Annotated in this window: 44 protein-coding genes, 1 pseudogene and 1 CRISPR repeat array (2 of these 46 cut by a window edge); of the genes and pseudogenes, 9 read left to right on the top strand and 36 right to left on the bottom strand. The window is 34.6% G+C overall.

Features of this window, described 5'->3' with window-relative positions:
• From FMG_RS00465 to FMG_RS00370, 20 genes and pseudogenes are all read right to left on the bottom strand, one after another.
• Positions 1-297, bottom strand: the start of a protein-coding gene (locus tag FMG_RS00465; RefSeq protein WP_012290170.1) for an ATP-binding protein. 681 nt of this gene lie to the left of the window's left edge; only the first 297 of its 978 coding nucleotides appear in the window; the start codon lies at positions 295-297; the stop codon falls past the left edge of the window.
• 2 nt (positions 298-299) lie between these two features.
• The gene (locus FMG_RS00460) at positions 300-1058 is read right to left on the bottom strand and encodes a DnaD domain protein (RefSeq protein ID WP_002840674.1); all 759 of its coding nucleotides are present in this window, start codon (positions 1056-1058) and stop codon (positions 300-302) included.
• A 4-nt stretch (positions 1059-1062) separates the two neighbouring features.
• On the bottom strand, positions 1063-1626 hold the full coding sequence (locus FMG_RS00455) for a GNAT family N-acetyltransferase (RefSeq protein ID WP_012290169.1): 564 nt from the start codon (positions 1624-1626) through the stop codon (positions 1063-1065).
• Positions 1623-2960 (bottom strand): replicative DNA helicase, encoded by a 1338-nt coding sequence (dnaB, locus tag FMG_RS00450; RefSeq protein WP_002837423.1) that lies wholly within the window; start codon positions 2958-2960, stop codon positions 1623-1625. The genes FMG_RS00455 and dnaB overlap by 4 nt, the downstream gene beginning before the upstream one ends.
• Before the next feature lie 33 nt (positions 2961-2993).
• A complete protein-coding gene (gene rplI, locus FMG_RS00445) occupies positions 2994-3440 on the bottom strand; it encodes a 50S ribosomal protein L9 (RefSeq protein WP_012290168.1) in 447 nt (148 codons plus the stop codon).
• Positions 3421-5409 (bottom strand): DHH family phosphoesterase, encoded by a 1989-nt coding sequence (locus FMG_RS00440; protein WP_012290167.1) that lies wholly within the window; start codon positions 5407-5409, stop codon positions 3421-3423. The genes rplI and FMG_RS00440 overlap by 20 nt, the downstream gene beginning before the upstream one ends.
• Complete coding sequence (locus FMG_RS00435; protein ID WP_041250568.1) at positions 5396-6265, bottom strand: DUF2232 domain-containing protein; 870 nt, start codon at positions 6263-6265, stop codon at positions 5396-5398. The genes FMG_RS00440 and FMG_RS00435 overlap by 14 nt, the downstream gene beginning before the upstream one ends.
• Positions 6266-6365: 100 nt before the next feature.
• Positions 6366-6908 carry a hypothetical protein gene (locus tag FMG_RS00430; RefSeq protein WP_012290165.1) on the bottom strand — a complete coding sequence of 181 codons (543 nt, stop codon included), beginning with the start codon at positions 6906-6908 and terminating at the stop codon, positions 6366-6368.
• Positions 6909-6990: 82 nt separating this feature from the next.
• Positions 6991-7260, bottom strand: a complete 270-nt coding sequence (locus tag FMG_RS00425; protein ID WP_012290164.1) for a hypothetical protein — start codon at positions 7258-7260, stop codon at positions 6991-6993.
• A gap of 102 nt (positions 7261-7362) precedes the next feature.
• Positions 7363-8676 (bottom strand): cell wall-binding repeat-containing protein, encoded by a 1314-nt coding sequence (locus tag FMG_RS00420; RefSeq protein WP_012290163.1) that lies wholly within the window; start codon positions 8674-8676, stop codon positions 7363-7365.
• 1591 nt (positions 8677-10267) lie between these two features.
• Positions 10268-11203: pseudogene (locus FMG_RS09930) on the bottom strand (cell wall-binding repeat-containing protein); the annotation flags it as partial.
• A 12-nt stretch (positions 11204-11215) separates the two neighbouring features.
• On the bottom strand, positions 11216-11599 hold the full coding sequence (locus tag FMG_RS00410) for an ATP cone domain-containing protein (protein WP_012290161.1): 384 nt from the start codon (positions 11597-11599) through the stop codon (positions 11216-11218).
• An 84-nt stretch (positions 11600-11683) separates the two neighbouring features.
• Entirely contained in the window at positions 11684-12877 is a 1194-nt protein-coding gene (gene tuf / locus FMG_RS00405) for an elongation factor Tu (protein WP_002842030.1), read from the bottom strand.
• A 95-nt stretch (positions 12878-12972) separates the two neighbouring features.
• On the bottom strand, positions 12973-13692 hold the full coding sequence (locus tag FMG_RS00400) for a M48 family metallopeptidase (protein WP_041250567.1): 720 nt from the start codon (positions 13690-13692) through the stop codon (positions 12973-12975).
• Entirely contained in the window at positions 13673-16789 is a 3117-nt protein-coding gene (locus FMG_RS00395) for a type I restriction endonuclease subunit R (protein ID WP_012290159.1), read from the bottom strand. The genes FMG_RS00400 and FMG_RS00395 overlap by 20 nt, the downstream gene beginning before the upstream one ends.
• Before the next feature lie 9 nt (positions 16790-16798).
• Entirely contained in the window at positions 16799-17926 is a 1128-nt protein-coding gene (locus tag FMG_RS00390; RefSeq protein WP_012290158.1) for a restriction endonuclease subunit S, read from the bottom strand.
• Positions 17919-18953, bottom strand: a complete 1035-nt coding sequence (locus tag FMG_RS00385) for a virulence RhuM family protein (RefSeq protein ID WP_012290157.1) — start codon at positions 18951-18953, stop codon at positions 17919-17921. The genes FMG_RS00390 and FMG_RS00385 overlap by 8 nt, the downstream gene beginning before the upstream one ends.
• Positions 18947-21433 carry an N-6 DNA methylase gene (locus FMG_RS00380; protein WP_012290156.1) on the bottom strand — a complete coding sequence of 829 codons (2487 nt, stop codon included), beginning with the start codon at positions 21431-21433 and terminating at the stop codon, positions 18947-18949. Before FMG_RS00380 ends, FMG_RS00385 begins: the two co-directional genes overlap by 7 nt.
• 242 nt (positions 21434-21675) lie before the next feature.
• The gene (locus FMG_RS00375; RefSeq protein WP_012290155.1) at positions 21676-22182 is read right to left on the bottom strand and encodes a hypothetical protein; all 507 of its coding nucleotides are present in this window, start codon (positions 22180-22182) and stop codon (positions 21676-21678) included.
• A 2-nt stretch (positions 22183-22184) separates the two neighbouring features.
• A complete protein-coding gene (locus FMG_RS00370) occupies positions 22185-23891 on the bottom strand; it encodes an N-6 DNA methylase (protein ID WP_158297414.1) in 1707 nt (568 codons plus the stop codon).
• A 201-nt stretch (positions 23892-24092) separates the two neighbouring features.
• On the opposite strand from FMG_RS00370, the gene FMG_RS00365 reads away from it, so the two are divergent.
• The 3 genes from FMG_RS00365 to FMG_RS00355 all read left to right on the top strand — a co-directional run bounded on the left by FMG_RS00365 (position 24093) and on the right by FMG_RS00355 (position 26785).
• On the top strand, positions 24093-24671 hold the full coding sequence (locus FMG_RS00365) for a TetR/AcrR family transcriptional regulator (RefSeq protein ID WP_012290153.1): 579 nt from the start codon (positions 24093-24095) through the stop codon (positions 24669-24671).
• Complete coding sequence (locus FMG_RS00360) at positions 24658-25713, top strand: DUF2871 domain-containing protein (RefSeq protein WP_012290152.1); 1056 nt, start codon at positions 24658-24660, stop codon at positions 25711-25713. The genes FMG_RS00365 and FMG_RS00360 overlap by 14 nt, the downstream gene beginning before the upstream one ends.
• Positions 25714-25819: 106 nt before the next feature.
• Positions 25820-26785, top strand: a complete 966-nt coding sequence (locus FMG_RS00355; protein ID WP_012290151.1) for a 3-hydroxyacyl-CoA dehydrogenase family protein — start codon at positions 25820-25822, stop codon at positions 26783-26785.
• Positions 26786-26868: 83 nt separating this feature from the next.
• Here the strand turns inward: FMG_RS00355 and FMG_RS09820 are convergent, their stop codons facing one another.
• The 3 genes from FMG_RS09820 to FMG_RS00340 form a co-directional block, all read right to left on the bottom strand.
• Positions 26869-27153 carry a GNAT family N-acetyltransferase gene (locus tag FMG_RS09820; protein WP_012290150.1) on the bottom strand — a complete coding sequence of 95 codons (285 nt, stop codon included), beginning with the start codon at positions 27151-27153 and terminating at the stop codon, positions 26869-26871.
• Between the two features lie 277 nt (positions 27154-27430).
• Positions 27431-28951, bottom strand: coding sequence for a YifB family Mg chelatase-like AAA ATPase (locus FMG_RS00345; protein ID WP_012290148.1), 1521 nt, complete (start codon positions 28949-28951; stop codon positions 27431-27433).
• 179 nt (positions 28952-29130) lie between these two features.
• Complete coding sequence (locus FMG_RS00340) at positions 29131-29742, bottom strand: glutathione S-transferase family protein (protein WP_012290147.1); 612 nt, start codon at positions 29740-29742, stop codon at positions 29131-29133.
• A gap of 219 nt (positions 29743-29961) precedes the next feature.
• On the opposite strand from FMG_RS00340, the gene thiS reads away from it, so the two are divergent.
• Genes thiS through thiH form a run of 4 tightly spaced genes read left to right on the top strand, consistent with a single transcriptional unit; the run spans position 29962 to position 32673 of the window.
• On the top strand, positions 29962-30159 hold the full coding sequence (gene thiS / locus FMG_RS00335) for a sulfur carrier protein ThiS (protein WP_002841746.1): 198 nt from the start codon (positions 29962-29964) through the stop codon (positions 30157-30159).
• Between the two features lies 1 nt (position 30160).
• Positions 30161-30757, top strand: a complete 597-nt coding sequence (gene thiF / locus FMG_RS00330; RefSeq protein ID WP_012290146.1) for a sulfur carrier protein ThiS adenylyltransferase ThiF — start codon at positions 30161-30163, stop codon at positions 30755-30757.
• Positions 30747-31511, top strand: coding sequence for a thiazole synthase (locus FMG_RS00325; RefSeq protein ID WP_002837839.1), 765 nt, complete (start codon positions 30747-30749; stop codon positions 31509-31511). The genes thiF and FMG_RS00325 overlap by 11 nt, the downstream gene beginning before the upstream one ends.
• 7 nt (positions 31512-31518) lie before the next feature.
• Positions 31519-32673, top strand: coding sequence for a 2-iminoacetate synthase ThiH (gene thiH, locus FMG_RS00320; RefSeq protein ID WP_012290145.1), 1155 nt, complete (start codon positions 31519-31521; stop codon positions 32671-32673).
• 750 nt (positions 32674-33423) lie between these two features.
• Here the strand turns inward: thiH and FMG_RS00315 are convergent.
• The 5 genes from FMG_RS00315 to cas9 all read right to left on the bottom strand — a co-directional run bounded on the left by FMG_RS00315 (position 33424) and on the right by cas9 (position 41425).
• On the bottom strand, positions 33424-34455 hold the full coding sequence (locus tag FMG_RS00315; protein ID WP_012290144.1) for a PDDEXK nuclease domain-containing protein: 1032 nt from the start codon (positions 34453-34455) through the stop codon (positions 33424-33426).
• Between the two features lie 81 nt (positions 34456-34536).
• A CRISPR array of direct repeats spans positions 34537-35498; the repeat unit is 36 nt; unit sequence GTTTAATACCTATATGAAATTACATCATTCTCAAAC.
• A gap of 54 nt (positions 35499-35552) precedes the next feature.
• Complete coding sequence (gene csn2, locus FMG_RS00310) at positions 35553-36200, bottom strand: type II-A CRISPR-associated protein Csn2 (RefSeq protein ID WP_012290143.1); 648 nt, start codon at positions 36198-36200, stop codon at positions 35553-35555.
• Complete coding sequence (gene cas2, locus FMG_RS00305; protein WP_012290142.1) at positions 36197-36502, bottom strand: CRISPR-associated endonuclease Cas2; 306 nt, start codon at positions 36500-36502, stop codon at positions 36197-36199. The genes csn2 and cas2 overlap by 4 nt, the downstream gene beginning before the upstream one ends.
• A 4-nt stretch (positions 36503-36506) precedes the next feature.
• Positions 36507-37379, bottom strand: a complete 873-nt coding sequence (cas1, locus tag FMG_RS00300) for a type II CRISPR-associated endonuclease Cas1 (protein WP_002837820.1) — start codon at positions 37377-37379, stop codon at positions 36507-36509.
• Positions 37379-41425, bottom strand: coding sequence for a type II CRISPR RNA-guided endonuclease Cas9 (gene cas9, locus FMG_RS00295; RefSeq protein ID WP_012290141.1), 4047 nt, complete (start codon positions 41423-41425; stop codon positions 37379-37381). Before cas9 ends, cas1 begins: the two co-directional genes overlap by 1 nt.
• Before the next feature lie 361 nt (positions 41426-41786).
• On the opposite strand from cas9, the gene FMG_RS00290 reads away from it, so the two are divergent.
• On the top strand, positions 41787-42362 hold the full coding sequence (locus FMG_RS00290) for an ECF transporter S component (protein WP_012290140.1): 576 nt from the start codon (positions 41787-41789) through the stop codon (positions 42360-42362).
• A 39-nt stretch (positions 42363-42401) separates the two neighbouring features.
• Here the strand turns inward: FMG_RS00290 and FMG_RS00285 are convergent, their stop codons facing one another.
• The 4 genes from FMG_RS00285 to FMG_RS00270 are packed head-to-tail and all read right to left on the bottom strand — an operon-like array spanning position 42402 to position 45232.
• Positions 42402-42713 carry a hypothetical protein gene (locus tag FMG_RS00285; RefSeq protein ID WP_002837812.1) on the bottom strand — a complete coding sequence of 104 codons (312 nt, stop codon included), beginning with the start codon at positions 42711-42713 and terminating at the stop codon, positions 42402-42404.
• Between the two features lie 46 nt (positions 42714-42759).
• Positions 42760-44571, bottom strand: coding sequence for a heavy metal translocating P-type ATPase (locus FMG_RS00280; protein WP_012290139.1), 1812 nt, complete (start codon positions 44569-44571; stop codon positions 42760-42762).
• Positions 44571-44786: a cation transporter gene (locus FMG_RS00275; RefSeq protein ID WP_012290138.1), complete on the bottom strand. Its 216-nt coding sequence runs from the start codon at positions 44784-44786 to the stop codon at positions 44571-44573. Before FMG_RS00275 ends, FMG_RS00280 begins: the two co-directional genes overlap by 1 nt.
• 44 nt (positions 44787-44830) lie before the next feature.
• A complete protein-coding gene (locus FMG_RS00270) occupies positions 44831-45232 on the bottom strand; it encodes an ArsR/SmtB family transcription factor (RefSeq protein ID WP_050716636.1) in 402 nt (133 codons plus the stop codon).
• A gap of 92 nt (positions 45233-45324) precedes the next feature.
• Here FMG_RS00270 and relB point away from each other — a divergent pair, with 92 nt between their 5' ends.
• Positions 45325-45552, top strand: coding sequence for a type II toxin-antitoxin system RelB family antitoxin (relB, locus tag FMG_RS00265; protein WP_002837829.1), 228 nt, complete (start codon positions 45325-45327; stop codon positions 45550-45552).
• 12 nt (positions 45553-45564) lie between these two features.
• Here relB and FMG_RS00260 read toward each other — a convergent pair whose 3' ends face one another.
• The 4 genes from FMG_RS00260 to FMG_RS00245 all read right to left on the bottom strand — a co-directional run.
• Entirely contained in the window at positions 45565-46293 is a 729-nt protein-coding gene (locus FMG_RS00260) for a biotin--[acetyl-CoA-carboxylase] ligase (protein ID WP_012290136.1), read from the bottom strand.
• Positions 46293-47201 carry a radical SAM protein gene (locus FMG_RS00255; protein WP_012290135.1) on the bottom strand — a complete coding sequence of 303 codons (909 nt, stop codon included), beginning with the start codon at positions 47199-47201 and terminating at the stop codon, positions 46293-46295. Before FMG_RS00255 ends, FMG_RS00260 begins: the two co-directional genes overlap by 1 nt.
• Before the next feature lie 124 nt (positions 47202-47325).
• Positions 47326-55002, bottom strand: coding sequence for a cell wall-binding repeat-containing protein (locus FMG_RS00250; protein ID WP_041250566.1), 7677 nt, complete (start codon positions 55000-55002; stop codon positions 47326-47328).
• A gap of 23 nt (positions 55003-55025) precedes the next feature.
• On the bottom strand, positions 55026-57671 hold the final stretch of the coding sequence (locus tag FMG_RS00245; RefSeq protein ID WP_012290133.1) for an InlB B-repeat-containing protein. The gene runs 4638 nt beyond the window's last position; the window shows 2646 of its 7284 coding nt (coding positions 4639-7284); its start codon lies off the right edge, out of view; its stop codon occupies positions 55026-55028.

Below are 57671 nucleotides of genomic sequence, written 5' to 3'. Positions count from 1 at the left end.
ACACTTGTCGCAGCGATGCTTCAAGTTCAAATAATCACTTGGAAACCCACTTAATATGAGCAATTTGTGCATTTTTTCTTCAGTGGATTTGATTTCATCTTCCAAATTCTTTAATTCTTCCTTGTCAGCTTTGATGCTTTTTCTCAGATATTCGTATCCAATCTCGTTTCTGTGTTGGAGCAAATTCTCGTATTCTGGAACTTTTCGAAAAACTTCATCAAATCTCATATCCAATTCTCTTTTGGATTGATTTCTGTAATCTTCCAATATTCTGTTGGCTTCTTTTGCGTAGCTCATTATTATTTATCCTTTTGCTCTTTTGATTTCTTGATAAAATCGTTCAAAAATTTCGAGTTAATATTTGTAGCCTTGTTTTCAATATCGTTAGTCTTCGGTCTATAATAAGTTCTCTTCTTCGTTTTTCTTTGTTGTTTTTTGTTGTTTTCTTCTTGCCATTGTTCCAACGTCATGATACCGTCAAGCTTCCAATTTCTGAGAACTTGCAAAACGTAATTCGTGTTGTTTTTCGTGTTCGGATTAGTTGTGCAGTAATGAAAAGCCGTCACCACCAACTCTGGTGTTTGGTGATAAGTGGAAATGTGTTCCAAAATTCTTTCCATTTCTGATTTGGATAATTCCATGTCTCTGATATCTTCAATATCTCTGAACATTTCTTTGATTTCTTGACTGTTTTGTGGAATGTAAGTCTTCTGAGATTCGTCTGGCTCGGGATTTGTAATTCCAAGATACAATTGTCTCAAACTCAAAAAAACCGTGTGGTTAGTTTGCGTTTCGGCATCAGTGTATCGTTTGATAATTCCCTCATCCAACCAATAATTCCAACACTCTGATACTTCGCTTTCAGTCAAATCCAACGCCTTCGCAATTTCTTCATCCGAAATATCCACATTCGCCGAAGTATCCTTGGCAAGCTTGTAACAGTACAAATACACTTTTAGTTGATTTCCTGTGGCCACTTGAAGATATTGATTCAAAAATATATTTTCAATAGGTGTTTCGCCCAAATCTATTTTAAATTTTTCTACACTATATTTCATAAAATCACCTCTTATTATCAATCGCCATCGTAGTGTTCTTCGAAAAAATTACTCCGTCTTTTACCGTGAAAAACTCATCGAAATCCTCGTCGTGCGTATCCAATCTTTGATTTTCGAACACTTCCTCGTAACTACAAAACTTCCTGAATCCACATTTTTCGTAGCATTTTATCGCTCTTATATTGAAATTATTCACATTCAAAAAAATCCTGTCCAGCCCGTAAACATTAAATGCAATGTTAATCAAAGCTTTAATGGATTCTTCGCCATATGATTTGTCCATTTCATTTGGATCCAAAACAATACCCAAAAACGCCGTTTTCGTGAACTTGTCGTATTGTTTCAGCCCCACATATCCCACCAATTTTCGGGATTTATCCCTAATCGCAAAATATTTTTGCGTTTTCATTTCTCTTTTTTGGCGATACCACATTTTTATTTCAAAATCGTCCAAATCGGACAAGTTGTAATCGATAAGTCGTTCGTCTGTGTGTTTTCCCCATTGTTCGATTTCAAATGCATCGTTCAATGTCAAACCTTCCAGCGTTAACCTCTCAGTAGTTATCATTTATCAAACGCTCCTACATCGGGCATTTGCTTGTCCAAATCCATAAACTTCGTGTGTTCCTTGTCGAATAAAGTATCTACAGTTCCCGTTGGACCGTTTCTGTGTTTTGCGACGATAATTTCTGCGATATTCGGCTTGTCAGTTTCTGGATCGTAATAATCATCACGATACAACATCAACACAACATCCGCATCTTGTTCGATCGCCCCAGATTCACGAAGGTCACTCATGACTGGTCTGTGGTTCGGTCTTTGATCAGGCGCACGCGACAATTGGCTCAATGCAAGAATCGGACAATTTAATTCTTTCGCCAAGCCTTTGAGTCCTCTCGAAATCGTGGAGATTTCTTGTTGTCTGTTCTCATTTCTGGAATTTGTCGTCATAAGTTGCAAATAATCTATAATAACCAAATCCAATTCGCCACGTGCTTTTAATTTTCTGCATTTGGAACGTAACTCGTTAAGTGAAATCGACGAAGTATCATCGACAAACATATTGCTTTCTGCTAATAGCTGTGCCGCTTGTCCCAAATTTGTCCACTCAGTAACTCTACCAGACACAAGTTCCGACAAGTTAATGTTACTAAGAGCAGACAATAATCTTTGAGTCAATTGCATCTTACTCATTTCAAGAGAAAAAATTGCAACGTGATGTTTGACACTCGCCTTGTATGCAATATTAAGCGCAAGTGATGTTTTTCCCATCGCGGGACGCGCTGCAAGTAAAATCAAATCCGAGTTTTGTAGCCCCGAAAGTTGTCTATCCAAATCAATCAAGCCAGTCGTAACACCAGTTAATTGTCCTTGGCTCATACTCATTTCGCCAATTCGTGCAAGAGTTGGCTCCAACATTTCTTGGATTTTAACCAAATCTTGGTGGTTTCTGTTCTGACTGATTTTGAAAATATTGCTCTCAGCGTATTCCAAAACCTCTCCAACGGAATTGTTGGCAATGGACATATCAATCACATCTTGTGATACGCGCATCAAATTTCTGATAATCGCCTTGCTTTTGACAATTTCTGAGTAGTATTTTACATTTACAGCACTTCCCACAGCTTCTGAAATGCTTATAAGTTCATCAATTCCACCGATAATTTCGTACATATTATTGGATTTTAATTGGTCTTCCAACGTAATGTAATCCACAGGCTTTTTCTCGTCAATTACTTGCAAAATCGCCTTGTAGATTTCTTGGTATTTCGTAGAATAAAAATCCACCGGCTCCACGATTTCCGCCGCATCATCCACAGCTCTCTCGTCAATTATCATCGCACCGATTATGCTTCTTTCAGCTTCCAAATCGCACGGCATAATATTTTGTTGATTCTCCATTACCTCACCGCCTTTCTTACGTGTATTTTAAAATTATTCCTTGTCTACAATTACTTCCAAATTAGCGTTAATATCTGGATATACTTTTACCACAACATTAAATGTTCCCAAAGATTTGATGTTGTCTTTCATTTCGATTTTTTTCTTGTCAACATCCAAACCGTGTTGTTCCTTCAATGCTTTTTCTATATCCATAGAAGTGATTGAACCGAAAAGTCTGTCGCCTTCTCCAGTCTTTGCGATAATCTTAACTTTAGTGTTTTCGATTTTTTCTTTTAATTCATTAGCTTTTTTTATGTTTTCTCTTTCAATCGCTCTTAATTCTGCTTGTTTTTCTTCCCAAATTTTGATATTTTCTTTTGTTGCTTGTACTGCTAATTTATTTGGTAGTAGGAAATTTCTCGCAAAACCAGTCTTTGCATTAACCATTTCGCCAGCTTTTCCCAACTTATCTACATCACTAGTCAATATAACTTTCATCCGTATCCTCCTTGATATATTCATCAATTGCTTGTTTTATCTTTTCTTCTGCTTCATCCATGCTGCAATCAAGTTGCGCACCTGCACTTGTAAGATGACCGCCGCCTCCGACTTTTTCCAAAATCAATTGCACGGAAATTTTACCCAAACTTCTCGCACTAACATGGATTTTATCTTTTAATTTCGCCAACACGAAAGAAGCTTCCACTCCCAAAATGTTGAGCAAATCATCTGCTGATTGTGCCGCAACCAAAATGGATTCGTCAACTTCTTCTTCCAATCTTCCGATGGCGATGTTGTTTCTATACATTTTCGATGAAGCAATAACATCTGATTTGAGCTTGATAGTTCTCTCATCGTCTTTGAAAAGTTGTTTAACCCTGACACTGTCTGCGCCTTGTCTTTTCAAAATAGATGCCGCTTCAAAAGTTCTAACACCTGTTTGATAGAAGAAATTCTTCGTATCCACAGTAATTCCTGCAAGTAATGCCTCTGCTACAATCTTTGGTATCTCGAGTTTTTCTGTCATGTAGAACAAAACTTCCGTCACCATTTCAGATGCGCTAGATGCGTAAGGTTCCAAATAAGTCAACGAAGTATCCTTGATATAATCGGAACTTCTTCTGTGGTGATCGATAACCACGATATTTTTCGTAATATCCATGATTTCTTGGCACTCAACAGAATTTCTTCTGTGATTGTCGCAAATAATCACCAAACTATTGCTGTTGCAATTTTCCTTCGCAAATGCATTCTTCACAAAATATTTCTTGTAATCTGGTTTTTCTTCCAAAACCGCATTGTAAATATTTTCGATTTGAGGGCCAACCTCATTCAAAACAATGTAACATTCCTTGCTATTAATCTTGCACGCTTCCAACATTCCCAAACAAGACCCAATTGAATCCATGTCTGGATTTTTGTGACCCATGATAAATACATTCGAGCTTTGTTCGATAAGCTTCTTCAACGCGTGCGACACAACCCTCGCCTTAACCTTGTTACGTTTTTCGACAGCCTTGTTCTTGCCGCCGAAATATTTAAGCTCTCCAGTGTCAACCACAGCCTGATCTCCACCACGGCCAAGTGCAACATCAAGGCACGACCTTGATTTGTCGTGAATTTCGTAAGGATTATCTCCAACAATCGAAGCCCCAATACTCAAAGTAACAGGAACATTATTCGTGTTTTTGATATCCTTAATCATATCCAATACCGAGAATTTTTGCTGCATAATATTTTCAAGCTCGTGTTTCTCAATGACCATCACGAACTTGTCTGATTCGTACTTTCTAATATACGCATTGTGTTCTCTCGCAAAATCTTGCAAAATCTTGTCAACTTCCGAGAACACCCTCGTTCTTTCTTCTTCTTTGATGCTGTTACGTGCCTCGTCGTAATTGTCGATGAAAATATCGACAAGTCCCAGTCTTTTTTCATCCAACAAAGTCACAACATCCATGAAAGCAGTGTTGTCAACGCCGTAAAGCAACGTCAAATCCTTGTCTTCACTATCTTTTATAGTAACAGGATAAAATCTGTAATATTTCCCGTCAACTTGCGTTTCGTAATAATCCAAATTATTCTCATCATCATTCACAGTTTTTAAATCGAGAATATTTTCGATTTCATTGTTGAAAATCTCAACCTCATCGTCACACAAATCCTTAAAATACGTATTAAACCAACTGATTTTATTCTTATCATTGAGAATCAAAAGTGGAAAAGGAACCTTGAATACAGCATTTTTCGTAATATCTGTAAACTCGTTATTAAGATTAATAATCTTGTCCTCAACCTTTTGGTTCTTTTTGTTGATGTAAGTGTATTGATTCATAATCATAAAAGCCGAAGCGATAAAAGCCAAGGTTCCTATGATATTTTGAAAATAAAACAAAATCGCAGAAAGTATCACCAACAAAACTGCTTGTACAATCAAATGTTTCAGTGAATATTTAAGCTCTTGCATTGTTTTCCTTCTTTCTCAAATCCTTGAAGCTGTTCACAGCTCCCAAGACTGCCAAAATATAAATAAATGGTTGAATTGCAACTGAAACTAGCACAGTCAACACCTTGAAAGGCTTCGACAATGATTTCAAATACGAAAACATCAGTGCAATTCCGCCCAATAAGTACGTATAAATACCGAATATCGACAAATTATACAACAAATAATTTCCCAAATCCCTATTCACAAAATAAGTTACTCCAGAAATCAACACCAAGCCCACAACTACACTTGTGAATATCTTGTCTATTCTGAAATCGTGAAACTTGTGCTCTTTTGATTTTTGTGGAATGTAAACATTCAACACACTTGTGTAAAAAGCAACAATTCCCAAAATTGCATACACAGCTCTTACAATAAGCTTAGTTGATTGTTCAAACATAGTTTTCACAGACATCATCAATTCATCGTCCATCTTCACAGAACTCAAAACCTTCATGAAATCATTCAACTTGTGGCTAATCACATCTGCAATCGACATGTCCGCATTAAATTTCAAAAGCAAATTCGTCAACACGACGAACGCACAAATCCCAACAAAACTAATCGCGATAGCTTGTGTGTCATCGAATCCCGAACTTAAAAGATTCAAAATCGAATAAAACACCAAAATCGTGAATAATCCAATAGGAATCGCAATCATAGGGCTTGACACAACCATGCTCAACACGAAAAATATACCGAAAGATATCAGAGCGAGCCTGTTATCTTTTTCTAATCCTAACTTAATAAAATAAGAAGGCAACACAATAAATCCAAATGGAAATACAAACAAACTCACGACATAAATCAACAGAGCTCTCAATGAAATTTTCATCAAAGATCTATAATCAATCGTATTAATAATCCCACCTCCGTTATCTTCTTATTATATCATAAAACATCGTATAAATTTATATTCACACGATGGCGACAAATCACGAAACTATCCTAATCTTAGCAGAAATAGAACATTTCTCGCCGCTTTTCAAACCAAACTTTGTGTGATTAGATTTCGTATTCAAATTAGAAAAATAATACGAAGATTTTCCGTCAACAAAACTGCTCGTGGATTCTAATTTGTATCCAGAAATTTCACTCATAATATTTGTGCTTTCCACATTGTTTTTCCAGCCAATCACAACCGCTGGATTCATCTTAATCGTACAATCAGAATCGTTAACCACATTTACATTCACATTCACAAAATCTTGTGTAAATTGATACACAACAAAACTTTCGATCCCCTCACGCACCAACCTCAACACGCACATATCCTCGGATTTACTCACAACATCGTATTCTTCATTTACGAAAAGCCCATCTGTTGGATAGCGAAAAGTCTTGTCCACACCGTAATTTGGAATGCAGATTTTCAAATCATCAATCGCATCCGCACCATTTATCCTGAAATATTCTATACCAGCACCAACGCTGTTGATGCAAATCTCCATATTTTTAATCGCATAAAAAATTCTCATGTAATCACCTCGTTTAATATATACCCAAATGAGGTTGATTATTGCAATAAAAAATAGAGCGTCTGCCCTATTTTAATTTTCATTATTTAATTAGCAAATTTCCCACAATCATAAGCAGTGGAAATGATAAAAGAAGCAAAAAGTTAAGCAAAGCTCTCGCAACACTTTTTTCAATCAAAGCTAGCACAATTCCAATTATCCCCAAAATCGGACAAATATATATCGTCACAAAACCTATCGGTCTCAAGTTTCCCAAGAAACCAAACTCAAAATCCTTCAAGATGAATGCAACCACAAGACACACCACACCAATGATAAGTGTCCACAAGCTTTTGTTTTTCGTTTTGTTCATAAACTCCTCCTATACTTAACATTATTATACCCTATCCAAGATTTTTCAAAAAATCGCACCAAAAAAAGAGTGCAGGAAAACCTGCACCCCTGTAGCTAAATTTTATGAAGCTATTTCAACTTTTACAGCCACGCCGTTTTTCACAGTAACCACCAAACCAAGTCCTGTGTTCTTGCACAATTTATAGTAATTCAAAAACTCAGTTCTGTTAAAATAACTTGGTGTTGCAAGACCGCTCACTGCTCTGAAAACTGTCTTGTCTGTAATCTTGAAAGAATGATTTACGCTGTGACCAATGCTGTCTCCACCGAAGAATGAATCGATCTTCTTGTAATACAACATATATCCCGATACAACCAATTGATCGCCTTCGATTCTCACATTATACGCTTGATTACTAGCGTCTGCTTCTGATTTTGATAATTTTTTACTAATCAAACTAGAATAATATTGACCAGTTTTTGTGTGCAAATTCTTATCTTCTTTCTTTACAACAGGTTTTTTTCTAGTCAAAATATCATTCACAACAGTCTTTTCCCCACCAACTATGAACACATTCTTGCCATTTAAATATTTCTTGGCGTTTTCTGTCAAGCTATTTGATTGTGTCAATATGATTGGTGCGTTGTGTTTTTTGGTTAAGCTTACTGCTGACAAGCTATCTGCGAATACTTGTCCACTTGCAAGGATTGCGTTGTTGTTCTTGTCAAATGATAGCTTTGCGATTTCGAGTGCTGTTTCGTATCTGTCTTTTCCGGAAACTCTTTTTCCTGTGAATCCTTTTAGTGGTAGTTGGTTTTTACCACCGATTGCGATTTCTTGTAAATTAGATTGTGGATATGTTACTCCGTCACTTAGTACCATTACTGATTTGTGGTTTACAAAAAATCCTGTCGCTGCTAGTGCGTCTGGGAAGTTTTTCCCACTTGCTATCAACAAATATTCTGGGTTGATGATTTCTTTCGTTTTTTCCATGACTTTTTGGGATGTTGAGTATCTGTCTTGTCCTTCAAGTCTTGTTACGTCAATCTTTTCTGATTTTAAGTTTTTGTCAATTCCAGTTTTGCTGATTGCATTGTCTCCACCTACAACAAAAACTTTCTTCGCTTTCAAACGATTGATTTCGTTTTTTGTTTGTGAGTCAAGTTTATCTTGTGATGACAATAAAAGTGGTGCATCTAGTGCTGATGCAAGTTGACCTGCTGACAATGCATCTGCGAAGTTGAATCCACTTGCAAGTACAACATTTTCTGATGTAGTGTATGCTGATTTGGATATTTCTACAGATGTTGCGATTCTATCCTTACCGGATATTCTTGTAATTTGTTGATTATCAGCATTTGATACACCCGCTGGCACAATCATCGCCGCAACCAACGCCGCTACAGTCAACTTTTTCAATTGATTTTTTAACATATTTCTCCTCCATAAATTCATTATTATGATATTTCTAATAAAACAACGGAATTTCTCCCATTATTTTGCCTTCAATACTATTATACCCAATTTGAGATTTTTCAGATAAATTCGTTCAATAAAAAAGAGTGCAGATTCCTCTGCACCCCTTGTGTTATTTTAGTTTTTCGTAAGTTTGCTTGTCTTTTTGAATTTCTTTTTCCCAGCGAGCTATGTCATCTTCAGTTATTTTAATTAATTCTCTAATTCTATGAGTTTCATAGTCTTCATGGTTCTTTAAGTCTTCCATCTCTTTTTCTCTTTCTTTCTTGTCTGACTCAACCCTCTTAATCCAATTTTCTGCATCTTCTTTATCGTGTAATAAATAATATTCATCGGTTACTCTCTTGTATTTATCAAAATTCCAATCATGTTTCTCATGTTTCGATTTCGGTTTTTCACTTACTTCATCACTTTCTGCATTAAGACAGAATGTATTATAGGAGCTATTTTTTGATGTATTTCTTGCAATAGCTATAAAATTATCATCGCTATATAAAAGTTCTACAAGAATACCAATAACAGATTCTTTTCCATGTATCCTTTTATATTCTTTTCTAGCTAGATCTTTCGCGATATATTCTGGATAGTTATAATACTTTCCCTCTATTTTTTTTAATTCATCCAGTACTGCTTTTCCATCATTATACCAATATTCTATAGGATTTTTCTCTCCCGAATATAAATCTTCAGTAATGCTAAATGTATTTTTATTTGAAGAATAAACATTTCTGTTACAGCTTACCATGGCTTTTGCCATAATGGTTAAATTTGTATCAACATCGTGATAATTAAAATCTCTTTTAACCTTGTTAAGTTGATTGTATAAATCAAAACTAGCCAATAAATTCTCATAGCTTGTAGCATCTCCAGATGTTTTCTTAACATCACCTTTTTTATAATATTCATTAAGTATTGACAATGCTTTATCAGCATCTTGCTTATATTCTGGATATTTTTCTCCAGCCCATTTGAAAAATGCGAACGCACCTTCCTTAAGTCTGTAATCTAATAATGAAATATTCTTATTAACTTCTTCTAATTTCTTTATAGCATCAGCCTTCTCTGATTTATATCTCTCTTCGTATTGTTCTGTTTCCTCTTGCATTTTTTTTAGCTTAAGTTCTTGTTTTTTTATATAATTTGGGTTTTCTTTGTATTTTTTTAATTCATCATTATATTGTACTATTTTTTTCTTTGCATTAGCTATTGTTTTTTCGCCACCATCAATCGAATCCTTTAATCGTCTTTTTGTTATAACTCTATTTATCTCTTTTTCCAAGTCGATATTTTGGTTAGATTGTTTCTTATCCAATATTTTTTCAATTTCTTTTTCCAAGTCGACTGATTGACCGATTTGTTTTCCTGATAGAGCTTTTTCGACTTCTTGTTTGATAATCAAATTTTGATAAGCTTGGTTTTTGGCTAAGATTCTTTCGATTTCTTTTTCCAAATTGATATTGTCATTATTTTTCTTTTTAGCTAATACTTTTTCTATTTCTTCTTCAAGGTTAAATGAAGCTATTTTCGCTCTTTCTTCTGCTGTGATATTCGTCATTATTTTGTTCACAACAGTTTTTTCCCCACCAACTATGAACACATTCTTGCCATTCAAATATTTCTTGGCGTTTTCTGTCAAGCTATTTGATTGTGTCAATATGATTGGTGCGTTGTGTTTTTTCGTCAAGCTTACTGCTGACAAGCTATCTGCGAAAACTTGACCGCTTGCAAGGATTGCGTTGTTGTTCTTGTCAAATGAAAGTTTTGCGATTTCAAGTGCTGTTTCATATCTGTCTTTTCCGGAAACTCTTTTTCCTTTGAAGCCTTTTAGTGGTAGTTGGTTTTTCCCACCGATTGCGATTTCTTGTAGGTTTGATTGTGGATATGTTAATCCATCGCTTAAAACCATTACTGATTTGTGGTTTACAAAAAATCCTGTCGCTGCTAGTGCGTCTGGGAAGTTCTTGCCACTTGCTATCAACAAATATTCTGGGTTGATGATTTCTTTTGTTTTTTCCATGACTTTTTGGGATGTTGAGTATCTGTCTTGTCCTTCAAGTCTTGTTACGTCAATCTTTTCTGATTTTAATGTTGTGTCAATTCCAGTTTTGCTGATTGCATTATCTCCACCTACAACAAAAACTTTCTTCGCTTTCAAACGTTCGATTTCGTTTTTTGTTTGTGAGTCAAGTTTATCTTGTGATGACAATAAAAGTGGTGCGTCTAGTGCTGATGCAAGTTGTCCTGCTGATAATGCATCTGCAAAGTTGAATCCACTTGCAAGTACGACATTTTCTGATGTAGTATATGCTGATTTGGATATTTCTACAGACGTTGTGATTCTATCTTTGCCTGATATTCTTGTAGTCTGTTGTGATTTTTCTTTTTGTTGCGTGTTTTGTTTATCGGCATTTACAACTCCAATTGGTAGTATCATGGAAAGTGCAAGCGTCGATGCCAAGACTTTTTTCAATAATTTCGTGTTCATTTTTGCCTCTTGTTAAATATTTTTGTATGCTTCTAGCACTTTTCCGTAGCCTTCTTCTTTTAAAGCTTCTTCGACATATCCTCTGATTTCTGTTGTTGGATATACATTTCTCTTGATAGATTTCATTTTCTTCAACACATCTTCAACGATAATGTTCACATCGGAAGCATTCATCTTCGCTCCAGAAGAATCGGATGTTTGGGCTATTGAATGGAAGATTTTTTCCTTGTCAAAGCTTTCAACGCTGCCAAGTTTTTTAAGCACCCATTCTCCTTCTTCTCCAAACATTTCATCAAGCACATTGATTTTTGCATCTTCAATAATATTTGCAACTTTATTTGGGTCGATATCGTTATCCTTGAAATAGTCAAACAATATTTTTGTTAAATCGTTCATAAAATCCTCCTTGTAAATCAAGTATAAAACAAGAGCATCCATTAAAAACGGATGCTCAGCTTGTCAAATTAATCTAGTTAAATATTATGCGATAATTTTAGAAACAACGCCTGCTCCTACTGTTCTACCGCCTTCTCTGATGGCAAATCTTAGTCCTTCTTCGATTGCGATTGGAGTGATCAATTCGATGATGAATTTTGCGTTATCTCCTGGCATTACCATTTCTACGCCTTCTTCTAGTTCGATGTTTCCTGTTACATCTGTTGTTCTGAAGTAGAATTGTGGTCTGTATCCTGAGAAGAATGGTGTGTGTCTTCCACCTTCGTCTTTTGTTAATACGTATACTTCTGCTTCAAATTTTGTGTGTGGGTGTATTGTTCCAGGTGCTGCTAGTACTTGTCCTCTTTCGATTTCTTCTCTTTGTACACCTCTTAGTAATGCTCCGATGTTGTCTCCTGCTTCTGCTTCGTCAAGTTGTTTTCTGAACATTTCTACACCTGTTACTACTACTGTTCTTTTTTCTGTTGTAAGTCCTACGATTTCTACGTTGTCACCAACTTTTACTTTTCCTCTTTCTACTCTACCTGTAGCTACTGTTCCACGTCCTGTGATTGTGAAGATGTCTTCTACTGGCATTAGGAATGGGTGGTCAACGTCTCTTACTGGAGCTGGGATCCATTCGTCTACTTCTTCCATCAATTTCATGATTTTGTCTCCCCATTCTCCGTCTGGATCTTCTAGTGCTTTTAATGCTGATCCTACTACGATTGGTGTGTCGTCTCCTTCGTATTCATATTCGTTTAATAGTTCACGTACTTCCATTTCTACTAATTCGATTAGTTCTGGGTCGTCAACTTGGTCTTCTTTGTTTAAGAATACTGCGATTTTTGGTACGCCTACTTGTCTTGCTAACAAGATGTGTTCTCTTGTTTGTGGCATTGGACCGTCTGCTGCACTTACTACTAGGATTGCTCCGTCCATTTGTGCTGCTCCTGTGATCATGTTTTTAACGTAGTCAGCGTGGCCTGGACAGTCTACGTGTGCGTAGTGTCTTTTTTCTGTTTCGTATTCTACGTGAGAAGTGTTGATTGTGATTCCTCTTTCTCTTTCTTCTGGTGCTTTGTCGATGTTAGCGTAGTCAACGAATTCTCCTGAGCCCATTCTCTTGTTTAATACAAGTGTGATTGCTGCTGTTAATGTTGTCTTACCGTGGTCAACGTGACCTATTGTACCAATGTTAACATGTGGTTTTGTTCTTTCAAATTTAGCTTTACTCATTTATGCCTCCCGAAAATTTTTAGTTATTTTTATTATATCACAAACGTTAACAAATTACATTTTTTGGGGGAAATTTAAGAAATTAAAACCTATTTCTATTCTACATAATCGAGTGGTTGTTCCGATAATATTTTTCGTGCTACTTTCCACTCAGGATAATATTCTCCAAGTAACTCATAAAATCTATTCGTGTGATTTCTTTCTAATAAATGGACCAATTCATGAGTTACGACATATTCCAAACATTCGATAGGTTTTTTTGCTAACTGGAGATTAATCCAAACCCTCTTCTTGTTAATATTACAAGTCCCCCACTTAGTCTTCATGTTTTTTACTCTATATTCATTTGCTATCAGTCCAGTGTTTTTCTCGCACTTTTTTGAAACAATTTTTAAAACTCTTTTGAGCTCATTCCTGTACCATTCATTAATTATTGACTCTCTTTTTTTAACATCCGAACCTTCTCGTACTCTTAGAATAATTTTTTTCGGAGTAACCACAACCTCAGGCTTTTTATTCTCATAAACTACCTCTAAAATATATGTCTTCCCCCATAAATAACACGATTCTCCAGACACATATTCGCGTTTAGATAGTCGTGGTTGATTTCGAAATTTTTCTTTAACATTTTTTATTTTGGTCATATTCTTTAATACGAAATATTTGATTTCTTCATCTGTGCACTTTAAAGGAACACTTACCTTCACATCTCCATCAGGCGGAAATATTCTTATATACAAATTTTTCAAATTGCTTTTTTTGTGAATTTCTACACCTAATCCATCAATTATTTCATTATATTTCACGATACTCATCCTGACTTTTTACTATATCAAAAATTTTTTCCGTCAAATCATCGGCTAAGTTTTCATCTTTTCCATGTTCGCACAACACATCATATATAGAGCCTTTTATTTTGTTTTGTTTTTGTCTATTGGTCATCCAATCTGGTTGTATCGAAGTTTTTATTGCACTATCTAATTTATACGCAAGATCTCCGCCCTCATCTCCTAAATAATCATAAATAGCTCTCTTCGCTTCGCTATCCTTTATATAATCAGGATAATTATCGCTGTCTTCTGGATGAATTATATTCTGCGCTATTTTAGTTACTTCTTTAAGATAATTTTCATAACTTATAACGCCAATTTTTCTTTGCTCAATAACTTCTTCCAACATTTCCGATAATTTCCCATAATATACTTCATTAGAAGACTTTCTTTTGACGATTTCATAAGTTAAATTGTTTTCGATAATCTCAGATTTTGCATTATCATCTCCAGGAAGGCCATCTACAATTTGGTCAATTGGAGATTTCGTGTCACTACTTAGCAATAACTCTACCAACGACATATTTTCCAATTCACTAATAATAGTGCTGTCCTCAGCCATCACATAAGTATCCAAAATATATCTCATATCTGATTCATAAGGTTTCAAATCTATATAATCGTAGCTAGCAAGTTTTATCATTTCTTTAATCTTGTTGTAATTTGTTATTTCATTTCTTAATTTATTAACTTCCTTATCGTTATATCCGAAATCTGAAACCAACTTATCACAACAATTTGCAAAAGCTCTCGTGTATGACGATGAAATTGAATAAAACACTTCTCTTCTACCCAAATAAGTCTCATCATCTTCCTTGTCTCCACAGAAATACTCAATAATTTTGGAATCCTCTGATTTATCCTCTATGTTTGAAAACAAATCATTAAGAGAAGCCCTCGCTCCTACCATTTCTGCCTTTGCTTCCTCGTAACGACCCTTAATAAGTCCATCCACATCCTCAGCTGCGTAATCTTCAAACGCTCCACTCGTATAATCAGTGATTGCAAGCTGAACATTCTTGAACAAGTCCTTGTAATCAACAATATAACCGTAATCTTTGTCTTCACCATCTGGTCTGTTTACTCTACAAATAGCTTGGAACAAATCATGATCTCTCATGGATTTATCAATATACAAATACGTCGCACTTGGAGCATCAAAACCTGTCAACAGCTTGTCCACAACAATTAAAAGTTTCATATTCGCAGGCTCTTCCTTGAACTTTTTCTTTACTTCACTTTCATAATCAGAAGTAGACCTACCAGCTAACATTCTTTCGTAGATTTCTTTTTTGTATTCGCTTTCACTTTGTTCGTTCAAATCAGACGTGGCCGTTCTTACGCTCGCTGCATTCGGTTCGTATGAAGTCACCACCGCACACTTCTTAAATCCATTCGATTGAAATATCTCCCAATACTTGCAAGCTTGAAGAATATCACCAGCGACAAGCATGGCCGTTCCTCGATCACAAGACAACCTAGGCTTCGTTTCCATATCAAAAATAATATCAGCCGCAATTTTTTCCAATCTTTGTCTTGATGAATACAGCTTGTTCAACGATGCCCATGATGATTTAAGCTTATTTTTTGCATAATCAGTCAGACCCTTCGTCTTTGTTTCAAACCAAACATCAACCCTTGATTGATTAGTCAGATTTTGATCCACATCCCTTGCTTCATATCTTAAATCAAGTACAACTCCATCTTCTACACCCTCGTCAAACTTGTAAGTGTGGATGAATTCCCCAAACACTTCACGACTAGTTTGCTTGTCCTTTTTTAAAAGAGGAGTTCCCGTAAAACCAATAATAGTAGCATTAGGCATCAAAGTTCTCACAGCCTTGTGAAGCTTACCAGAATTTGTTCTGTGACACTCATCAATAAAAGCCACAATATTTCCCTTGGCCTCATAATCACTACCCAAACTTTTTTCCAATTCCTTGACATATAAATCAACATCAGATTGATTACCAGCATTATGTCCGTATTTATGAATAAGAGAACAAATAATTGACTCATCATATGTGTTTAATAAATCTCTTAAATGTTTACCTGACCTTGCCCTTGCTATACTAATATCTACATCGGAGAATAATCCTTCAATCTGATCGTCTAACTCATCTCTATCGGTAATAATTACAACACGACTGTCTTCTATGTTTTCTATAATCCATTTTGTTAGCCACACCATAATAAGAGACTTGCCGGATCCTTGCGTATTCCAAATAATTCCGCCTTCTTTTCTTTTAATAAAATCCCTAGCCGCAATATTTGCAAAATATTGGTTGTGACGAGCAAGTTTCTTTATACCTGCATCAAAAATAACAAAATCATAAATCAACGATAGAAATCTTTCTTTTTGACAAATAGATATTATTCCATCTCTTAATTTATTAGGTTCGTCACCTTGTAGTTCTTTTATTTTATTACTCAACGCATCCTTTGCATTATCGTCTTCCTTCCATTGTAGATAATATTTTTCAGCCGTACATATAGTTCCGTATTTCAAACCTTCGGCTTCATTACCCGCAAAAGTAAATTGGACAGTATTAAAAAACGTTGCTATGTTTTCATCTTTTTGATTAGTAAGATTCTGTCTGATACCTTCTCCAATACTTACTGAGGAACGTTTAAGTTCAAATACGCCCAAGGCTATCCCATTAACATAAATAACAACATCAGGACGTTTATGCCTTTTATTATCTAAACATAAAACACTTACCTCTTCTGCCACAGCAAAATCATTGTTTTCGATATTATCCCAATCAATCAAATCAACAGTAACTCTGTTTTTGTTTTCATCTTGTAATCCCTGTGCACCGTATCTAAGAAGTGAATAAAAAGCTTTATTATTTTGATAAAGACCTGACGTTTGATTATAAGCTACCTTTCTTACTTCATTTAAGGCAAGTTTGATTAATCGAGATGAATATCCTCTTTTTTCTAGATTTCTTTCAAATTCATATTCTCTTATGGATTTATTATCGTAATTTTTAAGATTTCCGATATATCTATATCCCAAATCCTCTTTCATAACTTCGAGGACTCGCTCTTGTAATTTTATCTCCTTATCTACACTCATACTTACCTCCTAGATAAGCCTAACTCTACCAGTTAGTAAATCATCCATAGCTCCTGCTTTTATTTTCTCAATCTTTGCTTTTTCTTTTTCTAAGTTTTCTATTTCTTCATCCATTGATGTTAGAATAGATGCGATGGCTTGTTGTTCTTTTATGTCAGTTGGTAAATTTATTTCAGTTTCTAAAATAATATTATTATACAATCTTTTTATTGTTGTCCCTTCAGTAATCTTCCAAGGAAATGTTCTTAAGTAGAAATATAAAAATGATTTATCTACTATATTAAGATTAGTTTTTAACCAAACAATGTTAGAATCTTGATAATATGAATTTTCTCCATTGTAAACAACTATCTTTCCTATAGAACCAGAAGCTGATATCAAACTATCTCCCTTGCTTGGATATGGATATAAATGTTTGTATTGATTGAAAAGTTCTTCACTTATATATGCATCCGCTTTTTTACCAAATGTACCAATTTTAAAGAACGGGATTTTCCCATTCTTTACTGTTTGATAAGAAAAAACCCTTTTGCACATATTGATTTTAAATATATCTCCAAGTAATAATTTCTCCCACTCACCATCAAATCCGTCAAGCCTTGTCTTTCCTGTCATCAAATCTTCAACCGCACCATCACGAATCATTTTTTTCTTTTCAATAAGTTTTTCAAGGTTTTCAATGTGCCTATCAAATGTCATTAGAGTTTCAGCGATGGATTTTTGTTCTTCAATATTTCTGCTATATATTATTTCTAATTTTTTAATATCTTTAGGATGAACATGAGGCTGAGCTCCTCCAGTTTGCAATTTATAGATATTTTCTTGTTCTTTGGCCATTAAATAATAGATATATTCTATGCAATAACTGCGATCTTCTTCAATAGTTGAGCAATCCGACGCAAATATTTGACCATAAAATAAGTTTACATAACCAGCATTTGCTCCAGATGCACTAACTGTAATAGTAGTCCCTTCTCGATTATATCTATTGCAATAATATGCAGGTGATTTACCACCAGCAATTACAGGAATTTTTCCATTAGCAATTTCTTTTTTTGTAATTAAGTCACCCTTTTTTATTTGAATGGGTATGTCCACAAGTTTTACCTCTTCCCAATCCTTTGGATAATCACTCATCTTTCTCACCGCCTTCAAGTCTATTCTTTTTAATAAACTTATCAAAATCAGAATTAATCAATTGATTTTTGTTGAATATCATGTACTCACCAATGGCTTTTTCTCGTGCTTTTTTTGCGCTGATGTGACCATTTCCCGATAAAATCTTGTATCTTCTAAAATTCAAGAAATCATTTAATGATGATGAGAAATCTTCCATTCCCAAAAGCACCTCATCTTCTATCAAATCTTCTACGTAATCAAAATATCCTGTAACAAGTCTTTCCAGTTTTCTGATTTCTTTTTCTGATAGATAGTTCTTGGCTACTGTTACATCGGTTTTTAAAATTCTACCGTCTGGTGAATTCTTCCACGTTGTCAGTCCCATATTGTTTTTCGTTGAATCACTTTTTTCGTAGATAATTTCAGCTGCTGTTTTTCCTGTAATTGCATAGTGAAATTTGTTTTGTACCATTGCGTAGAAATTTCTCGTAATTTCAGAATTTTTGTCGTAATCAAAGCTGCATTCAGCAAATATATCTGTTATTTGTTGCCAAATCCTACGTTCACTTGCTCTGATTGAACGTACTCTTTCTAGAAGTTCCCTGAAATAATCTGTACCGAAGGTGCTTTTTCCTTGAGATAGCATTTCGTCATTCAGTACGAATCCTTTTCTAATATATTCTTTGAGTACATTGGTAGCCCATATTCTAAAGTTGGTAGCTTGTCTCGAATTGACACGGTAACCTACAGAAATAATGGCATCCAAGTTATAGAATTTGGTTTTCTTTTCTTGTGTTTTTCCCTCAATTGCTCCATGTTTAGTGGTTATTTCCAAAATGGAAACAACCACATTTTCATCCAATTCTCCTTCTTTAAATATATTTGATAGGTGCTTGGAGATGGCAGGAACCCCAACTCCAAAAAGCTCCGACATTGCTTTTTGTGTTAGCCAAATGGTTTCATCTTTTACGACAACTTGAATTTTGGCTTCTGACAATTCGTTTTTGTAGAGCAAGAACTCTATTTTTTCAGGATAATCTACCATGAATATCCCATCCTTTCCAATGCATTTCTTACATCATTTCGTGAGTTTTCGGCCTTTTCTTCAAGTTGTGACAATGTTGTTTCGTAGCGTTTAGATATTTCTACAAGCTTAGCTGCAATATTATTTATTTCGCTATCTACAGCATCTTTTATATCATTATTGATTCTCGCCATCCATTTCTTGTCAACTAACAAGTTTTTTATTTCTTTTTCCGTTAGTTTACTGTATTGTTCTTCAATTCTTTCATCGAGTGATTTTGTTTTTGATTTTAGTTCTTTATTTTGTGAATCTTTTCTCTTTAATAAGTTTTGATATGAAATGAGTAGCTCATATTCTTCCTTGTCCTTGATTTTGTCGATTTGTTTGATTCTATCATTTAAGCTTTTCTTGGTGATATTTCCCTTATCATTGATTGCATCATTGATAAGTCCATCTTCTCCTGAATTTTCTTCGAATATTTCATTCATTTTCTCATCTATTTCTGAAATTGTTGAGTTTATGGCTGATATTTCTTCTAGTTCATCATTGAAGTATTCTGTTTCTATAATTTCTTTAGGAATTAAAAGTCCATCAAATGATTTGAATTTCTTTTTATCTTCTATTTCTATTTCGATTCCTTGTTCGTCTTTTATTTTTTTCTTGCCATATTTCCTATCTATTTCAGCACCTGCTTCATATCCCGATGCTTTTATTAGGTATACATCATCTTGCATTTTTTCATTCCAATAGTTCAATAGAAAATCATACGCATCATAATTGTCTAATAGTTTGGATTTTTCGTAGGCTTTTAATATCGAAAATCCTAGTTCTCTTATTAATTTTTTGGGAATTATTGTACTGTCAATATTTTCCAATATGGTTTCTGATTGTTGTTTCCAAGTATTGAATATGTCTATTGTTTCTTCTTGTATTACTTTTTTGATTTTTTCGTCTTCAAATATTAGATCTTCTATGCTGTCTGGCTCTACTTTCAAGTCGTATACATTTGCGTTTTCTCTTTCTTCAAAAATTTTATTTCTTAATTCACTGGATATATTCCACAATCTTTCCATCGAGTCGATGTCTTTTTCTGGTATTCCGCCATTTAGATGTGAGTTGATGTTTTGAGGTAAATTTTTGTTGATTTTGCTAATATATCTTGGAACATTTAGGTTCGCATTATTGTCTTCTATGATTTCTTTGTAAGCGATAAATCGTGAATATCCTTTAATCTCAGTTTTATTAGTAAAAACTTGTACGATTTTTTCGATGTCTTGTTCTCTGAGTCTGTTCTTATCGCCGTCTTTTTTGAATCCGTCACTTGCATCTATCATAAACAATCCTTCTCTTTTATCAGCATTTTCTTTGTCGATAATTATTATACAAGCTGGTATTCCTGTTCCGTAGAACAAGTTTGAAGGAAGTCCTACAATTCCTTTAATGTATTTTCTCTTCAATATTTCTTTTCTTATGGTTTCTTCTGCATTTCCTCTAAACAAAACTCCGTGAGGAAGAATTATTCCAGCTTTTCCATTTTCGTTTAATGCTTTTAAAACGTGCAGAAACCATGCATAATCTCCGTTTTTTTCTGGAGGTATGCCGTATCCATCAAATCTATGATATGTGTCTTCATCTGCTTTGATTCCATCTGACCAATCCTTGTCTGAAAAAGGTGGATTCATAACTATAAAATCGAATTTTCGCAATTCTCCAAAATCATCAGTATAATACGGAGCTGATAATGTATTGTCGCTATGAACTTCTCCAGTTCCTTTGTTGTGTAGAATAAAATTCATCTTGGCAAGACCTGCCGTGTCTGAATATTTTTCTTGTCCGTATATAGTTACAATAGAGTCGCCGTTACTATCGACAGGTGCTTCATCTGCTGCTCTTATTAATAAACTTCCGCTTCCTGCGGCTGGATCGTGTAACGTCCATTTCTTATTTGGTGAATTTTCAATATCTCCAATACCAATAAGTCTGGAAATCACTCTCGAAACTTCACTTGGCGTATAGAACTGTCCTTTGCTTTTTCCAGATTCCTGTGCAAATTTCATCATGAAATACTCATAAGCATCTCCGATAATATCATCGCCACTTGCTCTGTTTTTCTTGAAATCTATGGCAGGATTTTGGAAAATCGCAATTAATCCTGATACTTTGTCAACTAATTCTTTTCCTTTTCCTAATTCTTCAGGGTTGTTAAACGAAACATCTGGAAGCGCACCTTTTAGGTTATTTATTTCTAGAAATTTTTGAATTATTTTGTCTACACGTTCGCCTACGTCTGGCTTTCCCTTTGCCATTATAATATCATCAAAGGAAGCTCCTTCTCCTATTTCAAATTCACCGTATCTTTGTCCTTTGTATTTATCTGTAACGTATTTGAAAAACAAAAGTAGTAGAACATAATCCTTGTATCTTGACGGTTCCACTCCACCTCTGAGTTTATTTGCTGCATCCCATAAAAGGGAGTATAATTCTGATTTTTTTACTGCCATTGTATTTTTAACTCCTTGATTGTTTTTATTCTTGCAATAGTTTTTTGATGTAATACCTGCAAATTCTTGTAGTTCTGTCTTTTTAATTTTATTATCTATCAGTTTTTCAACAACTTATTATATGAAAATTCCATGTTTAACTTTACATTCAATATGGCTTATTGTAAATGTTTTCTTTATTATAGCATATTAAAGATACGTTTCAGTTTGGTTAAAATTTAAAAATACGTTACTAACAAAGATTACCCTTGTGCTAAATATCCTGATTCAACTTCTTTTTCAATTGCGCTTTTGAATGATGTTTTGGTGATTTTTAAATTGTCTAATATTATAGTCTTGGCTATGTTTCTATTGTTTGTAAGCCACTCAATGACGCTGCTATTGTCTCCCATTCCTTTCGCACTGTGAGGTACAGGTCCCACCATTATTAATCTATAGTTGTTGTTATATTCAAGATTTTTAAAATTGTAGTTTGTGACTTCATCATATGGAACATGCTCAAATCTGTCTTTGCTTATTCCATATGATTTTAAACATCCGTTTATTTCTTTAGTTTTAATTTTAGAATCTCCGAACATTATAATGTTTCCGTTTTTCTGTGTATCATAAAAGTAAGGAGCTGTTTGCGGAATTAGGTTAATTAAGCCGTATTTTTCAAGAAGCATGCAGAATTGTTCGTCTGTTTGATCTTTTATGAGTTCACTCGTAATTCTAGATATAGCTTCGGCGATTATAGGATTTCTATCCAATTCTAAATCACCTCACTTACAAGTTCACTTACATCTTCTTCAAGTTTTATTTTCTGTATTCTGATAATTTCTTTTTTATCTAAAATCATTTTATATTTTTGGGACAATTCTTTCTCTTTTTCTTTTGACACTTTTGGAATTTTTAATTCTCCAAGCTGATTAATGCTCATGAATTGGATTGATTTGCCTGTGTTTAGGGATTCGATCTGGCTGAGGCAATGATCACTTGCAAGATACATTTGCAAATAATACGGGTCAATTTTTTGTTCGTCACAATTTAAAATGTAGAGTGTACCGTTGACAAGAATCCTGTAATTTCCAGAATTTCTGATTAAAAGTGAGTTGTAACTTCCCCCTCTTGAAAAGATTATATCGCCGTCTTTTACACAATATGTTTCTTCTTTATCTTCAATTTCAGTCAAGCTTGTTAAATCTGCGATGTTGAAGTTGTCATCAATGTCCCCAGCGGCTATGATTTTATTATTGGTATTTTCTCTGGATATTCTCTTATATAAATCGGATTTCTTTAAATTAGCATATCCACGTTTGATTTTAGTAATATCTTTTAGATACACATAGTTTTTCAAGTCTATTTCTTCATTAGTGTATCTTCTTGGGATAAAACTATAGTTGTTGTCTTCAAATTCTTCTGGTGATACTTCTTTTGAAATTGTAGATTCATTTTTATAAGCGTCGAAGATTACTTCTACATCATCTTTTGTAATTTTATTAACCATTTTATCGCTATGATAGATTTCACTAGCATCGACCATTTTTACTTTTTTGTTGTTTTTTGATATCAATAAAATATTAGTTGATATGCCTATTCCCGTGAATAATCTAGGTGCAAGTTCAATGACGCTTTCAATATATCCATTATCTATTAAATATTTTCTGATTTTTTCGTCTCGTTCTTTGAACAAAATACCAGAATGAACTATAAATATGGCTTTTTCGAATTTTGTATTGGATATTATTTTTAATATATCGGTCCATTCATTTTTCGTGTTGAAATCATTCTTTTTATATAATTCAATTAGGTTTTTATCATTCACTCTTTTGTCAAAATCACGATACAACATTCCCATTGGTGGCATGCTAAAAACTTTATTGTATTCTAATGTAGATAAGTCCGTGTTGAAGTAATCTTCTTGTCTTATAGATGCTCTATTTTGGTGACCTATAATAGGAAGTTTCAATTGAGAAGTTAATATATAACTTGTGTTAATTTCAATTGCTGAAATATCGCATTCTGGATGATTAATTAGAAAATCTATCATAAATTCTCCAGCTTGAGAATTTGGTTGAAATAATTTATCTCCTTTTTTTATATCGAGTAATTTATATGATAATTCAGAAATTCCTGTTGGAATTGAAAATCCAGGTATCATATGGATGCTTCTTATATTATCTAGATTATAAAAGTTCAATATAATTGATTTTATTTGATTTGGACTTAGTTTTTCTCTAACTTCTTCAACAAAGTCATGGTACTCGTTGTCTATTCTATAAAATAATATTTTTATTGATTTATTATTACCTAATTTTTCATTTAATAATTTATCGTCGTAAAAAGCACGTGCAAAGATATAAAAGGCATCTAGTGGTTTATCGATAATACCTCTCCAATTGCTCATCATTTCCCATAATACTTTTTTTCCTTCTTCATCAAACCATTTTTTTAATTCTAAATATTCTTTTTTTTGCAATGTCATTAACTCCTTTTTATTTCTTCTACGGTTATTGTAAACCACGCGATTTGTTTTGTCAACGGTTTTCACTAACCATTTTGTTTGGTATAAAAAATCCAAATTGAAAATCTATATTTTTACAATTTTTCTTGACGAATGACACTGTGTCATTTATAATTTAATTATGACAAGGTGTCATTTTATTTGAGGAGTGATTATATGCCAAAACAAACTTTTTATAATTTAAGTGAAGATAAAAGAAATTTGATTGATGAGGTTTTGAAGGATGAGTTCTCCACGAAGCCTTACAAGGATTGTAATGTGAAAAATATTGTGGAGAGGCTTTCTATTGCGCGCGGGAGTTTCTACCAATATTTTGATGATTTGATGGATAGTTATTTTTACATTTTGGATAAGGAAACGAAGGATGTGCATTTGCTTTTCAGGTCTGTGTTGAAGAAGAACAACAATGATGTGTCCGTGGCATTGGATGCTTTTGGAGATGAGGTGTGCGATGTGATTTTTGAGGATGGCGAGTATAATTTGTACAAGTTTAGGTATTTGTATTGGAATAGCGAATTGGAAGATGGCTGGAGGGCTACGAAAAACGAGTATTACGATATTTTCTACGATAATTCTGATTGTATGAAACAAGAGCTTGTGTATTTTATGAAGGCGATTGTTCACAGTTTGATTGAGAGAAATTTCAAGGAAGAATGGTCGAGGGATGTTTTCATCGAAAAATACAGGCTTCATATTAATTGGTTGAAGAAGGGAGTAGGACATGAAGATTGTTGAGAGTTTATTTGATGTGTGTTATTTAATGATTGTGGTGGCTTTTGGTGTGAGGTTGTTGTTGGAGAAGAAAAACGGCGCAAAATTATTCGGTATTATGGCGATGGTGCTTGGTCTTGGCGATGGGTTCCATTTGATTCCGAGGGTGATTTCGCATTTGAGTCCCGGAGGGTTCGAGGCGCACGCGGCTGTTTTGTCGTGGGGTCAATTTGTGACGAGTATTACGATGACGATTTTCTACGTGCTTTATTATCATTATTATAGGATGCAAAGTAACGATACGGACAATGTGAAAAAATGGTTGATTTACGGCTTGGCGATTTCAAGGATTGGTCTTGTGTTGTTGCCACAAAATAATTGGGGAACGGCGGACGGAAATTATATGTTTGGCATTTACAGGAATATTCCTTTCTTGATTATGGGAATTTTGCTTGTGGTTTGGTCGTACAAGAAGAAGGAAATCCTCGCGTTCAAACACATGTGGATTTTGATTTCGTTGTCGTTTTTGTTCTACGTTCCTGTTGTGTTGTTCAGCAAGACTGTCCCTGCGATTGGCGCTTTGATGATGCCAAAAACCGTGGCGTATTTGTTGATTGTGTGGATGGGTTTCAAATATTTCGTTACTGATTTCGGGGCAAATAATTTGTTCGCAAATTCAATTACGATTTTAATTATTGGGTTTATCGGTGGCGTGTTCTATCGTGAATTTACGAAATTTTACGCATTTACCGATGCAACTCATCTCGGCAAAGTTCACGTTCACACTTTGGTTTTGGGATTTGTCGTTAGTTTGTTGATGTATTTGTTGGCAAAAGATATGAAAGATGTGAAATCTTTGAAGAAACCTTATGAAATTTATCTGACAGGTCTTGTGTTCACAATCGCAAATATGGTTGTGATTGGAATTTACGAGGTCGTTCGTGAGGGATTGGATGTGATTGTGCGTGCGGCAATCGATGGTACTTCTGGCATCGGCCACATTGTCCTAGCAGTTGGAATTGTGTGGATGTTTGTGAGGGCATATAATTTGAAAATATCAGAATGATTTGTGAGAGTAGCTTGCGGGCTACTCTTTTTGTGTGATGTGAGGTTTTCTTTGGGTATATATGTAATGAAAGTTATCGGAAATTTGAATTATTAAGGAGGATTTTATGGCTAGAAAATTTGAAAAGGCCTGTGTCATTGGCGGCGGCGTGATTGGTTCATCGTTTACTTTGCTTTTTGCGATGGGAAAGATGGATGTTGTCTTGTATAATTTGGATGAAAATGAAGAGAACAAATCAAAGAAGATTATCGAAAAATACGTAGACGAATTGATTGAAAAGAATGTCGTTAGTGAAGACAAGCAAACGATAATGGCAAGAATTAGATACACTACCGACGAAAAAGAAGCGATTGAATTTGCAGATATTGTTGAAGAATGTATTCCTGAAAACTACGATGTGAAAAAAGAATTCGTGAAGGTTTTTGAAAAATACGCAAAGCCAGATTGTGTCTTGTGTTCTGCAACATCGGGACTACTTATCACAAAAATTGCAGAAGATGCCAAACATCCCGAAAGAATTTTCGGGGCGCACCCTTACAACCCACCTCATTTGATTCCACTTATTGAGATTTCACAAGGAGAAAAATCAGACCCAGAAATCGCAGATGCTCTTCGTGAATTGTTCGTTAAATTGGGCAAGAAACCCATCGTCATCAGAAATGAAGTTCCAGGTTTTATCGCAAACAGACTTCAAGCTGTGGTGCTTCGTGAAATGATGGATTTGGTGGATAAAGGCGTCGTTAGTATGGAAGATTGCGAAACTGCGTTGACATTTGGTCCTGCAATTCGCTGGGCAATCATGGGTCCAGGACAAATATTTGAACTTGGAGGCGGTGAACACGGACTTCAAGGTCTCTTGGATCATATCGGCCCTTCCATGGAAACTTGGCTAGAAGATGCTGCTACATGGACGAAATTCACAGACGACATCAAGAAGAAAACAGTCGACGGCGTTCACGAAGCAATCAAAAACAGACCCGATGAGATTGGCAACACTCACGAGACACTTGCAAAATATCGTGACGGAATGCTTGTAGAAATACTACGACTACACAAAGATTTTAAGATTTAATAGTAAAACAGCAAATCTCCCGAAAAACTCGGGAGATTTTTTGGTTTAAAAATATTTTTATGTTTTTTAATTTACATTATTTTTTATTTCTGAGATAATTTTTCCCACTCTTCACGTGTGACGCCGTATTTCATACTATCATAGTATGTGCCGTTCCAATAGCGAACTTTCCTGATTCTTGCCTCTTGTGTGAATCCGATTTTTTCTGCAGCCTTCATCATTCTAGGATTGCCGCTAAAAGTAGTCAGTCCTAGATGTTCGATTTGTGGGTTATCATTGAACACTTCGCTTGTCCACAATTTGAGGGCCTTCGTTCCTATGGATTTGTTCCAGTAATTTTCGTCGTAAATCACAATTCCTATTTCCATCCATCTAGTTTTCTAGTCAATCCAATTTTGAGATACCATGCCAACGACAACACCGTCTACCAATATAGCTCTGCAATTGGATTGTTGAAGATATTTCCAAATACCAGATTTTTCAAATGATTCTAAGGTTTCATAATGAATATAATCTTCAAAATACGGTCCGTTGAACTTCGCCCACTCTGGTGATTTTTCGTAAAATCCATCTCTCCATATCTTTTCTTTATGTTTATCGGTAAAGCTCTCTAATTGTATTTTAATCTTCTCTCCTTTGCCCCCACTACCCCCAGTATTTCTGATCCACTGTCCTATATCTGATGGCTTCCATCAAATGCTTTGCTTCGATGTTTTCTTTTCCGTCTAGGTCTGCGATTGTGCGTGATATTTTGAGGATTTTGTCGAATGATCTGGCGGAGAATTTGTATTTGTCGAATGCCAATTGTATTATGGAGTTTAGTTCGTCGTTTAATTTGCAGTATTTTCTAATTTGTCGGGTGTTCATTTGTGAATTGGTCGTGATTTTTTCATTTTTGAAGCGTTGTTTTTGGATTTCTCGTGCTGCTTCGACTCGTTTTTTGATTTGTTCTGATGTGTCGCATTGTTCATCTGTTGTGAGTTCGTCCAATTTTACTGGCGAAACTTCGACGTGGATGTCAATTCTATCGAGTATCGGGCGGCTGACTTTGTTGAGATAGTTTGCGATTTGGTTTTGCGAGCAAGTACATTCGTGGTTAGGATCTCCAAAGTATCCACAAGGACACGGATTCATTCCTGCAACAAATAGGAAATTTGCAGGATATGACAAGGATGCGTTGACTCTTGTTATGGTTATGTTTTTTGTTTCGAGTGGTTGGCGCAACACTTCTATTGTCGATTTGGAAAATTCTGGAAGCTCGTCTAGGAACAATGCTCCGTTGTGTGCGAGGCTGATTTCCCCTGGTTTTGGAACTCTACCACCACCTATCAAACTGACTTGGCTTGCGGTGTGGTGAGGGGATCGAAATGGTCTTGTTGTTACGATGTTTTTCTCTCCTAATAATCCTGCTACGGAGTAAATTTTCGTGGTTTCCATTATTTCATCAAAGCTCATGTCGGGCAAAATCGTGCTGAGTCTCATAGCAGACATTGTTTTGCCGCTTCCAGGAGGTCCAATCATCAACAAATTGTGAAATCCCGCCGCAGATATTTCCATCGCTCTTTTGAGAAATTTCTGCCCTTTTATGTCCGAAAAATCAACGTCGTAATGTATTTCTTGTTGCATGATGTCAATGTCATCCAGAATTTTCAACTCTTCTTCGCCATTCAAAATCCTGATGATTTCATCCAAACTTTCCACACAAACCTTTTCTATTCCTTTGACCATGCTGCATTCTTGTGCGTTTTGTTTGGGTATGTAAACTCGTTCGTATCCCAAATCTTTAAGTGACAACACCATGCACAACGATCCGTTTACTGGATTTAGTCGTCCGTCCAATGATAGTTCTCCGATGAACGCCCATTTTTCTGAAAAATCTTCCACCACTCCCATTGATTGCAAAATCGCCATCGCAATCGCAAGGTCTAGCTGGGAACCTTCTTTTCTCAAATTTGCCGGCGCCAAATTAATCGTGATACGTTTCACTGGAAATCTGATTCCAGTGTTTTCAATCGCAGAGCGCACTCTTTCCTTGGATTCTTTTATAGAAGTATCAGGAAGGCCAACGATGTTAAACGAACGCAGTCCATTCGCAAGGTCGCACTCGCATTCCACGACATATCCGTTCAATCCTTCCAAACAACACGTTTTTACTTTCGAATACATATTTTCTCCTTGTTATTAATTATTAATGTGATTTATACCGAAAAATTGACAATTACGCATTTTGATTTTTCAACAGACATTAATTATCAACCAATTTTATACAAACTTATTATCTATATTATATCACTGTATTTGGACAAATAAAAAATCGGTGCAGATAATTCTACACCGAAAATTTTCTATTCTTGTGATTTCTTCATGATCTCTTGTACAGTTTTGTCTTTTTCTATTTTCTCAGAAACTCTATTGATATTTGGATATTCTTTCCAAGATTTTGGAGTAAGTTCGCTCCAGCGAGTAAGAACGTAAACATACGCATCCAACACAGTTTTCTTGTTTTTGTAAACGTGATCGCCGTCTCCAATCAAACGGTCCAAATGAGTCATCATTTTGTCGATAGTTTCAAATGATTTTTGTTTGATTTTATCAATCTCTGCTTCGTCAGTTGATGTTGTCAAGCCAGCTGGTACGAACAACGCTTCAAATGCTGGATGAAAATCTCCAGTCATAAAAGCCATGATTTCATCGAATTGGAACTTGTCTTCGGGAGATTCGTCAGCTCCCAAATCTTTTTCGGGGTATTTGTGCAAAACGTAGCGAAGAATTGCTGCCAATTCGCCTCTCACAATGCCTTCTCCGATATCAAGCGCTGGAACTGCTCCCAACGGATTGATTTTTCTGTATTCATCTGTTCCAAGTTGTACCTTTTCTACTTCGTAATCTGCGCCTGCCCATTCCAATGCAATCCAACAAGCAACAGCGCATGTACCTGGTGCGTAATATAATTTCATATTCTCCTCCTTTTGTTTCGCTGTAAATTGTATACCCTTTATTCTTTTTTAATAATCAAATTGATTGGGCAAATTTGAAAATTTGTGTGACAAATTTCTCGGATAAATTTTTGAAAATTCAAATTAATGTGCTATAATAATCACAGAGTGTTTAACACGAAGGGGTACACCACCGCGGGTGTAGGTTTCCTTCGTGTTATTTTTTTTAGGGGGTGAATTATGATTACTGTAAATTCTGTCAAATATCCATTCGAAGAAAATTCTTCTTTGAGAAAAGTATTGGAAGATTTGAACTTTAATGTGGAGTTGACGGTTTGCGAAGTTAACAAAAACCTCGTCAAAAAAGTTGACTACGATAATTTTATCGTCACTGATAACGACGAAATCGAGGTGTTTTCATTTGTTGGAGGAGGTTAAAATGGAGAATATTTTCAAAAGACAAATCCCCGAGCACACACACATTTTCAGAAAATCTAAAATTCTGATCCTTGGATGTGGTGGTTTGGGAACAAATTTGTGTTTCATGCTCGCAAAATCAGGCATTGGCACCATCAAAATAGTGGACTACGACAAGGTCGAATATTCCAATTTGAACAGACAAATCTACAGGCCAACTGATGTCGGCAAATACAAGGTCGATGCGTTCAAGGAAATTTGTGATGATTTTTTGCCATTTGCAAATATTTCTGTCGAAAACATCAAAATCGCAGAAGACAACATCGACGAAATGACTGAAGGCTACGATATCGTGCTGGAAGCGTTAGATGATGAGTACGCAAAATCATTGGTGTTGGAGCATTTTATCGGAACGGACAAGAAGCTCATATCGGTGTCTGGAATTGGCGGCGTGAAAAAATTAGATATGAAAATAAAAAAAATGAACAACATTGTAGTTTGTGGTGATTTTGAAACGAAGACAGACATCGGCTTGTACTATCCAAACGTGATGATGGCTGCAAGCACACAAGCTATAATCGCACTTAATTGGTTATTGGAGGAAAATAATGGAAGATAAATTGATTTTGGGTGGCAAATCTTTCGACTCGAGATTTATTCTTGGATCTGGAAAGTACGATCCCAACCTTATCAAAGCTTGCGTGGAATCTGCAGGCTGCGAGATGATTACTGTGGCACTTAGACGTGCAAATACAGACGATACGAAAAATATTTTGAACTTTATCCCAGAAAATGTGACGATAATTCCGAACACTTCTGGAGCGAGAAACGCAGACGAGGCGATTAGAATTGCAAGGCTTGCTCGTGAAATGGGCTGCGGCAATTTCGTAAAAATAGAAATCATGCGTGACAGCAAATACTTACTTCCAGACAACGTAGAAACGTTGAAAGCTACGAAAGTTTTGGCGGACGAAGGATTCGTCGTTATGCCATATATGTATCCAGATTTGAACTTTGCGAGAGATTTGAAAGAAGCTGGTGCAAGTTGCATCATGCCATTGGGATCTCCGATTGGATCCAACAAGGGACTTGCAACGAGAGATTTCATCCAAATCATCATCAACGAAATTGATTTGCCAGTGATTGTGGATGCAGGAATCGGCAAACCATCGCAAGCGTGTGAAGCCATGGAAATGGGTGCAAGTGCAATCATGGCGAACACTGCCATCGCTACAAGCGGCGACATCAACAAAATGGCAGAGGCTTTCGCACTAGCAATCAAAGCAGGAAGACTAGCTCACATCGCAAAACCGGGCAGAGTGTTGGAAACGGGTGCTGACCCATCATCTCCACTCAGAGATTTCTTTAAGTAGGCGACAAATGGAAGATTTCAAATATTTTAACAATATGCAAGACATTCATTCGGACATTTACGATAAATTATCTGAAAAATTAAATGAAGTAAAATCCGTAACTGTAACAGCTGATGATGTCAGAAGAACTTTGGGTAAAATCAAAAACAACGAAGCATTGGACCATTTTGATTATTACAATATGTTGAGTGATTGCGCAATTGATTTTATCGAAGAATTGGGAGACATCGCGCAAAAACTCAGACTACAATATTTCGGAAACAACGTGTATTTGTTCAGCCCACTTTACATCGCAAATTATTGCGAGAATAGCTGCAAATACTGTGGATTTAGAGCGAAATCAGATATCGTCCGTGCGAAACTTACCATGGATGAAATAGAATCTGAAATGAAGCAAATGAGACGTGAAAAAATCGAAGACGTTTTGATTCTAACAGGTGAATCGCAAAAATACTCCTCGGTGGATTATATATGTGATGCCGTCAAATTGGCGAAGAAATATTTCCGTGTAGTTGGCGTTGAAGTCTATCCTACAAATGTCGAAGATTACAAGAAACTTCACGAAGCAGGATGTGATTTCATCACAGCTTTCCAAGAAACATACAACCCAACAAATTACAAATTCTATCACCCAACTGGACACAAATCTTGCTTTCCTTATCGATTGGACACGCAAGAACGTGCAATCATGGGAGGAATTCGTGGCGTAGGATTCGGGGCGTTGTTCGGACTTTCCAATGGAATTGAAGACTGTTTTTGCTTGGGAATGCACGCAAATTTACTGCAAAAAAAATACCCACACGCAGAAATCAGCATATCATTTCCACGAATCAGGCCAACAAAAAACGAAGAAGATTTGAACATAAAAGAAGTTCCTGAGACAAAATTGATGCAATTTATAATCGCAACCAGAATCTTCTTGCCATTCGCACAAATCACAATCTCAACAAGAGAATCCAACGAATTTCGTAACTTGTCACTCTTGATGGGAGCTACCAAAATCTCCGCAAGCGTCGACACGGGAATAGGAAGACGTAACGATGAAAAAGATAAAGGCGACGAACAATTTTTGATCAACGACACACGAACAGTCGACCAAGTAGAACGCGACTTGGCGAAATACAACTTGTATCCTGTGTATAGCGACTACATTGATGTGTAAAATTTAATATCTTATCATGGCCCACATTTGTGGGCTTTTTTTATAAATATGTGAAATTACATAATTCTCAAACTTATAAGGATAAGTTAAAGAAAAAACTCAAGTAATACTAAAAAGCAAAAACGCCCACAAACGTGGGCAATAGATAGACAAGCAGGTTAAAACCTGCTGCTTTCTATTCTATAAAATATAATAAAAACACTTAAAAGTCAAGTGGTAAAAATTCGGATAAAAAAAGTAAAAAAATCAAGCTTAAAACCCGACGATATAATTAATCTAATAAGTGCAATTATTGGATTAATAGCCGTGATTCTAGGCTTGATAATAAAATTACTGGGATAGGGGTTATTATAACCTATCTCCCCTTTAGCTTGTGAAAATTATACTACAAAGGATGGATAAAAATCAAGTGGAAAATAAAAGAGGTTAAAAAATAAAATATGAGCCTGAGAAAGGAGAAAATCATGTGCGGAATGACAAACGAACAATTTAACGCAGTATTAAAACTAATAATACAAATTTTAAAAGATGATAACGTATCTGAAAACACAATAAAAAAGATTGAAAATTTATTAAAATAAAAATTCAATCTTTCGTAAATCCAAGTTACAAGGTGATAGCTTGTAACAGCTTTTAAAGGAAGGGAGCCTACTCCTCCCTCCTTTTTAAAAATTATATTATAAAGGAGGTTAAAATACAAGTGGATAAAAAAAGAAGTAGATTTTTTTCTCTACTTCTCCAATTTATATTTTATTTTTCCTTGTATTTTTCTATTACTTTTTCAACTTGTTCTTCAAGCTCTTCTCTATTTGGGATATACAAAGTGTATTTTGATGCGAATATTTTATTTGACAAGTTTCCTAATGCGTATTCTGCTTGCACCCCGTCTTTATCAGTACACAATATTATTCCTATCGGTTCATTGTCCATCTCATCATTAACTTCTGATTTATAATAATTGAGATACATATTGATTTGACCTACTGCTTCTGGCATGAGTTTCGTTGTTTTTAGTTCGATTAAGACATAAGACCTTAAAATTTTATTGTAAAATACCATATCCACATAATAATGAGTGTTGCCTAGGGTTACCCTTTGTTGACTGCCTACATACATAAAACCCTTGCCAAGTTCTAGCAAGAATTTTTCAATATGGTCTATCAGCGCTTTTTCTAAATCACTTTCCATCATTGGTTTTTCTTCTGGTAAGCCTAAAAATTCAAATACATAAGGGTCTTTTACAAGATCTGCTGGCTTGTTTATTTCATTGCCCTTTAAGGCTAGGTCTAGGACTTTTTCTTTGTTCTCTTCTCCTGATGATAAGAGCAGTCTTTCAAAAAGCGATGTTTTAATTTGCCTTTTAAGTTCTCTTACTGACCAGTTTGCGTTGATACTTTCTTTTTCATAAAAACTTCTTTTTTTCTCATCGCTAATGAATAAGAGTTCACAATAATGTGACCAGGTCAATTTTCCAGACAGTGTCTGGAATATTGGATATGATAAATATAGGTTTCTCATATTAAATAAGTTAGACTTAGAAAATCCTTTACCATACTCCTTTGTAAGTTGCCTTGACAAGTCATTTATAAGCTCTCTCCCATACTCTGCTCTTTCTGAATGACCTTGCTCATCTTCTACGATAATGCGTCCAATCTCCCAGTAAGTTTGCACCAAAATATTATTGACTTCACGAAAAACTTCATTTCTTGCCTTATCCATCAATATTTTTATGCTATTAAAAACATCATCATGAACTCTATCTATGTCGTTTTTGTTATTCATACAAAGCACCTCTTTGACCTCTTAATCGCTATAATTATATCATTCTTAAGCATGAGTTACGTTGAAAGCGTGGACGAAGATGTTTAATACCTATATGAAATTACATCATTCTCAAACTGTCCTCGAACGTCAATCCTAAACTTTCAGGTTTAATACCTATATGAAATTACATCATTCTCAAACCAACATACTCAATCTTTTTATGTTTTACTCGTTTAATACCTATATGAAATTACATCATTCTCAAACTATAAATTAAGTATTCTTTTAAATTATCATTGTTTAATACCTATATGAAATTACATCATTCTCAAACTATACACTGCTTGCAATTCGTAGTCATCAAAGTTTAATACCTATATGAAATTACATCATTCTCAAACTTCACTTCTGCTTTCGGTTTTTTATAACCAGTTTAATACCTATATGAAATTACATCATTCTCAAACCAAGCTTATATTCGGGAGCTTGTAAACAATGTTTAATACCTATATGAAATTACATCATTCTCAAACATCACTCAAACCATTCAGATTAATCAGTATGTTTAATACCTATATGAAATTACATCATTCTCAAACGGGAACTAAAGATTAAAACAAAAATAGCAAGTTTAATACCTATATGAAATTACATCATTCTCAAACTTCAAATGATGAAACAAATCGTGTAGAAATGTTTAATACCTATATGAAATTACATCATTCTCAAACAAATCAAATCCTTGACCTCATCAAGTTTGAGTTTAATACCTATATGAAATTACATCATTCTCAAACAGTAACTGTAATTGTATGTTCACCTAATCCGTTTAATACCTATATGAAATTACATCATTCTCAAACCGTCGTTTGGAGTAAATCCAAATTCGTACTGTTTAATACCTATATGAAATTACATCATTCTCAAACGTTCGTACGATACTCCTCATCTCCACCATAGTTTAATACCTATATGAAATTACATCATTCTCAAACGTGTGTGGAAAAGAGTTTGACGAGGATAAAGTTTAATACCTATATGAAATTACATCATTCTCAAACCTCAAATCCATGAGGTAGAATCACTCCATCAAAGTGGTAATTTTATATAGATAATTATAAAACTCTGCATAAATCATTATCAAACAGCAATTTTTTGGAAATGTAATTGCTATCTACTAATATATTATCATAATTTATTATGCAAATGTTCTTAATTTTAATGTAATCAGATAATTCTTTGAGCTCTTCTTCTGTAAAATACTGCAATAAGTTTATTGTGTAGAATACATCTATCTTCAAAACATTTTGGTAAATGTCTAAAAAAGAAACAAATTTATCCAGGAAATCTGTGTAGTCTACACTTGGTTTAATTGGTACTACTTTTAATAAAGATTCAAAATTTATTTCATCACCAATTTCTAGCATATACGGATAATCTAGTGTAATGTCGTTAATAAAATTAACAATCGATGAGTTTAAATTTATTTTTTGTTCGTAATGTTTTTCATCTGAGATAATTTCCATTAAATCTTTAATAATTTTCGTAGTGATTTTCTTGTCATCAAAGTCCAAAATAGCGGAGTTTTCTATGACTTTGTGTTTTGTAATTAACTCGTCATCATCATATAATTCTATGGTTTCCTGATTGTAGATATTTTCTATTATTTTTCGATATTCTAATTTATTTTCAATTGTTATGTTGCAAATATCTCCATAGTCTATAAAAAATGGTTCATTTAATAGATCGTATTTTATATTCATAGTATTATCAATCCTTCATCCGTATCCAACATGCTAGACTTGTTCTCTCCAACAATGTATTCCATAGATTGAAATTGTTTTTCGGTTATTGTAAGTATTTGAACTATTCCCATCGATGGTTTGTTCTTTTCTATTCTATCTTTTAATGTATTTGCATTGGTCTGATTCAATGATAGTTTGCAATAAACAGATTCTTGTAACATCATGAACCCTTCTGACAGCAAAAATTTTCTAAAAGCTCGGTATCTTTTTTTATCATCCAGTGATATTGTTGGCAAATCAAAAAATACAATTGTTCTCATATATCTATAACTCATAATCAATAAATTTAATTAATTGTTCTTCTCCTTTCTCCAATGCTAAAAACACCGACTTGCAATACTCATTAACTGCATTGAGCAATGTATACCTTGTTTTTCCTATGAAAACTTCTTCGTCCATGATTTTTAATGTTGCTATTTTTTCTTCTTTGTCGAATTTCTCTGGTTCATAAAAATATACAATATTATCAATCATAGGTCGTAGCGGTTCCATTAAATCGCTTGATAAATTGTAGTAATTGAATTGATTTTCGTGAAATATCCCTAGTTGTGTTAAGTATCCCGAGGATGTGATCTCTCGTGTGAATATTGACAGTAATATAGAATATCCGAAATTCAGCATCGCATTTGTCGGATTATCTTGGCTTCTCGAAAAATCTTTGCCAAAAAGACTATTGAAATATACTTTTGCTGCGTGACCTTCCCTGTTCGAAACATCTCCATCCTGCACTTGTGATTTATATTCTAATAGAAGATTGGCATTTTCGTTACCTATAAATTTCAATAGCAAAGCTTGCCTATTGATTTTCTCTTTGGTAATTTCTCTCCACGTCTTTTGTTTAGAATTATTCTGCCATGAAATTTGCTTTCTAATCATTAGAGGAGAATTATGTTTATTGTAGTAATTAACAATTTCTCCAATTGTGTTATGATCCTTTCCGCAGAAAATTATTTTTACTTTTTCTGCTATCAATTTCTCAATCAATGCTGTTGTAAATGAAACCATTGTTGAATCGATTATCAACACAGCAATTTCTGGTATATGAATTTTTACGATTTCTTCTTTTCTAATAACTAGATTATTTAATTTCAAGTCGAGCTTTGCTCGACCTGAAATTAATACTGTTCTCCATCCCATTATTTTATTCTTATCCTCTTTTCATATATTCCTGTTATTGATTTATATACTAGATATGTGTTGTCAGGTAAATTCGTAATTCTTGGCTTTCCACATTCAGTACCTAGTCCAATTACAGTAAAGTCCACTGCATTATTTGATGTTTTATATGAAAGTGAAATAAAAGCTACCAGTAATTGGTATAATTGTTTATTATCTAGAGTGTCTAGATCGATTATTTCATATTTTTCTATTATTGTATCAGTAGTGCGTCTATTCTTGTATTTTCCTGCCTTGAATTGTTGATAGATTTTATCAATATAACTCTCCATAATTTTTCTATCCTCTTCTGTTAATATGGCATCTTTTTTGTATTTATTTTCTATTTTTTTCAAATTCGAAATTTCATCAACTCTCCAATACATTTGCTCATTTGGTTTAACAGTTATACTACCATCATTCGATTTAGTGGATATTAAATAACTAAAATTATCTATAATTATTTCTGTACGATAATTAATTTTGTCTATTATTATCTTTGGATCTTGTAATTGCAATACATTTATCGCATAATCTAATACTGTATTTTTATCTTCATAAAATTTACTAAGCAAATGTAACGGAAATAATTCTATGCTTCTTATTCTTTTCTTGCTTTTAGTATGCTCTACCAAGAAAAAGAACGCTCCATTTATAGCCTTATATCCTCCATATTTCGATACATCTTGTAATCTATCGTCTTTTTTTAGTGGAAGATATATTTTACCTTTCTTGTAATCCTTTTTCCCTGCAATGGTAGCGTTGAATAACTCTCCTTTTTTTACATGACTTTCATTGCTGATTAGAACTGATGGTTTATTCAATGTATCTACAATCAATTTTCTACCTTTTTCAGGTGTCCAGATAACTTTTCCTTTGGATTTACGAGGTCTTGTAAAATCTTTGCTTAACGAATATTTTACCTTGTCACCTTCTCTGTTTTCTTTGACATAATTTATTGGATTTGATGTGAACTCTCGATTCCACACATCTCCTGCTACAATATTCAAAAACGCATCGTGAGCATGGTGAAGGTCATTTACTTCTCTGGATTTAAGGGTATTCATGTCTTTTCTCAAATCACTTGCAAGACTTGCTTTTACAGGTATTATTTTTGATTTTTGGTAGAACTTTTCAAATAATTCTTTGATTGCTTTTGTTGATTGTCTTGTTTCTACAAGTTGTCTGTTGATGAATCCGCCAAGTTCTTCATTTGTTAGTGGTGTATTTCTTATTAATCTATTGTATTTTTCTTTGCTGATGAACTCTTTTTCCATCAAATACTTCCAGTAATTGTAAATCTTTGGATTGTTTCTTATACTGGATGGTACAGGGTATATGTTGCCTTTTGTGGTTTGGTTTGCATTTTTATTTACTAATACCAAGTTGTTTATTATCGAATCATCTTTTTTCATACTTTGAGGTATTATGTGGTCTTTATCGTAGTGTGTAGAATCGAATAATTTATCCAGGTCAATCTTTTCGCCAGTGTACATATCTCTACCCATTTGAGTGTAGTAAAGATAAAGTTTTCTGCTTCTAAGATCGCTATCGTCTAATTTATTCAACCCTGTTAATAGCTTTTCATATTGACTATCTCTTTCATCTTTTTTTATCGCCTTATATAGGTCTAGTAATTTATTTTTTCTAGAAATTGTCGTCTTTTTTTCCTCTTCAGATTTTGCCATTTCTATGAAGATTTTATCCGGGTCATATCCCATAACCTTTGTGATTTCTTCTGTAACTCTTATAACTTGCCATATCATCTTTTTTACAGATGGAGATACGTAAAGATTTTCAACCACTTCATAACTTATTTCTTGAGGAATATATTTTTTCCTTAACTTATCAATATATTCATTAAAGCTGTAATTTTGGCTTCCAATTATTTGCATCAAATTGTCACTTGAATTTCTCAAGAAATTAATTACAGTATCAGTCTTTTCTGTTTCTTTTTTTGTTCCTTTTATTCCGTCTAATAATTTTCTTGATAATCTTCCCCAATCTTTGTATTTAAGGTTGATAATTTTTTGAATTTGAGAACTTGATAAATCGGGATAAGTTTCCTCGATGTATTTTTTCAAAAGTTTCTTATTTCCCGTATGAATTGTAATTTTCTCAATGAGATCTTCCACCATTTCTACGTCAAACTTGTCTTCTAATATATTGTTAAAATCAATATATGATTTCATATTGGATGCTATTTCCAAGTTTTTCTCTGAATTATCAAAGTCTTCTTTATCTGCAAAGTTATTCCTTACCATATAATCTCTGATCGATTTGAGAGTGACTTTTGTCTTTTTCTTGAATAATTCTTCAATTAATTTCAACTTAACATCGGTATCTAGTGGCTTTCCATTAATCCTCAAATTATTCAATTCATTTAGCACCATATATTCTGAATAAAGAATAGAAGATTTAGGAAGAACTGTCTCTTCTGGAAGATAAGTGCATTGATTTAGCATTCTTTTGATAAATTCTTCTTCACTTTTATGAAGATCAACTATTTTTTCAAAATTCCATGGTCTTATTTTTTCGCCTTTATTTCTGAATATCCAAGCATTTCCGCCATTGTTTTTGTGATAATCATTTAATGGTCCAACATAATATGGAATCCTAAATGTAAATGTTTTTCTGATCTTTTCTATTTTTGTAAATTCTTCCTTCTTATTATTAAAGCTAGGGTAGTTTTTGGCTAAGTTTTCCAATATTTTATCTAATTCAAAAAGGTGAATTTGATGTGGAATAACCGAATTTATGGATGATATTTGTTTTAATAGAAAGTTTTCTTGTTCTATTTTCCCCAATAAATACTTAACATCTTCATCTTCACAGTCGCATTGTTTTTCAAGAATTCCTTTAACGTATTTTGTAAATTCAATATTTGATATTTTCTTCTTTGCGGTAATCTTTTTGTTTTTGTTCAAATAATATCCAATATATGAAACATATCCATTTCCATTATCTTCCTTGAATACTTGCTTGAACAATTTTCCATCTTCATCGTATTTTTTTATTACTTTTTTAAGTATTTCGAGGTCTTTTTTATGTTCATCGTATCGTTCGACTTGTGCATCAGAAAGTGTGCTCTTACCTTTTAAAATAGATTGAAGGATTAAAAAATCATATGTTGATTTAAGTGTGTTAAACAATGTTATGTTTTCTTGTAAAACTTCCTCAAAATATTGGAGATTTTCCTCGTAGCTATCTCCTGTAAGAACGAAATCTTCCTTGTTATCTTCCTTTATTTTTTCAAGAATGTCTTCATCTGAAATTATATTTTTTATTTTTGCTTTACCAGTAACTATTGATTCAAAAATCGAGTTTAGGATGTTACCTTCTTGTTTATTAAAATCTTGTCCTTTTATAAGCTCTTTTAGATTGTTTTTCTTGTCTGTTCTTTTCTCGTTCACATCCGCCAAAATTTCAAATATCGAATCCATAAGCTCTTCTTCTAATTCGATTTTTAATAAATCATTTATTAATAGAATAAGTTGTTCTTTTAATGGTTTATCATCTGTAACGTGAGAAATCTGACCATCTATTAGAAAATGTCCCCTTCTTTTCATCATTTGATTGATAGCTAGAAAATAGTATCTAATGTCTACTTTTCCATGTTCTTCCATTAAATATTTTCTAAGATGAAAAATAGTAGGAAACTTTTCAAAATATTGCTTGTCGCTGAAATTTTTATCATTAAATAACGAATATTTCCCAGATACTTTCTTGTCTTCAGCCCAGAATTTGCTTTCATCAAGTCTGTCATAGAAGTCTTTGTCAACCTTTTTGATTTCATCTTCAAAAATTTCTCTCAAAATTTGAAGACGCATACCTTTTCTGTCGTTTCTTCTTCTACCACTTCTAAATATTCTTGTGTTTGCTGCAGTGTCTGCTTTTTCAAATAATCTTACTCCCCACAAATCTTTTCCTTTGGCTCTAAGAATATTATAGAATTCGTCAGTCACAGCCCATCCTACACTATTAGTACCTACATCCAATCCGATATAATATTTTTTTTCGCTTTTCATAAATCCTCCAGATAAACGTTGACAAAAATTGGGTTTTCTAATATAATTTAGTTAATCTCAGTTTAATACCTATATGAGATTACATCATGAGTTCAAATAAAAGTTTACTCAAATCGCCCGAAAGAGCCCACATTGGTGGACTAAACAAATCTTCGGATTTGTTTTTTTATTGCATATTATTATTAGATTTTTGTCTTTAATTTTATTATATCAAATAATATAAAAAGTTCTAAAGTCTAATTCTTAATAATTTGTAAACGTTTGTTGTTGTCAAACTTTATTTCATTTTGTGTAAAATCAATTGACAAACAATGCCATTAGCCATACACTTTAATTATAATTATTTTGAGGAGGGGTTTATTTGAAGATAAAAACTCACAAGCTTGTTCAATGTGCAGTGCTTGCTGCATTATGTTTCATCACGTTCACTTATTTGCAAATCAAGGTGCCAGTTCCGGGTGGAGATTTCACATCAATCCATTTTGGTAACGTGTTCTTGGTTTTGGCTGCGCTTTTACTCGGCGGTCTTTACGGTGGACTTGCTGGGGCTATCGGAATGACTATCGCAGATATCATGGATCCTGTGTATATAATGGTTGCTCCGAAGACTTTCGTGTTGAAGTTGTGTATTGGTTTGATTGTGGGAGCAATCGCTCACAAATCCAAGAAAATCAACGAATCTAACGACAACAAATACATTTTGAAGTGGGCTGTTATCGCTTCATGTGCAGGAATGTTGTTCAATGTGTTTGCTGATCCATTAGTAGGTTATTTTTATAAATTATATGTCTTGGGTCAACCACAACAAATAGCATCTGCATTGGCGAAAATCAGTGCCGGTGTAACTTTCTTCAATGCTGTTGTGACTGTTATCGTTGCAAATATTTTGTACATGGCAGTGCGTCCAGTGTTGAAACGCTCACATTTATTGGATTAAAAAATGCGTCAGATTTTACTCTGACGCATATTTTTTTCATTACCCTATCGCTATAAACACTATTGCAAGTATCAATGCTAATAGTCCTACAAGGATACATTTTCTACAAGTAGATATTCTTTTCAATATCATTTCTTGTTCTTTTTTGGTAAATTTTCTGTTGTTTTTTCTCATCAAAATCCTATCCAACGCTACTGGTTGGCGGTTATTTTGTGAGATAGTTTGCCACACTTTTTCTGAGTTGACGTTTTTTCTAATCTTGGCGATTGCCAATATTCTCGATATTGAATAAATTCCATAAATGAGTGCTATCGCAAATATTCCTAAAAACACATAGCCTACTATTTTCATTTTATCATCTCCTTTACGATTAGTATAAATGAGATTTCGATTTTACTCAACTAACTCGCATAGCTCTGAATGAATTCAAAATAGCAAGCACTGTAACTCCGACGTCTGCGAAGATTGCAGCCCACATGTTTGTAAGTCCAAGTGCCGATAATATTAGCACAATTATTTTCACACCGATTGCAAAATACGCGTTTTGTTTTGCGATTTTGAGTGTTTTCTTGGAGATTTTGATTGCTTGGGCGATTTTCGTTAGCTCGTCTGTCATGATTACGACATCACTCGCTTCAATTGCCGCATCGCTTCCGATTTGTCCCATGGAAATTCCGACATCACTGAGTGCAAGCACTGGCGCATCGTTGATTCCGTCACCTACGAATGCCACTTTTCTTCCCTTTTCTATCAAATCTTTTACAATTTCAACCTTGTCTTGTGGAAGTAGCTTGGATTTGTATTCGTCAATTTTAAGATTTTCTGCTACTGATTTGGCTACTGATTCATTATCACCAGTTAGCATGTATGTTTTTTTGATGCCGACATTTTTCATATCAACAATTGCTTGTGCGCTATCTTGTTTGATTTTGTCTGCGATTTTGATATATCCCGCAAATTTTCCATCGATTGCAACGTAGACAACAGTGTCTGTAGTGTCAATCGGTTCAAATTCAACATCTTTTAAAAGCTTCGCATTTCCCGCTAGGATTTGTTTGCCATTTATCACAGCTTGTATCCCTTGGCCTGCGATATTTTCTGCAGAGTCCAAGTTCAAATATTCTTTGTCCCCATAATAATCAATAATCGATTGTGCGATTGGATGGTTGGATGATTTCTCAGCACTCGCAACGTATTGGAGCATTTCTTCATCTGAAAATCCAACTGATTTTGCTTCTACAACTTTGAACACGCCTTGTGTCAATGTTCCAGTTTTATCCATAACAACAGTGTCTGTTTCTGCTAACTTTTCGATGTAGTTACTTCCTTTGACCAAAATCCCAGCCTTGCTGCTCGCGCCAATTCCTGAGAAAAAGCTCAACGGAACGCTGATTACAAGTGCGCAAGGACACGAAATTACAAGGAATGTCAACGCACGATACAACCACACTTGGAAAGGTTGTTTCAAAATCAAAGGCATCAATATCGCAAGAGCCGCTGCTACAAATACCACAACAGGAGTGTATACTCTTGCAAATTTCGTGATGAATTTTTCTTGTTGACTTTTTTGGCTGGATGCATTTTCCACCAAATCCAAAATCTTCGTCACTGCAGAGTTTTCAAAATCCTTGGTAACTTTCGCATTTAAAACCTTGTCCACCACGATGTAACCCGACAAAAGCTCTTCGCCTTTTGCGACTGTGATTGGAACACTTTCTCCAGTCAACGCCTTCGTGTCAACCATGGAGCTTCCATCTACTACCACGCAGTCCAACGGAACTTTCTCTCCTGGTTTAATCACGATAATATCTCCCACGCTCACATCGTAAGGATCCACCTTGTCGTAGCCATCTTCCGTTTTCAAATTCGCAAAAGTAGGCGCAATATCCATCAATTCCTTGATTGAATCACGAGATTTCCCAACAGCCTTATCTTGAAAAATCTCCCCGATTTGATAAAAAAGCATAACAGCGACAGCTTCTGCGTATTCTCCAATGATAAACGCACCCACAGTTGCAATCATCATCAGAAAATTCTCGTCAAATAACTGACCGTTTTTCAAATTCAAAAACGCTAACTTAATCACTGGAATTCCCACAATCAGATAACTCACAGCGAACACCGCAAGCTTAACGTAAGGTTGTTCGATGAAAAATCCAATTGCAAAAAGAATAGCCGAAACTATCGTTAATTTAATTTCCTTGTTCATTATTTCACTTCAACTAAAGGTTCAATTGATTTGATAATGTCTTTTGCTTGCGCCAAAACAGTATCAAACTTGTCATCTTCTACATCCAACACCATTTTTGTAGTGATAAAATTCACAGTAACAGAATTTACTCCGTCCAATTCCTTAATTTTCTCTTCCATTTTTGCTGCACAATTTGCACATCCCAAATTTTCTAATGTGTATCTTCTTTTCATAACTTTCTCCTTTTTATTTTTTTATTTTTCTAAATTATTTCTCGTTATTCTTGCACGTGTACTATCGCAATGTCGAAAATTTCTTTCACATGATCATCCGAAATCGAATAATACACAACTTTTCCTTGACGTCTAGTCTTCACAATGTTGCTTTGTTTCAACACCCTTAATTGGTGACTAATAGCAGACTGACTCATATCCATCACAGCTGCAATGTCGCACACGCACAACTCTCCACTTTCCAACGCCATCAAAATCTTCACCCTTGTTTGATCTCCGAAAATCTTGAACATATCGGACAAATCGGCGATCAATTCGTCATCTGGAAGCTCATTGATAGCTTTTTTTACATTATCCTCGTGAATTAGCGTTACTTCACATTTTTCATCGTTGAATTTATCTATATCTATCACATCCTTTATATGAACATATGAATACTTGTTCATTTGTTAATATGATAATATCATTTTATTTTTAGTTTGTCAATAAAAAAAAGAAATTTTTTTGATATAATGAATTAAAAAAGAAGGAGTATAATATGTCGCGTAAAATTAATGTAAGATTTAATGAAAATGAAATAAATGCGTTGAAAAAAATTGCCGACACTCATGGAGTAGGACTGTCAACAATGATTAAAACCCTAGCACTTGAAAAGTTATCGGACGATTATGATATCAAAGTAATAAAAGAATACGAAGAATCCAAGAAAAACAAAAAAATCGAATTAGTCGATCATGATGATGCTTGGAAGGAAATAGACCAATAAAAAAAAGAGATTTTATAAAAAAATCTCTCCTATATTTAAATCTTCAATTGTTCCGTCGTCGTATTTTACTTTCAAGCTAAAATCGTCGTTGATATTCATTGCAACAGCTTTTACATAATCACCGTTTTTGTGAACTTTGATTTCATTGCCAATGAACGTAGCTTTGTTTCTATATTTTTCTACCAAGTTATCTCTATCCTCGCTCCAAAATCTTTTGAAATTCTGCATTATTTTTATTACCAAATCTTCTCTTTTATCTGTATCATCTTTCTCTTCAATGAATCCCGCCGTATCTTTTATATCTTCTGGAAAATCTGTTTGGTAGACGTTAATTCCAACACCAACCACAATATCGTGGCAGATATTTTTCTCCACCTTGCATTCTGTGAGTATGCCGCAGATTTTCTTTTTTTCAAGCAGAATATCATTGACCCATTTAATAGACGTATTCACGCCGAACACCTCGTCAATTGCATAGCTTACAGCAATTCCCATAATTGGTGTGATAAATTGCGATTGTTGAAATGTCATTTCTTCATTTACCAAATACGAAAAATACAACCCATTTTCTGGCGAGAAAAACTTTCTTCCATATCTTCCCTTACCCTTCGATTGGAAAAAAGCAATCATCAACGTATCGTCTTGCTTTTCATTCAGAATTTCATCATTTGTCGATGTGACTTCCTTTTTGAAAATCACCTTATTTATTCCAGTTTGTTTCTTGATTTTTTCCGTATCCATTAACCTTCATCCCATCTATCCCATTTTTTACGTTCTTTTTTATTCATTTCCTTGTCATCATCTTCTAGTCTTTGCTTCAAAACAGCGATAATTTCATACTTCTTATCTGGAATTACAGATGTCACAGCCACTGCCTTCGTCTTGTGAGTTCCATTGTAGATGCATCTTTTATTCAAATTTTGAACAAGCATTATCTCCTCAATGATTTGCTGTCTGATGGACACTCTTTTGAAATCTTGATTTCTCACATTTTCTATCAATTTTGCATTCTTGAACAAAACCAAATTCACAACAACAATTTCAAACGGATTCACCTTGTTCAAAAACTCTGCAGTCTTCATTACATGTTCACGTGAATGTGCTTCTCCACCAAGACCAAGCATAATGTAGACGGAATATTTTATTCCCAAATTATCGAGCCTGTGAAGAGCAGTCAATTGTTCCTGTGATGTGACACCTTTTTTATGATAAGAAAGCACCCAATCACTTCCCGACTCAATCCCCACACATATACGATCAAGCCCCAGATTTTTAAGCTCCAACAATTCATTGTCAGTTTTTCTCAGAATATCATCACTTCTAGAAAAACACGACACGTATTTCATATTCGGAAAATTTTTTTTGATTTCTTTCAAAATCTCTGTCAAATAATCATTCTTCAAACACAAGGCATTGCCCTCCAAAAGCGTAAACTTTTTCGGAGTAAACCTCTTGTCCTCGTAAAAATCTTTCCTATCTCGTATATATTTCTTCACATCTTCAATGTCGAAAACCTTGAATTTTTTCCCTACATTCAAATCACAATAAATACATTTACCATAAGAACAGCCCACCGTTACGGGAATCATCTCGTTGTGCATTTCGGGCATCGGAGTATACATATATCTATCGTAAAATCCGTCAATCATTTAATCACCTTTGTTTGATATTTTACAAGTATTATAACACAAGATGTGTTTTAAATTTATTTGTACTGTCCATTTTTGCCAAATAAAAAAACCGGACACTAAGTGCCCGGCTAAAAATATTTTTTTAATCTTCTATGGCGTATTTGTGAGCTGTATCAACGTGAATTGTATTCGTACCACCGATTATATATAGATATTCTATCTTAGATTTTTCGATATAATCGTCAGTAGATTTTACTGGTGTTGATTTTGATAAAAGTATCGGTGCTTTTCTTCTTGCACATACAGGTCCTATTACCAATGCGTCAGGGAAAGTTTCACCTGATGCTACAAATACTTCCTTAGATTCTGGATATGTGTAACTTGCAACTAAAATTGCAGTTTCATATCTGTCTTGTCCGCTAAATCTTCTGATTACTTGTGGCAATTGAGCTTCCAATTTCTTGGATACTGAATTTTGTCCACCTGCAACGTAAACTCTCTTAATGTTCAAATCTTTAAGAGCTTTGCTTACCTTCTTGTCCATTTGATTTCTTGTAACCAATAGAATTGGTGCGATTTCTTTTGAACCAAGAGGTGCTGTTGCCAATGCGTCAGGGAAATTTTCTCCAGATGCAATGATGGCCTTGTTCACTTTGCCAGTTAATCTTTCGATTTCGTAAGCTAATTCTGATGAAGTTACATATCTGTCACGACCCCAAATTCTTTGAACCTTGTTTTGATCGTATTTTGCTAATTGTGATTTAACATTTTCAGAAATGGATTTGTGACCACCAACGATAATAACTTCACTAGCTCCCAATCTTACAATTTCTCTTGCAACATCATCTTCTAGATATCTTGTGTTATTCAACAATATTGGACAATCCAATACGTGAGCCAAAACAGTTGCAGTCAATGCGTCAGGATAATTTCCTGAATCAGCAATGATTACATATTTTGATTTCTTGAAGAATCTATTAGAAGTGTTGATAGCTGTGCGAACTCTGTTCTTTCCAGCAACACGTTCAACGTATCTGTTACCGTGTTTTTCAACCACTCCTGGTTTTGTTCCTGGAATTGCTCCTGGATTTTCAGGAACTGTTCCTGGTGTTTCAGGATTTTCTCCCGGTGTTTCAGGATTAGTACCTGGAGTTGTTCCGCCTGGAGTTGTTCCACCTGGATTATCTCCTGGTTTGTCTCCCGGTTTGTCCCCTGGTGTTGTTCCGCCTGGATTATCTCCTGGTTTGTCACCTGGTTTGTCGCCCGGTGTTGTTCCGCCTGGATTATCTCCTGGTGTTGTTCCAGTTGACTTTTTATATTGTGCAGTTATGGTTGTATCTTCTTTAAAAGTTTGAGTTAATTCCTTATCCCATTTTTCAAATTCAAATCCAGTGTTTGGTGTAACTGTTGGTGCAGGAACTGTAACTTCCTTGTTTGGTTTTACATAGTAAACAGTCTTTCCACTTAATTCACCATGGTCACCTTTATCGAATGTTACTGTTAAATATCCCGCTGGCTTGTCAGTTCCATCAGTTTTTTCTTGTGGAATTACATCGCCTTTTTCGTTGTACCTAGCTTTTATTACATCTCCGTCATTGTATTTGATAGCTTTTGCAATAGAAATATCCCATCCAGCGAAGTCAAATCCTGTATTAGGTGTAACTTCTGGTGCCTTATCTTGTAATACAACTGCCTTATCTGGATTTACATAGTATACACTAGTTCCTTTAAGTTTTCCATTTTCTTCTGCACTAAATGTTACTGTTATATATCCTTCTGGCTTTTCATTTTGTTTTCCATGTTCGTCTTTTTCAGGAATTACATTGTCAAGTTTTGTAGCCTTTGCTGTTACTACAATATCAGTAGCTTCAATTACAAGGCTGTCTTCCTTATCCCATTTATCAAACTTATACCCAGTTTGTGCTTCGTAAGCTGGTTTTACAAGTTCAGCATTGCCAAGTTTAATGCCTGCATTTTTCTTTACATAGTAAGCTTTTTCTTCTGTAAGATTTAATCCATTTTCTGCTTTGAATGTTACTTTTACATATCCATCAGGTCTTGCCATTGGATCTTTTGGATCGTAAGGAATAATATTCTTATAATCAGCATAGCTAGCAACAAAGGTTGCTGTATCTACAAATCCTGTTGTTGGTACTGCTGGAGTCCATTTGTCAAATGCTTTTTCAGCATTATTTGGCACTGCTTTAATTTTTCCAATGACATCTTTAAGGTCTTTGTCAGTATAAGGAGTTCCCTTTAGTACATCAATGACCTTGCTTGTCTTGTCAGTATCACCAATCTTACCATCTGCTGTTGCGTCAAATGTCAATCTTACATAGTCAGGATCTGGTGTATCCGAACTTGGGTCTTCGATAATCTTACCCTTATCAGTCCAAGCTGCGTAGAAAGTTTCACCATCAGTATTAAGAACTTTTGTATCTTTAACCTGATTTCCTTCGCTTACCTTATCTTGCCATCCCTTGAATGTTGAATTAACCTTTGTTGGGTCAGCCACTTTTGCTTTAGCATCTGCAAATGTTGCTATACCCTTTAGTACCCATAGGTCTTTGCTATTATCTAAGCCAATTTTTCCGCCGTTCGCATTAAAGATTACTTTGATATAGTCAGAGTCTTTTGGATCTTGTGTTAGGACCTTATCTTTACTTTTGTATTGGGCTGTGTGAGTAGTATCTGCATCGTAATTTGTCTTGATTGCTGGAGACCATTCAGTAAAGCTAAATCCACTATTTGGACTTACGTTTGGTCCATTTATACTTACATCTGTATTTTTTAGTACCCAATAGGATTTTTCTGTCTTGTCTCCTGCTAATTTGCCATTAGCTTCAGATTTGAATGTAACTTTTACATAAGCATCCTTATCTGTTTCTGGTTCATCTTCAAGAACCTTCTTTAGATACTTGGCTGTAATTGTTGTTTCTTTCTCTGTGAAAGTATCTTTTACAGACAATAGATTTGTTTCTTCTTTACTTCCATAAGTCCAAGCCATGTGCTTATAGCCTTTATTAGCAACAAGATTTGGAGCAGTCAAGGTTACTTGTTTTTCTGGGTTTACCCAGAATATATTAGTCTCTGTATTTGCAATTGAACCATGGTCACCTGCTACAAATGTCACCTTCACAAAATTATCTGGAACATTTGGCTTATTTTCGCCAGGTTTTTGTGGAACAACATCGTCTCCATTGTAAGTGTAAGATGCAGTGTGTTTTGTATCTTCACTATATGATGTTTGAACAGCTGGATCCCATTTTTCAAAAGCATATTTTTCTTTAACTTCAAGCTCTGGAGTAATTGCTGTTGGGTCGATTGTTTCGTCCTTTAATACCCAAACTTCAGCATTAGAACCTGCTTTTATAGTCCCTTGCTTAGCTGCATCAAAGCTAACTTTTACATAATCCTTATCTTTTGGATCTTTTGTTTCAATTATCTTCTTATATTGGGCCTTGTGGGTTGTATCTATGTTATATGATGTTTGAACTTCTGGATCATATTTAATGAACTTATAACCATTATTTGCTGTAACACTTGGTGGTGTTAAGGATACTGGTGTATCTTTTAGAACCCAATAGGATTTTTCTGTATTGTCTCCTGCTAATTTGCCATTAGTTTCAGATTTGAATGTGACTTTTACATAAGCATCCTTATCTGTTTTTGGCTCATCTTCAAGAACCTTCTTTAGATACTTGGCTGTAATTGTTGTTTCTTCTGCTTTAAAGGAGTCCGTTACAGATTCAAGATTTGTTTCTTCTTTACTTCCGTAAGTCCAAGCCATATGTTTGTAATCGTCATTGGCATTAACTTGTGGTGCTGTTACTGTAACTTTAACTTTTGGATTTACCCAATAAGTTGTAGTTGCATTTGCATCTATCGTTCCATTTGTTCCTTGGTTATAAATTACCTTTACAAAGTCATCTGGAACATCTGGTTTGTCCTCACCAGGTTTTTGTGGAACTACATTGTCTCCAGTATAAGCAAAGACTGCCTTGTGGGTTATGTCTTGACTATAAGAAGTTTTAACTTCAGGATTCCATGCTTTGAATGCATAATTTGCTTTCGCTTCAACTGCAGGAGTCTTCAATTCAACTGTTTCATCCTTTAGCACCCAGTAAGTTGCAGTTTCGCCAGCCTTAATACTGCCGTTTTTTTCTGCTACAAAGTCTACTTTTACATAGTTTTCAGTATCATTAGGATTTGTTGTTTCAACTTTCTTCTTATATTGGGCAGTAATGACAGTTGTATTCTTAAATGTGTCCTTTAAGACTTTGTCCCAACCTGTGTGTTTATATTCAGCATTGGCAACTACCTTTGGTGCCTTGTCTGTCAAATCAACTTCCTTATCTGGATTTACCCAGTAGATAGTTGTTTCTTCTGAAGAGATTAGACCGTGGTCACCCTTCTTAAATTCTACTTTTACATAATTATCTGGTACTACCGGCTTATTTTCGCCTGGCTTTTGAGGAATTATATCTTTACCAAAAGTATATTGGGCGACAAAAGTTTTATCCTTAGCATATTTTGCCTTTGTGGCAAATGTTGGACTCCAAGCATCAGCGCCTGTCTTTTGACTGTAATTATTTATACCAGTAACTGTTGGAGCAGTTATTTCCACTTCCTTGTTTGGATTGACATAGAATTCTTTTGTGTCAGTACTTGTGCCCTTGCCATCAAGGTCAAATTTCACTGTCACATAGCCTTCTGGCTTTTCTGGTGGATTTGTAGGGTCTGGTACAGGAATCACATCAGTACCATCAGTATATTGAGCAGTGTAAGTTTTATCTTCTTTTATAACAGTTTCTGTATCAAATTTAGGATCCCATTTTTGATCTGCGACCTTATATCCTATATTGGCCTTAATTGTAGGCTCTGTTAAATCAGAGTTTTTCTTGCCTGATTTTGGATTTACATAGAATTTTGTTGTACCAGTTAAGCTTCCATTATCACCAGGTAAAAATTTAACTGTTACATAACCTTCTGGCTTGTCAGAATCGTCTTCTGGAGTTGTATCTGGAATGACATCAGCAAGTTTTTCGTAGTAAATCTTGATTGTCGCCTTCTTGTCTAGGCTATATTTGCCATCAGCAGGGTTTAATTCGATTCTGTTGAATTTATAGCCTATAAACTTAGGTGCTGTATCTTTTGTATATACATCAGTTCGAATTGCTTCGTCTAATTTGCCGTCTTTTTCTGTTGGATAGTCTACTCCATCAATTTTGTACTTATCAGCAATGGACTCGCCACCTAACTCAAGGTATTTAACAAGGGCACTTGCCTTGCCATAGTGAGCGTAGAAAGTTTCCGGTACATAACCGTTATCAGGGTCTGCGTCCCAATCCCAGTCTTTGAATTGAATTTCGTAATCATCGGCAGGTTTTATTCCATCTGTCTTAGCATTTTGCCATTCTTTAAAATCAAAGCCATCTTTTGTTGGGTTTTTGTATGCTTTGTCAAATTCATCCTTGACTTCTTTAAAAGTTACTTTTTCAACAGTAGCGTTGTTTCCGTCAAAGTATACATAGACGGTTTTTTTATCTTTAGGATCTGATTCAAATTTACCTTCATTAGCATCAAATATAACTGGGAAGTAAATATTTTTATTTGTCGGTTCTTTTATAGTTACTTTCTTGTAGTATTGGTAAGTTACTGTATATTCTGCTGGGTTTTTGTATTTTTCACTCTTTAGTTGAGCTCTGTCACCACCAATATAGCCATTGAAAGCAGGACCTTGTTTAACAAATTCACCTTCTTCTGCAGAAGCACCAAGCTTACCAAATTTTTCTGATGGATATTTTTGTCCATCAACATGGTACTTAGGGTCAATTGGTTGCTTGTTTTCGTCAACGTATGCGATTTTGACAATCCCTTGTTTTTCCTTGTCATATTGGGCTTTTATAGTTGTTTCATCGCTGAATTTATATCTTGGTTTTTCTGCAAGTTTGTATTCAGTATCTGTTCCATCAATCAGCCACTTAGTAAAGACATTCCCGTCAGTTCCTTTTGGATCTTTACCCGGAATAACAACTTTAGCTTTTGGGTTTACATAATAGTATGTTTTTTGCGGATCCTTTGCTTTTGTTGTCGGGTCAAGTGTTACTTTTACATAATCATCTGGGACGTAATAAGGCTTTTCTGTTAAAGTCTTAGCTTCGTAAATGTTTTTGATAACCTTGATAGGTATATCAACTGTTTGAGTTGTTCCATTTTTGTGAGTTATCTTTGCCCTAACAGTTTCTAATCTTGTAGGTTCGCCTTTTGGATTAGCTTTTTCTCGTAATTTTTCATAAAGATAATCTTTTAATGCATCGCCAGTAATAGCATCGCCACTATCATTTAGTATTTCAAAGGTATCAGTAGTTTCTAATGCTTGTGAATCTCCATTTGCATCTTTAATCTTAACTTGTCCCTTTAATTGGTCAAGTGTCGGAATAAAGTCATTAACATAGACTGTTCCGTCTTTAAAAGATTCTTTTACTTCTAATTGGTCTGCAACTATGTCGTTGTTGTCCCAAATCGCATAGAAAGTCTTGGCTTCTTTTATATTTAAGAAATCAGAATCCTTAACTGGAGTCAACTTACCACTTGTTTGGTCTTTAATGCCCCAGCCTTTAAAAGTTTCTCTTTCTTTCTTTGGCTCTTCTGCCTTGTCAGTTAATGTGCCATCATAATCAACTTCTTTTACAATTTGTTTTTCTGTATCAGGAGCTGTAAAGTCAGCAAACTTACCGCCATTCGCATCAAAAGTCACAGGAATGACTTCCGTCATAGTAAGCTTACCGCCGTTGATGACGTCGTATTTGAAGTCGTATTTGAACTTGTGATCGCCTGATTTTACAGTCTTGACTCCGTCTTTTTCTTTAAAAGTTAGTCCTTGTGTGTCAGTTTTAACTTCTACTGTCTTTGGAGTTGTTTCAAGTTCAGAGGATAGGAAAGACCATGGGCCGTTATCTTCATCTTCTTCAAAATTTTCTAAAAAACTAGATCTTAATACTGTTCTTGTCGTATCATTCTTAGGAAAATTAAATTTATTATCTGTTTCATCATCGACTTTAAAATATCCTTCAATTTGAGGTCTGTCTGCTTCATTAACATCTGTATGCCACTCAGAAACAAATTTTGTAGAGGCTACTTGTTGAATCTTTATATTAAGAAAGGATATAGTCGCAACTTGCTTGTCCCCTTCTGGTTTCCATGATACACCAGGTGTACCATTAGATTCTTGTATAACAAGTTGTATATCTTTGCTATAATTTCTTTCTATTTGGACATTATATGTGTATGGATTTCCATTTACATCATATAAAGGTAGGTAGGTTGGCTTGCCATCACTACCATGCCAAGTATAGGTTCCACCTTTATCTACTAATAAAGTATATGTTACACCTGTCATAACATTCCCATTTGTTTGGGTAAATAAAAGCTTAACCTTTTGACCTTTGCCTAGGACCTTATCCCAATCAAAGGTAGTACCATCAATTCCTCTTGTTGTAAGTTCTCCCTGTACATTTGCCCAGTACTTTGGTTTATCTGGGTCAGCCGGTTGTTGACCATTGATGTATGGGGATTTTGCGGAGAAGAGGGTTGCCCCTCTTTCCATTCTCTTTCCTTTTTTCTTGTTTCTTTCTTCTTTTGCTACCCTTAATAATGTTGCTGAATCGATTTTGGGGTAATTATTTTTCGATAATTCTCCGATTTTTACAAGATTATCAGAAGAATGTTTATTATCTTTAGCATATGATATATTGAGCGCAAAGACTTGTACGAATAATATAAATGCTAGAATCCCCGATAGTATTCTTTTTTTCATTATGAGCAAATCGCTCCTTTCTTCTAGTTAATGTGTTCTGTCGTATAATCTGATATTTTAGTCGAGCTTTCTTGCCAATATCTTATTAAGTCGCCAGATTGTAACTCATTGTTGAAGTCAAATACATTGTATTCTTTTCTTCTTCTCCTGAACTTTTTATTTTCTACAGATTCTATTACATTGCCATTTCTTATAAGTTCAATTTTACCTTTTGAATTATCAGACATTTGTTCGATATAAATTCTCTTATCTCCTGCTGATGGTTTTGTAATTATTAGTTTAATATCGAATGTTTTTTCATCACTGATTACTGTATCTTCATTAAATGATTGTTTTACCCATATGAATTTTTTCGCTTTTGGATCTTTGTCAGTTGGATTAATGGCTTCTTCTACTAAATTAACATCTTGCCATCCATTAAATACAGTATCAGTAGTTTTTTCCAAAACAACTGGTGTTGGTACTCTAACTTCTGTTTCTTTCTTGACATAGTATTTAGCGTTTTTTGGAATGTAGAAACTACTGTCATCAGAAACTTTAAATTCTACTAGAACCATTCCTTCTGGTGTTTCTTTTTTAATTTGTTCTTCGTCTGTAACTTTTGGATCTACTGGTATTACGTCTGCTTTTGGTTTGTAGAGTGCTGTGAAGACTTTTTCTATTTTTCCAGCTGCAAGTGTCAAGTCAAGTGCATTGTCCCAACCTTTATTTGCATCTACTGCTTTGTAGTATTTTGCTGGGGCGATTGCTGGAACTGTCATTCCTGCTGCTTTTGCTTGTTCAAAATCATAGCCTTTTGCAACTTTGTAAGTTACTTTTTCAAGGTTTGAAGTTTCTCCGTCCTTTAATGTTCCATGTGAACCTTTTAAGAAAGTTACCTTGATAAATTGTTTTTCAACCGGGTCATTTTCATCAATCTTTTGAACTGAATCTTGCCAAATTGCTATTAATGTTTTGTCTGATGTTATTGGCGTTGCCAAGTCAAAGTAATCTTTTTCGTTTTCTTTGCCTTTTTCTTTCCAACCCATAAAGACTTTTCCATCTAGTTTTGGTTCATTTACTGCTTTCAATTTTTCATTATCTTTAACTTTTTGTTGACCGATTTCTACATCTCTAGAAATAAATTTGACTGTATGAGGATTTTCTTCCCATTGTGCAGTGGCTGTTCTTGCTTTTTCAAGTGTTACTTGGTCGCCTGGTTTGTAGATTTTTTCATCATCATCAAGTTTCCAACCTGCAAATATAGCATTGTCTTTTGATAATTTATCTGGTCTTGCAAGTCGTACCTTTGTACCATGGTCAACTTCAACTTTTGCTGGTACTTCGCCTTTTGCTCCTTCGCCTGCTTCATAAGTTAATGTTACTTTAGCTAACTTAAATTTAGCTACATGTATTCTTTCGCTTGTGATTGCATTTTCAGTGTCAATTTCTTCAAACCATTTATCAAATTCATAGTTTGCTGCAGGAGCAGTTTTTGGTACTGCAAGTTGTTTTTCACCAGCCATTTTACCATCTGCTAATTTAACAAGCTTAATTCCAGCATTTGGATTTACGTAGTAGATTTTTTCTTTAACATTTCCATCAAGTTTACCTTTGTTTTCATCTTCTGTCTTGAAAATAACTTCTACATATCCGTCTGGTTTTTTAACATTGTCGTCTGTTTTTTCTACTATATCTTTTGACTTATCAAAGTTAAATACAAATTCTGTTTCTGGATCTTTAAATGTGTCTTTCAAAGTTTTATTATCTTTGTTAGTCCACTTTTCACCATTGACATAGTATCCAATGTTTGGAGTCTTCGTAATAGCTTTAGCTGAATTTGTCATGTCTACTTCAACTTCTGGAGATACATAGTAAACTAAGTCGCCAGATACTGTTCCACCTGTTCCTGCTTTGAAGATTACTTTTACATAATTGTCCATTGCATCTTTTGGCTTGCTACCATCTGGATTAGATTTAACTATAGGTTCGTGTACTTTAACTGGAATTTCGATTGGTTTTTCGTTTGTTCCAACGCTTGATCCGTCAGTATATTCTACTATTACTTGTACCTTACTATCTCCAGGTGTATTAACATCTGGGTCTTTAACTATTGTTACTTTGCTAATAGTTTTTCCTTCAGGAGGAGTAATTTTTCCTTTAATTTCATCAACTGTCGGTGTTTTTCCTTGTGGTGTGTGAACTGTATCTGAACTTGGTACTTGGTCTTTTATCTTTTCAGGTGTTACAGAATATTTTGCAATAATTGTAGTTTCTTTTTCAAATTTTCCTACTATCTTATCTTCCCAAGTTTTTGCCTTGTCTTCTGTTTCCCACTTAGAGAAATTCATTGTATATCCAACTGTTCCTGGTTTTGTAGTATCTGCTGCTACTGTTTTACCTATAGGATTTGTTACATCTATAGTTACTTCCTTAGTTGGGTTAACCCAGAATGTTTTTTCAAACGCTGTTTTGTCTGTAGCCTTATCTGTTGTCTTGACGATTACTTTTACATAAGATTTTGGTACATCTGGTTTCTTGTTTGGATCTGTTTGTTCAACAACATCCTTAGCATCAACTGGTGTAATTATTGTATCTTCTGTAAATTTATGACGCTTGTCAAATTTGAAGATTCCATTTTTTTCTTGTTTTTCGTTTTGTGCAGCCTTGTCCGCTGTCCAATTGATAAA

The sequence above is a fragment of the Finegoldia magna ATCC 29328 genome (assembly GCF_000010185.1).
Taxonomy (GTDB): Bacteria; Bacillota; Clostridia; order Tissierellales; family Peptoniphilaceae; genus Finegoldia; species Finegoldia magna_H.
The sequence above is the reverse complement of the archived record's forward strand: the minus strand, read 5'-3'. Positions and strand labels throughout refer to the sequence as shown.

Excerpts from the sequence above, each read along its gene's own strand:
- FMG_RS00255 (WP_012290135.1), bottom strand. The coding sequence starts at position 47,201 with ATGATTGACGGATTTTACGATAGATATATGTATACTCCGATGCCCGAA.
- csn2 (WP_012290143.1), bottom strand. The coding sequence starts at position 36,200 with ATGAATATAAAATACGATCTATTAAATGAACCATTTTTTATAGACTAT.
- FMG_RS00345 (WP_012290148.1), bottom strand. The coding sequence starts at position 28,951 with ATGTATTCGAAAGTAAAAACGTGTTGTTTGGAAGGATTGAACGGATAT.
- FMG_RS00280 (WP_012290139.1), bottom strand. The coding sequence starts at position 44,571 with ATGAACAAGGAAATTAAATTAACGATAGTTTCGGCTATTCTTTTTGCA.
- cas1 (WP_002837820.1), bottom strand. The coding sequence starts at position 37,379 with ATGGGATGGAGAACAGTATTAATTTCAGGTCGAGCAAAGCTCGACTTG.
- FMG_RS09820 (WP_012290150.1), bottom strand. The coding sequence starts at position 27,153 with ATGGAAATAGGAATTGTGATTTACGACGAAAATTACTGGAACAAATCC.
- FMG_RS00285 (WP_002837812.1), bottom strand. The coding sequence starts at position 42,713 with ATGAAAATAGTAGGCTATGTGTTTTTAGGAATATTTGCGATAGCACTC.
- FMG_RS00455 (WP_012290169.1), bottom strand. The coding sequence starts at position 1,626 with ATGATAACTACTGAGAGGTTAACGCTGGAAGGTTTGACATTGAACGAT.
- FMG_RS00440 (WP_012290167.1), bottom strand. The coding sequence starts at position 5,409 with ATGCAAGAGCTTAAATATTCACTGAAACATTTGATTGTACAAGCAGTT.
- FMG_RS00390 (WP_012290158.1), bottom strand. The coding sequence starts at position 17,926 with ATGAGTGATTATCCAAAGGATTGGGAAGAGGTAAAACTTGTGGACATA.
- FMG_RS00360 (WP_012290152.1), top strand. The coding sequence starts at position 24,658 with ATGAAGATTGTTGAGAGTTTATTTGATGTGTGTTATTTAATGATTGTG.
- FMG_RS00420 (WP_012290163.1), bottom strand. The coding sequence starts at position 8,676 with ATGTTAAAAAATCAATTGAAAAAGTTGACTGTAGCGGCGTTGGTTGCG.
- FMG_RS00395 (WP_012290159.1), bottom strand. The coding sequence starts at position 16,789 with ATGAGTGTAGATAAGGAGATAAAATTACAAGAGCGAGTCCTCGAAGTT.
- FMG_RS00270 (WP_050716636.1), bottom strand. The coding sequence starts at position 45,232 with ATGAACAAGTATTCATATGTTCATATAAAGGATGTGATAGATATAGAT.
- FMG_RS00435 (WP_041250568.1), bottom strand. The coding sequence starts at position 6,265 with ATGAAAATTTCATTGAGAGCTCTGTTGATTTATGTCGTGAGTTTGTTT.
- cas2 (WP_012290142.1), bottom strand. The coding sequence starts at position 36,502 with ATGAGAACAATTGTATTTTTTGATTTGCCAACAATATCACTGGATGAT.
- FMG_RS00250 (WP_041250566.1), bottom strand. The coding sequence starts at position 55,002 with ATGAAAAAAAGAATACTATCGGGGATTCTAGCATTTATATTATTCGTA.
- FMG_RS00425 (WP_012290164.1), bottom strand. The coding sequence starts at position 7,260 with ATGAACAAAACGAAAAACAAAAGCTTGTGGACACTTATCATTGGTGTG.
- thiF (WP_012290146.1), top strand. The coding sequence starts at position 30,161 with ATGGAGAATATTTTCAAAAGACAAATCCCCGAGCACACACACATTTTC.
- FMG_RS00400 (WP_041250567.1), bottom strand. The coding sequence starts at position 13,692 with ATGAGTATCGTGAAATATAATGAAATAATTGATGGATTAGGTGTAGAA.
- FMG_RS00340 (WP_012290147.1), bottom strand. The coding sequence starts at position 29,742 with ATGAAATTATATTACGCACCAGGTACATGCGCTGTTGCTTGTTGGATT.
- FMG_RS00430 (WP_012290165.1), bottom strand. The coding sequence starts at position 6,908 with ATGAGAATTTTTTATGCGATTAAAAATATGGAGATTTGCATCAACAGC.
- FMG_RS00365 (WP_012290153.1), top strand. The coding sequence starts at position 24,093 with ATGCCAAAACAAACTTTTTATAATTTAAGTGAAGATAAAAGAAATTTG.
- dnaB (WP_002837423.1), bottom strand. The coding sequence starts at position 2,960 with ATGGAGAATCAACAAAATATTATGCCGTGCGATTTGGAAGCTGAAAGA.
- FMG_RS00315 (WP_012290144.1), bottom strand. The coding sequence starts at position 34,455 with ATGAATAACAAAAACGACATAGATAGAGTTCATGATGATGTTTTTAAT.
- tuf (WP_002842030.1), bottom strand. The coding sequence starts at position 12,877 with ATGAGTAAAGCTAAATTTGAAAGAACAAAACCACATGTTAACATTGGT.
- FMG_RS00260 (WP_012290136.1), bottom strand. The coding sequence starts at position 46,293 with ATGGATACGGAAAAAATCAAGAAACAAACTGGAATAAATAAGGTGATT.
- FMG_RS00410 (WP_012290161.1), bottom strand. The coding sequence starts at position 11,599 with ATGAACGATTTAACAAAAATATTGTTTGACTATTTCAAGGATAACGAT.
- thiS (WP_002841746.1), top strand. The coding sequence starts at position 29,962 with ATGATTACTGTAAATTCTGTCAAATATCCATTCGAAGAAAATTCTTCT.
- rplI (WP_012290168.1), bottom strand. The coding sequence starts at position 3,440 with ATGAAAGTTATATTGACTAGTGATGTAGATAAGTTGGGAAAAGCTGGC.
- FMG_RS00325 (WP_002837839.1), top strand. The coding sequence starts at position 30,747 with ATGGAAGATAAATTGATTTTGGGTGGCAAATCTTTCGACTCGAGATTT.
- cas9 (WP_012290141.1), bottom strand. The coding sequence starts at position 41,425 with ATGAAAAGCGAAAAAAAATATTATATCGGATTGGATGTAGGTACTAAT.
- thiH (WP_012290145.1), top strand. The coding sequence starts at position 31,519 with ATGGAAGATTTCAAATATTTTAACAATATGCAAGACATTCATTCGGAC.
- FMG_RS00385 (WP_012290157.1), bottom strand. The coding sequence starts at position 18,953 with ATGGTAGATTATCCTGAAAAAATAGAGTTCTTGCTCTACAAAAACGAA.
- FMG_RS00380 (WP_012290156.1), bottom strand. The coding sequence starts at position 21,433 with ATGGCAGTAAAAAAATCAGAATTATACTCCCTTTTATGGGATGCAGCA.
- FMG_RS00355 (WP_012290151.1), top strand. The coding sequence starts at position 25,820 with ATGGCTAGAAAATTTGAAAAGGCCTGTGTCATTGGCGGCGGCGTGATT.
- FMG_RS00460 (WP_002840674.1), bottom strand. The coding sequence starts at position 1,058 with ATGAAATATAGTGTAGAAAAATTTAAAATAGATTTGGGCGAAACACCT.
- relB (WP_002837829.1), top strand. The coding sequence starts at position 45,325 with ATGTCGCGTAAAATTAATGTAAGATTTAATGAAAATGAAATAAATGCG.
- FMG_RS00275 (WP_012290138.1), bottom strand. The coding sequence starts at position 44,786 with ATGAAAAGAAGATACACATTAGAAAATTTGGGATGTGCAAATTGTGCA.